Source organism: Bordetella tumulicola (genome assembly GCF_965138755.1).
GTDB classification, from domain to species: Bacteria; Pseudomonadota; Gammaproteobacteria; order Burkholderiales; family Burkholderiaceae_B; genus Bordetella_A; species Bordetella_A tumulicola.
In genome coordinates, this window is sequence record NZ_CBCSFP010000015.1 from 1 (window position 1) to 57671 (window position 57671).

47 protein-coding genes and 3 tRNA genes (1 of these 50 running past the window's edge) are annotated in these 57671 nt (G+C 59.7%); 20 read left to right on the forward strand and 30 right to left on the reverse strand.

All coding sequences use genetic code 11. The annotated features are described in order from the left end of the window. The first annotated feature begins 459 nt into the window (after positions 1-459). Positions 460-1923 (forward strand): ribonuclease G, encoded by a 1464-nt coding sequence (gene rng, locus ACNAZS_RS24415; RefSeq protein ID WP_415793139.1) that lies wholly within the window; start codon positions 460-462, stop codon positions 1921-1923. A gap of 182 nt (positions 1924-2105) precedes the next feature. On the opposite strand, the gene msbA is transcribed toward rng, so the two are convergent. Continuing rightward, positions 2106-3881: a lipid A export permease/ATP-binding protein MsbA gene (msbA, locus tag ACNAZS_RS24420; protein WP_415793140.1), complete on the reverse strand. Its 1776-nt coding sequence runs from the start codon at positions 3879-3881 to the stop codon at positions 2106-2108. A 129-nt stretch (positions 3882-4010) separates the two neighbouring features. Here msbA and ACNAZS_RS24425 point away from each other — a divergent pair, with 129 nt between their 5' ends. The 3 genes from ACNAZS_RS24425 to ACNAZS_RS24435 are packed head-to-tail and all read left to right on the forward strand — an operon-like array spanning position 4011 to position 5996. Next, complete coding sequence (locus ACNAZS_RS24425; RefSeq protein ID WP_415793141.1) at positions 4011-4922, forward strand: glycosyltransferase family 9 protein; 912 nt, start codon at positions 4011-4013, stop codon at positions 4920-4922. 13 nt (positions 4923-4935) lie between these two features. Continuing rightward, a complete protein-coding gene (locus tag ACNAZS_RS24430; protein WP_415793142.1) occupies positions 4936-5700 on the forward strand; it encodes a YdcF family protein in 765 nt (254 codons plus the stop codon). Between the two features lie 17 nt (positions 5701-5717). Further along, positions 5718-5996: a YkgJ family cysteine cluster protein gene (locus ACNAZS_RS24435; RefSeq protein ID WP_415793143.1), complete on the forward strand. Its 279-nt coding sequence runs from the start codon at positions 5718-5720 to the stop codon at positions 5994-5996. Positions 5997-6070: 74 nt separating this feature from the next. Here the strand turns inward: ACNAZS_RS24435 and ACNAZS_RS24440 are convergent, their stop codons facing one another. The 5 genes from ACNAZS_RS24440 to dnaE are packed head-to-tail and all read right to left on the reverse strand — an operon-like array spanning position 6071 to position 13409. After that, positions 6071-7183: a glycosyltransferase gene (locus ACNAZS_RS24440; RefSeq protein WP_415793144.1), complete on the reverse strand. Its 1113-nt coding sequence runs from the start codon at positions 7181-7183 to the stop codon at positions 6071-6073. Positions 7184-7193: 10 nt separating this feature from the next. Beyond that, on the reverse strand, positions 7194-7943 hold the full coding sequence (locus ACNAZS_RS24445) for a glycosyltransferase family 2 protein (RefSeq protein WP_415793145.1): 750 nt from the start codon (positions 7941-7943) through the stop codon (positions 7194-7196). After that, complete coding sequence (locus tag ACNAZS_RS24450; RefSeq protein ID WP_415793259.1) at positions 7940-8791, reverse strand: polysaccharide deacetylase family protein; 852 nt, start codon at positions 8789-8791, stop codon at positions 7940-7942. The genes ACNAZS_RS24445 and ACNAZS_RS24450 overlap by 4 nt, the downstream gene beginning before the upstream one ends. Positions 8792-8814: 23 nt before the next feature. After that, on the reverse strand, positions 8815-9918 hold the full coding sequence (locus tag ACNAZS_RS24455; RefSeq protein ID WP_415793146.1) for a glycosyltransferase family 4 protein: 1104 nt from the start codon (positions 9916-9918) through the stop codon (positions 8815-8817). Continuing rightward, positions 9918-13409: a DNA polymerase III subunit alpha gene (gene dnaE, locus ACNAZS_RS24460; protein WP_415793147.1), complete on the reverse strand. Its 3492-nt coding sequence runs from the start codon at positions 13407-13409 to the stop codon at positions 9918-9920. The genes ACNAZS_RS24455 and dnaE overlap by 1 nt, the downstream gene beginning before the upstream one ends. Positions 13410-13534: 125 nt before the next feature. Here dnaE and lpxO point away from each other — a divergent pair, with 125 nt between their 5' ends. Then, positions 13535-14434 (forward strand): lipid A hydroxylase LpxO, encoded by a 900-nt coding sequence (lpxO, locus tag ACNAZS_RS24465; RefSeq protein ID WP_415793149.1) that lies wholly within the window; start codon positions 13535-13537, stop codon positions 14432-14434. Here lpxO and ACNAZS_RS24470 read toward each other — a convergent pair. Beyond that, positions 14412-15320, reverse strand: coding sequence for an ankyrin repeat domain-containing protein (locus ACNAZS_RS24470; RefSeq protein ID WP_415793150.1), 909 nt, complete (start codon positions 15318-15320; stop codon positions 14412-14414). The two genes, lpxO and ACNAZS_RS24470, sit on opposite strands and share 23 nt — an antisense overlap. A 129-nt stretch (positions 15321-15449) precedes the next feature. After that, positions 15450-16841: an L-serine ammonia-lyase gene (locus tag ACNAZS_RS24475; RefSeq protein ID WP_415793151.1), complete on the reverse strand. Its 1392-nt coding sequence runs from the start codon at positions 16839-16841 to the stop codon at positions 15450-15452. A 180-nt stretch (positions 16842-17021) separates the two neighbouring features. Between ACNAZS_RS24475 and ACNAZS_RS24480 the strand changes: the two genes are divergently transcribed. Then, positions 17022-18689 carry a Na/Pi cotransporter family protein gene (locus tag ACNAZS_RS24480; RefSeq protein WP_415793152.1) on the forward strand — a complete coding sequence of 556 codons (1668 nt, stop codon included), beginning with the start codon at positions 17022-17024 and terminating at the stop codon, positions 18687-18689. Positions 18690-18735: 46 nt separating this feature from the next. On the opposite strand, the gene ACNAZS_RS24485 is transcribed toward ACNAZS_RS24480, so the two are convergent. From ACNAZS_RS24485 to polA, 3 genes are all read right to left on the reverse strand, one after another. Continuing rightward, positions 18736-19524 carry a dienelactone hydrolase family protein gene (locus tag ACNAZS_RS24485; RefSeq protein ID WP_415793153.1) on the reverse strand — a complete coding sequence of 263 codons (789 nt, stop codon included), beginning with the start codon at positions 19522-19524 and terminating at the stop codon, positions 18736-18738. 133 nt (positions 19525-19657) lie between these two features. Beyond that, on the reverse strand, positions 19658-20500 hold the full coding sequence (locus ACNAZS_RS24490) for a ZIP family metal transporter (RefSeq protein ID WP_415793155.1): 843 nt from the start codon (positions 20498-20500) through the stop codon (positions 19658-19660). 97 nt (positions 20501-20597) lie between these two features. Further along, a complete protein-coding gene (gene polA / locus ACNAZS_RS24495) occupies positions 20598-23315 on the reverse strand; it encodes a DNA polymerase I (RefSeq protein ID WP_415793156.1) in 2718 nt (905 codons plus the stop codon). On the opposite strand from polA, the gene ACNAZS_RS24500 reads away from it, so the two are divergent. Then, positions 23314-23994 (forward strand): LOG family protein, encoded by a 681-nt coding sequence (locus ACNAZS_RS24500; protein ID WP_460475431.1) that lies wholly within the window; start codon positions 23314-23316, stop codon positions 23992-23994. The two genes, polA and ACNAZS_RS24500, sit on opposite strands and share 2 nt — an antisense overlap. A 192-nt stretch (positions 23995-24186) precedes the next feature. On the opposite strand, the gene typA is transcribed toward ACNAZS_RS24500, so the two are convergent. The 7 genes from typA to rluB form a co-directional block, all read right to left on the reverse strand. Next, the gene (gene typA, locus ACNAZS_RS24505; protein ID WP_415793157.1) at positions 24187-26010 is read right to left on the reverse strand and encodes a translational GTPase TypA; all 1824 of its coding nucleotides are present in this window, start codon (positions 26008-26010) and stop codon (positions 24187-24189) included. Then, positions 26007-26759, reverse strand: a complete 753-nt coding sequence (truB, locus tag ACNAZS_RS24510) for a tRNA pseudouridine(55) synthase TruB (RefSeq protein ID WP_415793158.1) — start codon at positions 26757-26759, stop codon at positions 26007-26009. Before truB ends, typA begins: the two co-directional genes overlap by 4 nt. 39 nt (positions 26760-26798) lie before the next feature. Beyond that, entirely contained in the window at positions 26799-27200 is a 402-nt protein-coding gene (rbfA, locus tag ACNAZS_RS24515) for a 30S ribosome-binding factor RbfA (protein ID WP_415793159.1), read from the reverse strand. Between the two features lie 29 nt (positions 27201-27229). Continuing rightward, positions 27230-30343, reverse strand: a complete 3114-nt coding sequence (gene infB, locus ACNAZS_RS24520; RefSeq protein WP_415793160.1) for a translation initiation factor IF-2 — start codon at positions 30341-30343, stop codon at positions 27230-27232. A gap of 87 nt (positions 30344-30430) precedes the next feature. Then, positions 30431-31909: a transcription termination factor NusA gene (gene nusA, locus ACNAZS_RS24525; protein ID WP_415793161.1), complete on the reverse strand. Its 1479-nt coding sequence runs from the start codon at positions 31907-31909 to the stop codon at positions 30431-30433. Next, on the reverse strand, positions 31906-32412 hold the full coding sequence (gene rimP, locus ACNAZS_RS24530; protein WP_415793162.1) for a ribosome maturation factor RimP: 507 nt from the start codon (positions 32410-32412) through the stop codon (positions 31906-31908). Before rimP ends, nusA begins: the two co-directional genes overlap by 4 nt. A gap of 355 nt (positions 32413-32767) precedes the next feature. After that, positions 32768-34555, reverse strand: a complete 1788-nt coding sequence (gene rluB / locus ACNAZS_RS24535) for a 23S rRNA pseudouridine(2605) synthase RluB (protein ID WP_415793262.1) — start codon at positions 34553-34555, stop codon at positions 32768-32770. Positions 34556-35045: 490 nt separating this feature from the next. On the opposite strand from rluB, the gene ACNAZS_RS24540 reads away from it, so the two are divergent. Further along, positions 35046-35438 (forward strand): hypothetical protein, encoded by a 393-nt coding sequence (locus ACNAZS_RS24540; protein WP_415793163.1) that lies wholly within the window; start codon positions 35046-35048, stop codon positions 35436-35438. Here the strand turns inward: ACNAZS_RS24540 and scpB are convergent. After that, positions 35428-36408: an SMC-Scp complex subunit ScpB gene (scpB, locus tag ACNAZS_RS24545; RefSeq protein WP_415793164.1), complete on the reverse strand. Its 981-nt coding sequence runs from the start codon at positions 36406-36408 to the stop codon at positions 35428-35430. The genes ACNAZS_RS24540 and scpB overlap by 11 nt on opposite strands. 78 nt (positions 36409-36486) lie before the next feature. On the opposite strand from scpB, the gene ACNAZS_RS24550 reads away from it, so the two are divergent. Continuing rightward, positions 36487-36563, forward strand: a tRNA-Met gene (locus tag ACNAZS_RS24550). 743 nt (positions 36564-37306) lie between these two features. Here ACNAZS_RS24550 and ACNAZS_RS24555 read toward each other — a convergent pair. Then, positions 37307-38353 (reverse strand): CobW family GTP-binding protein, encoded by a 1047-nt coding sequence (locus ACNAZS_RS24555; RefSeq protein WP_415793165.1) that lies wholly within the window; start codon positions 38351-38353, stop codon positions 37307-37309. Positions 38354-38517: 164 nt separating this feature from the next. Here ACNAZS_RS24555 and ACNAZS_RS24560 point away from each other — a divergent pair, with 164 nt between their 5' ends. Next, positions 38518-40638, forward strand: a complete 2121-nt coding sequence (locus ACNAZS_RS24560; protein WP_415793166.1) for a bifunctional 2',3'-cyclic-nucleotide 2'-phosphodiesterase/3'-nucleotidase — start codon at positions 38518-38520, stop codon at positions 40636-40638. Between the two features lie 401 nt (positions 40639-41039). Beyond that, positions 41040-41927, forward strand: coding sequence for a bactofilin family protein (locus ACNAZS_RS24565; protein ID WP_415793167.1), 888 nt, complete (start codon positions 41040-41042; stop codon positions 41925-41927). Between the two features lie 10 nt (positions 41928-41937). On the opposite strand, the gene ACNAZS_RS24570 is transcribed toward ACNAZS_RS24565, so the two are convergent. Together ACNAZS_RS24570 and ACNAZS_RS24575 are read right to left on the reverse strand one after the other, a co-directional pair. Continuing rightward, positions 41938-42351, reverse strand: a complete 414-nt coding sequence (locus tag ACNAZS_RS24570) for a GreA/GreB family elongation factor (protein ID WP_415793168.1) — start codon at positions 42349-42351, stop codon at positions 41938-41940. 344 nt (positions 42352-42695) lie between these two features. Beyond that, positions 42696-42771, reverse strand: a tRNA-Asn gene (locus ACNAZS_RS24575). Positions 42772-42983: 212 nt separating this feature from the next. Between ACNAZS_RS24575 and ACNAZS_RS24580 the strand changes: the two genes are divergently transcribed. Next, positions 42984-43059, forward strand: a tRNA-Thr gene (locus ACNAZS_RS24580). Positions 43060-43127: 68 nt separating this feature from the next. Here ACNAZS_RS24580 and maiA read toward each other — a convergent pair. Genes maiA through ACNAZS_RS24595 form a run of 3 tightly spaced genes read right to left on the reverse strand, consistent with a single transcriptional unit; the run spans position 43128 to position 45262 of the window. Further along, positions 43128-43772, reverse strand: a complete 645-nt coding sequence (gene maiA / locus ACNAZS_RS24585; RefSeq protein WP_415793169.1) for a maleylacetoacetate isomerase — start codon at positions 43770-43772, stop codon at positions 43128-43130. A 24-nt stretch (positions 43773-43796) separates the two neighbouring features. Next, complete coding sequence (gene ispH, locus ACNAZS_RS24590; protein WP_415793170.1) at positions 43797-44783, reverse strand: 4-hydroxy-3-methylbut-2-enyl diphosphate reductase; 987 nt, start codon at positions 44781-44783, stop codon at positions 43797-43799. Then, positions 44783-45262, reverse strand: coding sequence for an FKBP-type peptidyl-prolyl cis-trans isomerase (locus ACNAZS_RS24595; protein ID WP_415793172.1), 480 nt, complete (start codon positions 45260-45262; stop codon positions 44783-44785). Before ACNAZS_RS24595 ends, ispH begins: the two co-directional genes overlap by 1 nt. A gap of 226 nt (positions 45263-45488) precedes the next feature. On the opposite strand from ACNAZS_RS24595, the gene radC reads away from it, so the two are divergent. From radC to ACNAZS_RS24625, 6 genes are all read left to right on the forward strand, one after another. Beyond that, positions 45489-46166, forward strand: a complete 678-nt coding sequence (radC, locus tag ACNAZS_RS24600) for a RadC family protein (protein ID WP_415793173.1) — start codon at positions 45489-45491, stop codon at positions 46164-46166. Positions 46167-46275: 109 nt separating this feature from the next. Further along, positions 46276-46905 carry an arylformamidase gene (gene kynB, locus ACNAZS_RS24605; protein WP_415793174.1) on the forward strand — a complete coding sequence of 210 codons (630 nt, stop codon included), beginning with the start codon at positions 46276-46278 and terminating at the stop codon, positions 46903-46905. Between the two features lie 63 nt (positions 46906-46968). Continuing rightward, positions 46969-47817: a tryptophan 2,3-dioxygenase gene (gene kynA, locus ACNAZS_RS24610; RefSeq protein ID WP_415793175.1), complete on the forward strand. Its 849-nt coding sequence runs from the start codon at positions 46969-46971 to the stop codon at positions 47815-47817. Between the two features lie 179 nt (positions 47818-47996). After that, positions 47997-48263, forward strand: coding sequence for a type B 50S ribosomal protein L31 (locus ACNAZS_RS24615; protein ID WP_415793176.1), 267 nt, complete (start codon positions 47997-47999; stop codon positions 48261-48263). A 118-nt stretch (positions 48264-48381) separates the two neighbouring features. Further along, entirely contained in the window at positions 48382-50112 is a 1731-nt protein-coding gene (locus ACNAZS_RS24620; RefSeq protein ID WP_415793177.1) for an ArnT family glycosyltransferase, read from the forward strand. After that, positions 50109-51530: an MATE family efflux transporter gene (locus ACNAZS_RS24625; protein ID WP_415793178.1), complete on the forward strand. Its 1422-nt coding sequence runs from the start codon at positions 50109-50111 to the stop codon at positions 51528-51530. Before ACNAZS_RS24620 ends, ACNAZS_RS24625 begins: the two co-directional genes overlap by 4 nt. Here ACNAZS_RS24625 and ACNAZS_RS24630 read toward each other — a convergent pair. The 5 genes from ACNAZS_RS24630 to alr all read right to left on the reverse strand — a co-directional run bounded on the left by ACNAZS_RS24630 (position 51497) and on the right by alr (position 56000). After that, on the reverse strand, positions 51497-51733 hold the full coding sequence (locus ACNAZS_RS24630; RefSeq protein ID WP_415793179.1) for a hypothetical protein: 237 nt from the start codon (positions 51731-51733) through the stop codon (positions 51497-51499). The genes ACNAZS_RS24625 and ACNAZS_RS24630 overlap by 34 nt on opposite strands. 84 nt (positions 51734-51817) lie before the next feature. Beyond that, positions 51818-52597, reverse strand: a complete 780-nt coding sequence (locus tag ACNAZS_RS24635) for a sulfite exporter TauE/SafE family protein (protein WP_415793180.1) — start codon at positions 52595-52597, stop codon at positions 51818-51820. A 61-nt stretch (positions 52598-52658) separates the two neighbouring features. Further along, positions 52659-54020, reverse strand: a complete 1362-nt coding sequence (gene radA / locus ACNAZS_RS24640; protein ID WP_415793181.1) for a DNA repair protein RadA — start codon at positions 54018-54020, stop codon at positions 52659-52661. 110 nt (positions 54021-54130) lie between these two features. After that, positions 54131-54847, reverse strand: coding sequence for an SDR family oxidoreductase (locus ACNAZS_RS24645; RefSeq protein WP_415793183.1), 717 nt, complete (start codon positions 54845-54847; stop codon positions 54131-54133). Between the two features lie 22 nt (positions 54848-54869). Next, positions 54870-56000, reverse strand: coding sequence for an alanine racemase (alr, locus tag ACNAZS_RS24650; protein WP_415793184.1), 1131 nt, complete (start codon positions 55998-56000; stop codon positions 54870-54872). A 114-nt stretch (positions 56001-56114) separates the two neighbouring features. Here alr and hpnC point away from each other — a divergent pair, with 114 nt between their 5' ends. Both hpnC and hpnD read left to right on the forward strand, forming a co-directional pair. Further along, positions 56115-56939 carry a squalene synthase HpnC gene (gene hpnC, locus ACNAZS_RS24655; protein ID WP_415793185.1) on the forward strand — a complete coding sequence of 275 codons (825 nt, stop codon included), beginning with the start codon at positions 56115-56117 and terminating at the stop codon, positions 56937-56939. Positions 56940-56986: 47 nt separating this feature from the next. Further along, positions 56987-57671: the 5' portion of a presqualene diphosphate synthase HpnD gene (gene hpnD / locus ACNAZS_RS24660; protein ID WP_415793186.1), read on the forward strand. 182 nt of this gene lie beyond the right edge of the window; 685 of the gene's 867 nt are visible here — the first part of the coding sequence; the start codon lies at positions 56987-56989; the stop codon falls past the right edge of the window.

A 57671-nucleotide genomic window follows, 5' to 3' on the forward strand; every position in this document is an offset into this window, starting at 1 on the left:
CCAGGGTTTACCCTGACCTCACCGACTGCCGAGCCCGAAATATTAACACACTTTTTATCGCCTGCGCAGTGAGATCCTAACAATCATCACCGCCGGTCTTGTGCATCCCCTACTCCGGCCCCGCCGCCTGAACACTCGTGTTCCAGCAGCGAAGGAGCGAGACTATACCCGATTTTTTGGGGCGGTGGCAAATCGGCCCGCAAATCTTGAAAATAAACTGGAGACGCATCAGATTTTGGATCTGTTTTCACTATTTCCTCCTTTTCTTCCCCTTGTTTTCGAGGTCCTTTCTTCGCGGCCCTCTGCTCGCTATACGTAACCCGCCATTGCGCGGGGCCTAGCGCAGGTGGTGGCCACGGCCCCCTTCTATATGGGGTTTGCGCTATTAGAGATTCGCTCGAAAGCCGTCCGTCACCGTTTACTATGCAAGTTGAATCCATGAAACGTCACTGCTGAGCTATGAGCGAAGATATCCTGATCAATATCACCCCTTTTGAAACGCGGGTCGCCTTGGTGGAACAGGGCGCAGTACAGGAGCTACACGTCGAGCGCAGCATTCAGCGCGGCCACGTGGGAAACATTTATCTGGGCCGCGTGGTACGCGTATTGCCAGGTATGCAGAGTGCTTTTATCGACGTGGGCCTGGAACGCGCGGCCTTTATCCATATTGCGGATCTGCGCGAGAATCGCAGCGAGCGTAGTCAGGGGCTGACCCCGACGCCTATCGAAAAGCTGTTATTTGAGGGTCAGACCCTGATGGTGCAGGTCATCAAAGACCCTTTAGGGACGAAAGGCGCTCGTCTGTCGACACAGATCAGTATCGCCGGGCGCATGCTCGTGTATTTGCCGCATGATCCCCATATCGGAATCTCGCAAAAAATCGACTCCGAATCCGAGCGCATTCAGTTGCGGGAGCGCCTGCAGGCGCTGATTCCGGCGGAAGAAAAAGGCGGCCTGATTGTGCGAACGCAGGCGGAAGGCGCCAGTGACGAAGAGTTGACCGCGGATATGGAGTATCTGCGCAAGCTCTGGAGCAGCGTACAGACCGCTGCGCGTAGTCAACCTGCCCCGACGCTGCTGCATCATGACCTGACGCTGGAACAACGTGTGCTGCGCGATATGGTGAGCCCCAACACCGGCGTCATACAGGTGGATTCGCGCACCACCACCACGACGCTCACTGAGTGGGCGCGAATCTATACGCCATCCGTCGCTGATCGTATTCAGCACTATAGCGGCGATCGGCCGCTATTCGATACCGCGAACGTGGACGAGGAGATTGCACGCGCCCTGTCACGTCGGGTCGATCTGAAGTCCGGGGGTTACCTGATTATCGACCAGACGGAGGCGTTGACGACGGTCGACGTCAACACCGGCGGGTTCGTAGGTGGCCGAAATTTTGACGACACCATTTTCAAAACCAACCTGGAAGCCGCTCAGGCCATTGCGCGGCAGCTACGGCTGCGTAATTTGGGCGGCATTGTGATCCTGGACTTTATCGATATGGAGGACCTGGAACACCGCGACACGGTGCTGGCCGAGCTGAAAAAGGCGCTTGCGCGTGATCGCACGCGCATGACGGTCAATGGGTTCACACAGTTAGGATTGGTCGAAATGACCCGCAAGCGTACGCGAGACTCGTTAGCGCATCAGCTCTGCGAGCCCTGCCCTATGTGCGAATCGCGAGGTAACGTTCGCACGGCACGTACTGTCTGCTATGAGATCCTGCGCGAGATTTTGCGCGAGGCCCGTCAATTCAATCCGCGGGAATTCCGCATTTTGGCCTCGCAGGACGTCGTCGATCTATTCCTGGAAGAAGAAAGCCAGCATCTGGCCATGCTAGGGGATTTTGTAGGCAAGCCCGTCTCGCTGGAAGTGGAAACGGCTTATTCTCAAGAGCAATACGACATTATTCTGACTTGAGGACTTTGGTCGCCTACCCTCGGACGGGGGGATCGCCTGGCTTCTCACTGCGTCTTCGTATCCAATAACACGCCTACCCGCGAGCGAGGGGCCTCCCCTGCAGGCGCAGCAGGGAGGGAATCGCCGCGACGCCTATCCACGTGCAGGGACACCCCAGCCCCACTGCCGGCCATGCCCGAAAATCAGTCGTTGCGGAATTGCATGTTGTATAGCGACGCGTAAAGCCCTTGGGCCGCCAGCAACTCCGCGTGGGCGCCCTGCTCGACGATCTGGCCGGCATCAAGCACCACAATGCGATCCGCGTTCTGCACGGTCGACAGGCGATGGGCGATGACCATCGTGGTACGGCCACGCATCAGGCGCTCGAGCGACGCTTGCACCTGACGCTCGGACTCGTTGTCGAGCGCGGAGGTGGCTTCGTCCAGGATCAGGACGGGCGCGTTTTTGATCAGTGCGCGCGCAATGGCCAAGCGTTGACGCTGCCCACCAGACAGACGGGCGGCATTTTCGCCCACCTGGCTATACATGCCCTGTGGCAGGCCGTCCACGAATTCGAGCAGGTTGGCCGACGCCAGGGCCTCCCGGATCTGTTCCTCACTAGCCTGGCCCAGCGAGCCATAGCCAACGTTCGCCGCGATAGTGTCGTCAAACAGCACGACGTCCTGGCTGACCAACGAGAGGTGCGAACGCAGGCTACGCAGGGTCAGCTCGTTAATCGGCACGTCATCAAGCAAAATGCTGCCGTCACCAGGCAGGACAAAGCGCGGCAACATGTTTGCCAACGTCGTCTTGCCACTGCCGGAACGCCCCACGAGGGCGATGGTCTGGCCCGGTTCAATCATGAACGAAACATTGCTGAGTGTGTCGCTATCCGCGTCCGGGAAACGATGCGAAACCTGGCGGAACTCTACTTTGCCCCGCACGGGCTCGGGCAGCGTCCGCGTGCCCGCGTCGATTTCAGGTTCCTGGTCAATCAGGGTAAAGACGCTTTCGGCCGCCACCAGCATTTTCTGCATTTTGCCGGCCAGATTGGTCAGGCGCTTGATGGGGTCAAAAATCTGGGCCAACGCGGCCATAAAGGACGCGAAGCTACCAACAGTAAGTGTGCCATTGTTGGCTTGGCCAAGTGCTACCGCAATGATGCACCCCACCGAGACCGCAATGCAGAACTGGGTTAGCGGCGTCATAGCGGCATCCGCCGTGGCAGTGCGCATGGCGAAACGCCGCAAGCGGGCGTTGACGAAGGAAAAACGACCTCGCTCGGCCTCGTAGCCATCGAACAATTTGATGACACGTTGGCCGTTGATGCCCTCGCTGGCCACACGGGTCAGCTCGGCATTCATGTTGACCGTTTCACGGTTGATGCTGCGCAGGCGTCGAATGAACACGCGGGCAATCAAGGTTGATATGGGCAGCATGACCAGGATGATCAGCGTCAACATCCAGGACATGTACAGCAACACGCCGATCAGCGCGATGACTACCAGTGTTTCGCGCACAAGTACCGTGATGACGTCGGTCGCGTAACCTGTTACATGCCCCGCGTCGATGGTGAAACGGTTCAGCAAGCGGCCCGTATCGCCGCGCTTGAAATCCGCGTCGGGTAGTCCGAGCAAGCGTTCGAACATGTCCCGGCGGATGCCAAGCAGAACATTGTTGGCCACCCAGGCCAACAAATACTCACTAAAAAAGTTGAATATCCCGCGCATCAGGATCAGCCCGATAACGGCAAGCGGGATCGCCCATACGTAGTAAGGTTTAGTGCCGTTGAAACCGTCGTCCAGCAACGGCTTCATAATAAGGGCAAGTGTCGGTTGCGTCGCAGCAGCACCTGCCATGAGCAGGATAGCCAGCAACAGGCCTTTCCAATAGGAACCCACGCGGCTATATACGCGTTTCCAGAGCTCGGTCTTGACCGGGTGGGAGCCCGCAGGTGCGTGACGTGCGTCAGAATTCAAGGGGAGACTCGCTTTAATACAATTGTGCCCGGGATTGTACCGTTCGACTGTCCAAGGAACTGCAGTTTGCCCTCATCCGAGATTTCCTGTCTATATGTCCGCCTGCCCAATTGGGTGGGCGACGTTTGCATGAGCCTGCCTAGCCTGTCATTGCTGGGAAGCACCGGTTTTCCCCTGGTGGTTTGTGCGCGCCCCTGGGCGCGCGACCTGCTGGAGGGGGTCGCCAAGCACGATTTCATTCCCATGCGAGGTCGCGTGCAGGACGACCGCCGGACGGTGCGCGAGCATCGGCGGACCTGGGGCATGAACGCCGCCCACGTGCGGGGACTGGCCTTGCCCGACTCGCTGTCCAGCGCCGCGGTCTTTCGACTGGCGGGCGTGCCCAGTGCGGGTTATCGCGACGATGGCCGCAGTCTGCTGCTGCGCTGGCCCATTGCCAAGCCTGCCGAAAGACTGCATGCCGTGCAGTCATGGTACTACCTGACGCGTAGCGCCCTGCAACGCTGGGGTTTGCCAGCCGACCCCGAACAACCCGGCCCAGCCCTGAATCTGCCGATGACGCCGGCTCACTACGCCGCGGCAGATAATCTGCTGCGGGAGTCAGGCTTGGCCAATCAGGTTTTTGTACTGATTGCCCCGACGGCAACGGGCCTGCACAAGGGAAAAGTCAAGGTCTGGCCAGGTTTTGATGTGTTGACCCGCTCATTACAATCACGCGGCTATACCGTGGTAATGTGCCCTCCTCCTGCTGAAATCGACGAAGCCCGGCGTAATGCCCCGACAGCCCGGCTATTGCCGGCGGTTTCTTTGGGCGCATTCGCCGCACTGACGGCCCGCGCCGCGCTGGTGGTATGCAATGATTCCGGGGTATCACACGTCGCAGCGGCGGCCAATGCGAGGCAACTGACGCTGTTCGGGGTCACGGACCCCAACCGCACGGGACCGTGGTCGGCCCATGCCGTTTGTGTTGGCTCGGACGGGAACTGGCCTGCTGCCAACGTAGTCGAACGCAAAGCCTGCAGCCTGCTGCCCTCAGTATGATCGGATTGTTTACATGACTTTTACGAGCTACCTGGCCAACTTGGTCATTCCGCAAAATCTCTGCCTGACCCTGGTCGTACTGGGGTTGGTGCTGGGGCTAATTCGTCTGCGCCGCACAGGCACAGCCGTGGCTGCCTTTGGGTTGGCCTGGTTGCTAGCCTGGTCGCTACCGATCACGTCGTTATGGTTAGGCGGCTCGCTCGAGGCACGCTACCCCCACCTGCCGCCCGCGCAGGTCCCCATGGCGGATGCGATTGTGGTGCTAGGGGGCAACACGGCCAATGGCAGGGCGAACTGGTTCCTGCCCTACGATAAGGAAACAGCGATCGTACGTGTTGATACCGCCATCAATCTGTACCAAGCCGGGCGTGCCCCCAAGGTGGTGCTGTCGGGCGGCGCCCTGGAGGGTGATGTCAGCGAAGCCCGAGGCATGGCACACGTGATGAAACAACACGGCGTCCCCGAAGAGGCGTTGCTACTGGAAAACTCCAGTCGCACCACCTACGAGAACGCTACCGAAACGGAAGAAGCCCTGAAAAAACAGGGGTTCAAACAAGTGTTGCTGGTCACATCGGCTCTACACATGCCGCGCGCTATGGCAGCATTTTCAAAACAAGGGGTCTCGGCTATTCCCGCCTCGACGCCGCCGCAAATCTTCCTGCCGCCAGATGGATCTGTGGCCGCCTGGCTGCCTCACCTGCGGACGCTGGAGGCCAGCCGGTCCATCATTAAAGAATATGCGGGCCTGCTGCTGTATTGGCTGCGCGGTTGGGTGTAGCCAGAGGATGCGCCACGATGTCTGAGCCCGCTGCCTTGGCATGCCGTCCGGGATGCGGGGCGTGTTGCATTGCCCCGTCAATCACCCGTCCGATCCCGGGAATGCCGCACGGCAAACCCGCGGGCATTCCTTGTGTGCAATTGATGCCGGATATGCGTTGTGCGATTTTTGGACAACGGTCACGGCCTGATTTTTGCGGGGGCCTGCAACCACAAATCGACATGTGCGGACAGGATCGTCACCAGGCGATTGTCTGGTTAACCGAATTGGAAATTGCAACTGCCCCTACTGCCTGAGGCAGGGCGCAGAGAGATCCGAGGTGGATCTGAGATGGGCCTGTTATCGGCTGGATGCCTGCCCCGGCGAGAATTCAGGCCGCCAGGGCTTGTCGGTAAACATCCACCGTCGCCCGGGCAAATTCTGTCAATCTAAAATGATCGATGGCACTGCGACGGGCTGCCGCCCCCATCGCGGACACGCGATCGGGATCCTGCAGGATCGTGCGCAGTACCTGCGCCATGGCGCCCACATCGCGCACCGGCACAATCCAGCCGTCGTGACCGTCGCGCACGTTCTCGGGCAGCCCGCCCGCGTTGCTGACCAGCGCGGGCAATCCCAAGGCCATGACTTCGCGACAGGCATAGGACAGGGCCTCTCGATAGGACAATACGAACCCGACGTGGCAACAGGCCAGGGCATCGCGCACGTCGTCCAGCAGTCCGGGAAACATGACCTGGTCCTGCATTCCAGCGGCCCGAACACGCGCCAATTTCTCGGCACTGGGAGGATCGCCCGCCACCAGGATTAAAATACGTTTTCGCAGCTCCGCCGGCAAGCTGCCGGCCGCATCGACGAGATCCAGCCAACCTTTGTCGTAATCGGTGCCTCCTGCACTGCCCAACAGTACACAGCCACGCCAACCCGAACCGAAATAGCGGTCGCGCAACGCGTCGAGTGTCGGTGCCGGCACGGGTGCAAAATAATCCGTATCAATCCCATGCCGGATCGTCGTGACGGGCAAACGCCGGTAGGATGACGCCATCAGCATATCCCGTACAAAATCGCTGACGGCAATCACTTGGTTGGTCGCCAGCGAGGCCCGCAACCGATGGCCGAACGTATCCAGTGGATGATCATTGTGCTTGGTAAGCACCACCTTCGGGCGGATGCGCAGGCCGATCAACGCGAGCATGACCTGTTTGTGATCTGCCGAACCATTAACGTGAATGATGTCGTAGCGTTCTTGCACGACCAGACGACGCAGGGCCGCGCGCTCGCCAAACCACGATGATGGCCGGGTCGAAAAATGCATGCCCACTATACGTACACGCGGAATCGCACCCGCGTAGCGAAACAGCCGGCTCGTATCAGGCGTAGCAACGGTGATCTGATGCTCGCTCGCCAGCGCCCTGACCAGGCTCGTGATGTAAGTGGTGTGGCCGCCGCCGTTGCGTGGATGAAAGTTGGTGTAGAGGATCTTCACTTAAGCATATTCACTTGCGCGCACTAGACATGAAACTGAGTTTGGCATAGCGAAAGAAACTACCCGCGGCAGCCGTCACGGCCAGCACCAAGCCATGGCGTCCATCCAGAAAACCCCGGCGGATCAAATAAATACGCACAAAGGTCCAGCACCCATGACCCAACGCGCTAAAGACCGTCGCCCGTTTGCCTCGCGCATACATCATCGCAGCGGCATCGGAGGAATAGCGATTGATTTTGTTGATCAGGGCATCCAGATTGGCGTAGGGGTAATGCTCGAAATATCCCGTCAGGCGTAACGTTGGGCTCTGCGGCACGACGCGTTCATGGACCGCGACATCGTTAAAGCGCGCAGTGCCTCGTTTGAACAAACGCAAGACGTAATCTGGCCACCAACCGCTGTGGCGAATAAAGCGGCCACAAAATTCAGAGAGGCGCGCGATTTCGTAAGCATCCGCTTTGGGTGCTGTGAGCACCGCCTGGATTTCCTGGGCCAGCTCGGGCGTGATGCGCTCGTCAGCGTCGATCGACAATACCCAGTCGCCCGTCGCCAGATCCAGAGCACGATTTTTCTGAGGTCCAAAGCCCGGCCAATCGGGGGTGATCTCCACCTTGGCACCAAATTCGCGTGCCAACGCTACGGTGTTATCGGTGCTGCCGGAATCCACCACGATGAACTCGTCCGCAAACGCCACGGACTTCAGGCAGTCGACGATATGCGCGGATTCGTTCTTGGTGATAATGATGACCGACAGTGTCATGCGCGATTCCTTAATCGCCTTTTCCAGGCTTTCCAGGCGTGATAGCGCGGCCCGATCACCGGATGACGCGACATCCAAATGCGACGATTCAGCCAGGAACCACCCAAATTTCGCACGGCAAAGCGATAGATATGCTCAGGGTCGGTATCGGGCAGGTTTTGTCCGAGCGCGTCGGTCGTGTACAGGTGCCGAAAGCCGGCATCGCGTGCAGCTTGTACGTATTCGGCGTCAAAATACCCTTGGGGCCAGCACAGATGGTCACTCACGCTTCCCAGCTCGCGTACGAGGGCGGCGCGAGAGTCTGCCAGCTCGCGGGCGATATGCTCACGCTTGGCCGCCACATCGGGGCCGCATTCCTTGTCCCAGCGGGTATGCGTATGCGTGTGGGAATGCACCTCAAAGGTACCTGCCGCCAACATTGCCTGTACCTCACTCCATCGCAGGATGACGTCATCCGTGCGCCCTGCCGCCACCAAACGCTTGCTTTCATGATGATCGGGTGATGCGGGCACGGGTTGCCCCTGCCCCACGTGCGGGCGTACGTCCCCCTGTCCGACCCACCCGGTAATCAGAAACAGCACGGCTTTCATCCCATAGCGCTGCAGCACGGGATGCGCGTAGGTCCAGTTGTTCAGGTAACCATCGTCGAAAGTGATCAATACGGACTTTTCTGGAACGTCACCACCAGCCAGATAATGAGCGAACTGTTCAGTCCCCAGCGAGGTATATCCCGCACGGGCCAGGCCAGCAATTTGCTGCTCGAAGACCTCGGGCGTCACGGCGATCATGCCGCCTCCCGGAGTCACATGGTGGTACATCAAAACCGGAATATTGGGCGCGTTGGACATGGAATCTTGGCTCGCAGGTGCGTTCATGATGCGCGGCGTTCGGCCAACCATTTGCGGTACACCGCCTCGGTATTTTCCGCCAGACGGGCGGGGGAAAATACACCCTCGTCCCACACCATACTGCGACCGGCCTCACCCATTTTTTGGCGTAATGCCGGATCGTCGATCAGGCGCTCCAGCGCGGCCTGTAAAGCAGGTTGATCATGCACGGGCACCAAAATGCCGGTGACGCCATCGCGCATCATCTCGGACACGCCCCCCACGTCAGTGCCGATCACGGGCAAGCCGGCAGCCTCGGCCTCGACAAACACCGTGCCGGAAGCCTCTTGCTCGGTGGCCAGTGCAAAGAGATCAAACCCGGCCAGCAAATTCGGAACATCGCGCCGCGTCCCCATCAGGTGAATGCGGTCTTGCAGACCGACCTCCTGGATATAGGCCTGGGTATTTTCGAAGGTGGGAGAGCCCGAGCCCACGAATACCATGTGCAGATTGGGACGTGTCTGCATCAGAGGGCGAATGGCATCAACGAGATTCTTGTGGCCTTTGGCGGCGCGCATCACTGCCACACAACCCACCACGATATCGTCATCGGCCAGCCCCAACTCGGCACGCAGTGTGGAGTGCTCGACGGGCGACGGTAGAACCACGGGGGAATACAGTGTCGCCGTATGCTCGGCCGGCACGCCGCGGCTGATCAGATAACGGCGCACGTAATCGCTGACCGTAGTCACGCGATGCGGCAACCACGTATACGACAGCATTGAGCCGACTTTACTCGCCAGATGGCGCGTGCGCACAATCAGCGGCGTACCCGCTAACCTGCCGGCGGTGCCGGCGATCAGGGTATCAATGCGGCTGTGGGTATTGACCACATCGTAATTGCCCTCGCGCAGGATACGACGAACGGCGACGACCCCTTTGAGATATTTGGGCAAGCCCCCCATCGGAACTGTGTGTACAGTAAAGCCCGCCTCGCGCAAGCGCGGTACTAGCTGGGCCTGCGGTTGGCAAACGGCCTCGATGTGATGACCACGCGCACGCATAGCATGCATCTCTTTGTAGATGCGGTGCTCTTGGCCACCGAACGCAACGGCGGCCTCGGAATGGAGTATGCGTAGCGGCTGCATTAGTAAGTCACCTCGACACCATCAGGATTGGCCCAGGCAGTCAGGTTATCGAGTAGCGTATCGGCCATGCGCACTCGCCAGCCTTCGCCCAACCGTACTGTGCATAGGAAATTATCGCGTTCATAGACAATATCGACCGGCACGCCAGGAACGCCGTTTTCAGGTTCGGCACGAAACGGATTCAGCATCTGATGCAGACGTTTGGCATCAGCCTGACCATTGAGCTTGATGCGCAACGATTTGGCGCGTGCCTCGCGGGCCAGCTGCAAATCGTAAAGCTCTTCGGCCACGATACGCATACCGCCCGAGTATTCGTCGTTGCTGACCTTGCCCTGAACAATGATCAGTTGGTCTTCGCGCAGGCGGGATCGATGCTTTTCATATAGCTCGCTGAAAACGGAAATTTCCAGTTGCGCGGTGCCATCGTCCAGCACCGCAAAAACCATTTTTCCGCGGCGCGTCATCATGGTGCGTACACCAGCCAATACGCCACACATCCATTGCAGGTCGCGCTGCGGCTCGATGCGTGCGAGCTGCGTCGGCACGATACGACGAACTTCGTCGCGCCAGTAATCAAACAAGTGGCCACTGAAGTAATAGCCTAACGCTGCTTTTTCCTGGGTGAGCTTGGCGTGCAAGTTCCAGGGAGCGACTTTGCTGAGCTCGCCCGCAACGACCTCGCTACTGTCGTCGCCAAACAACGAGGACTGGTTCGCGCTGCGGGCGGCTTGTTCGGCGGCCTCCATCGCGGTGCTGACCGATGCCAGCATCGCGGCTCGGTTGGGCTCGATGGTGTCAAAAGCGCCCGCCCGGATCAGGGCCTCAATCGTACGGCGATTGACCGAGTGCTTGTTCACGCGCCGGCAAAAATCGAACAGATTCGCGAAAGGCCCGTCTGCCTGACGAACACGCAGGATCTCTTCGACCGCGCCCTGACCGGTACCCTTGACGGCCCCCAGGCCGTAGCGCATCGTGCGCGGCGGCTTGCCTTGTCGGGTGTACTCGTCCTCGACGGGCGCAAAACGATAGCCCGACGCATTCACATCGGGGGGCAACACCACGACACCATTGTCTTGTGCATCGCGGCAGAAGATCTGAACCTTGTCAGTATCATCCATATCCGCCGACATCGTCGCCGCCAAGAATTCGGTCGGATGGTAGGCCTTGAGCCAAGCCGTCTGATAGGCAATCAGCGCATACGCGGCCGAGTGCGACTTGTTAAAGCCATAGCCCGCGAATTTTTCCATCAAGTCGAAAAGCTTGACCGCCAGATCGGGATCGTGGCCTTTTTCCTTGGCACCCTTTTCAAACAACTCGCGGTGCTTGGCCATTTCTTCGGGCTTTTTCTTACCCATGGCCCGGCGCAGCAAGTCTGCACCGCCCAGCGAATAGCCACCGATGATCTGCGAGATCAACATCACCTGTTCTTGGTAGACGATGACGCCGTAGGTGCTCTTGAGCGTACCCTCGAGATCAGGATGGAAGTAATCGACCGAGGCGCGCCCGTGCTTGCGGTTGACGAAGTCATCCACCATGCCGGACTCTAGCGGGCCCGGCCGGTACAGGGCCAACATAGCGATGATGTCTTCGAAGTTGCTGGGTTTGAGCTTTTTCAACAGCTCTTTCATACCCCGCGATTCCAGCTGGAACACGGCGGTCGTGTTGGCGTCGCACAGCACCTTGTAGGCAGCCAGGTCGTCGAGCTCCAGGGCCATGATGTCGAAGTCGCGTTGAGACTCATTGAACTGGCGCACATAGCGCACAGCCCAGTCCAGAATCGTCAGGTTGCGTAGCCCCAGAAAGTCGAACTTGACCAGCCCGGCGGCCTCGACGTCGTCTTTATCGAACTGTGATACGGCGCTGTTTTCCTGACCCGGCTGGCAGTACAGCGGGCAAAAATCCGTGAGCTTGCCCGGCGCGATCAGCACGCCGCCGGCGTGCATCCCGATGTTGCGCGTCAGCCCTTCGAGAGGACGTGCCAGGTCGACCAACCCGCGAACGTCTTCCTCTTGTTCGTAGCGCTCTTTGAAAGCAGGCTCGTCTTTCAAGGTGCGATCAAGCGACCACGGGTCGGCCGGATTAAACGGGATCAGTTTAGACAGACCATCGCAGAACAGGTAGGGCATGTCCAGCACCCGGCCCGCATCGCGCACCACGGCCTTCGCACCCAGTGTGCCGAACGTGGCAATCTGGCTGACGGCATCGCGACCGTACTTCATCTTGACGTAATCGATGACGCGTTCGCGGTTGTCCTGGCAAAAATCGATATCGAAGTCGGGCATGGAAACCCGCTCGGGATTCAGGAAACGCTCGAACAACAAGTCGTAACGGATCGGGTCGAGATCGGTAATACCCAGGGCATAGGCCACCAGCGAGCCCGCCCCCGAACCCCGGCCCGGACCGACGGGAACGCCGTTTTGCTTGCCCCAGTTAATAAAGTCCTGAACGATCAAAAAGTAACCGGGGAAACCCATCTGAATGATGGTGTTGCATTCCCAACGCAGGCGCTCGTAATACTGATCGCGCTTGGCGTCACGGACGGCCTGCTCGGGAAACAGGAATGCCAGGCGTTTTTCCAGCCCTTCTTCGGATAGCTGGACGAGATAGTCGTCCAGCGACACGCCGTCTGGTGTGGGGAAAATAGGTAGTCGTGGTTTACCCAGCACCAGTGTCAGGTTGCACCGCTTGGCGATCTCGACAGTATTGGCCAGCGCCGATGGCACGTCGGCAAAACGTCGGGCCATTTCCTCGGTGCTGAGCAGGTATTGATCCTGGGTAAAACGGCGCACCCTGCGCGGATCCGCCAGGATTTCGCCTTGGGAAATGCATACCCGTGCCTCGTGGGCCTGAAACTCGGCGGCATCCAGGAACTGCACCGGGTGCGTCGCCACCACCGGCAACCCCAGTTCCGCGGCTAGGCGCATGGCTGCCTGCGTATAAGCCTCGTCGCCGTCGGCGCCGCTGCGCTGCAATTCGACATAGAACGCGCCCGGAAACAATTGCGCCCACTGACGCGCCAATGACAGCGCATTCACGGCATTGCCGGCATCCAGCGCATGGCCGATATCCCCGCTACGCCCCCCCGAGAGCACGATCAGCCCTTCGCGATTATGTAACCATTCGCGTCGAACTTCCGGGCGGCCCTTACCCTGATTCGTCAGGAACGACTGGGTCAGCAACTCGCACAGGTTGAGGTAGCCTTTTTGGTTGCGCACCAACAACAACAAGCGAAACGGCTTGTCGGGATCTTCGTCGTTGGTCAGCCAGACATCGCAGCCGGCGATAGGCTTGACCCCGGCCGCTCGCGCGCCCTTGTAAAACTTGATCAGGCCAAAAATATTGGACAAATCTGTCAGCGCCACAGCAGGTTGACCCAGCTTGGCGACGCGTTTGATCAGATCAGGAATACGTACGATGCCGTCCACCACCGAAAACTCGGAATGGACACGCAAATGGACAAAGGCAGGCTTGGAGAGAACGGCTTCAGACATGCTCGGAATTGTACCTAGTCAGCTGCCGGCGCGGCGCGCGCATTTTGGTCGCCCTCCTATTTCAACCAGATATGAGAAAATAGGGCCTTTCCTGATACGGCTCACTCCGGGGCCGGGTTTGCGTTATGAAGTGGCTGATTCTTGGTATATGGCTGGCGTCGATATTGTTTGCACACTTCAGAGGCCGTGTGCGCCTGTCCCTGTCGCGCCAACTGCTCGATCATTCTGTACTGCTGGCGCCGATCAATGCCTTTATGGTGTTGTGCTCTCGTGTCCCGACAACGCCCTACCTGCCCTCGCGTGAAATTGCGGCGCTGCAGGTATTGGACGACAACTGGGAGGTCATTCGCGACGAGGCCCTAAAAATGGCCGAATTGCGCCGCATCAAGGCGGCCGAGCGGCACGATGACATCGGCTTTAATTCGTTTTTCAAAAATGGCTGGAAGCGTTTCTATCTGAAATGGTATGACGCTCGCCATCCGTCGGCAGAGGAACTCTGCCCGCGCACGGTCGGTATTCTGAAAGGGCTGCCCACCATCAAGGCGGCCATGTTTGCCGAGCTGCCTCCTGGCAGCAAATTAAACCGCCACCGCGATCCGTTTTCTGGCTCGCTGCGCTATCACCTTGGCCTAGCCACCCCCAATGATGACGGCTGCCACATCATCGTGGACGGTGAAACCTACAGTTGGCGTGATGGCGAAAGCGTGGTGTTTGATGAAACCTACGTACACGAGGCCCATAACAAGACTGACGCCAACCGCATCATTTTGTTTTGCGACGTCGAGCGCCCCTTGAAATGGCGCTGGGCCGAGGCCTTCAATCGCTGGTTCGGGCGCGTCGTGATGTCGGCCGCCAGCTCGCCGAATGACGGTGGCGACAAAACCGGTGCGATCAACAAACTGACCCACGCCCATTGGGTCATCGACCAAAAACGCAAACAATTCAAGGCGTGGAATCGCACCGTATACAAGCTCACCAAAGCCGCGCTGATTACGCTGGTGATTATTGGATTTCTGATACTGTAGTCGTCGTGGTTTCGGCACCCGACATGACAGGCGCGCTCGGCGTCTCGAAAATAGCCAGCGCGTACGACATCGAATTCGCTACGCTCCCCCAAATGGCGGTCGACGCGTTCGACAAATAACCGGGCACATAGGAACCCAGCATATTGCCAAGCTGCGACAACGCAAATCCCTGGCTTTTTCGCAGCTCAATCATCATCAGGTCCTGATCCTTGTCGTGTGGGTCCATACATTGCGATTCGGCGATATCCAACGGCGTACGATGCTGGTTATCTTGAATATCCTTGTTCGCACCTGCCGCGATCAATGACACCACGACACAGCAATTCTCATATTTGACGGCATGATGCATCGCCGTCATTCCTTTGTTATCCTGCGCATTCAGGTGCACACCTTTGTTGCACAGCAGCACTACCTTTTCCGACGCATTAACCGTGCGAACGCAATGCGCGAGTACCGAACGTCCTTTGCTATCGACAGCATTGACATCAGCGCCCGCCTCTAGCAGGGCCTCGACAATGCGCTCGCTCTGGGACTGCTTCACGGCCACAAGCAAAGCGGTATTGCCGTCTTCGTCCCGCGCATCGATGATGGCTGCAGGCGTCATTTTGATCAGTTCGATGATTTCCTCAGTGATTCCCGGTTTGATGTACTTCGCGAGATAGCTCAACAGCGGCTGTTTGCTATGGGAATGCGGTGCCGTCAATGCGGCCTCGTCAATTCGACCTTGAGTGATCCAACCTCGAAGTGTCGCCTTGTCTTCCTTGAACAGGGCGTCGTGCAACGCATCTGCCGTCACCGGTTTCCAGTTCGTGGAGTGGGCGAGGTCGCCACCCGGCGTGATCTCGTTGAAAAAAATGGGGGGTCGAGAGGAAACTGCCGGCATCATGATGATGAAGCTCCGTATGGAATTGAAAACAGACGAAAAAGATGGGGTGACGCCAGATCACTCTGACAGCGCACGGTAAGTAACCGTGCCCCGCTTTTCAGTTCCACTACGACGCTGCCGATCCCGCCCCTAGCATTCGACGATATTTACCGCCAAGCCGCCACGAGCGGTTTCTTTATATTTGGTTTTCATATCCGCGCCGGTCTCTCGCATGGTCTTGATGACCGAATCCAGCGACACGTAATGTTGCCCATTACCGCGCAAGGCCATGCGTGCGGCGTTGACGGCCTTGACGGATGCCATGGCATTGCGCTCGATACAGGGGATTTGCACCAGGCCGCCCACAGGGTCGCAAGTTAACCCGAGATTGTGCTCCATGCCAATCTCGGCAGCATTTTCGACCTGCCCAACGGAGCCGCCCAATACGGCGGCCAACGCCCCGGCGGCCATTGAACACGCAACGCCGACCTCGCCCTGACAGCCGACCTCGGCACCAGAAAGCGAGGCGTTGTATTTGTAGAGCAAACCAATCGCCGCCGCCGTCAGTAGAAAATCGCGTACCCCCTGCGCAGTGGCGCCCGGAACGAAACGATCGTAGTAATGCAATACGGCCGGGATAATGCCCGCCGCTCCGTTGGTCGGTGCCGTTACGACACGGCCGCCCGCTGCATTTTCTTCGTTAACCGCCATGGCGTACAAATTGACCCAGTCCATGACGGACAAGGGATCAGACAGGCTACGCTCGGCCCGCTGCGTGAGGCTGCGGTATAGCTCCGGCGCGCGGCGACGTACTTTCAGCGGGCCCGGCAAGTCCCCATCGGCCTCGGGGTAGTCGATCCCGCAGCCCCGGCTCACGCAATCCTGCATGACCTGCCAAATGCGATCAAGCGCGGCGTTGACGTCTGCCTCACTGCGCCAGAATCGTTCGTTGTGCATCATGAGTTGCGCCACCGTACAAGACTGCGCCTGACACATCGCCATCAGCTCGCGGCTGGTACGAAAGGCAAAGGGCAGTTGATCGTGCGCGGCAATGATCTGGCTATTGGACGCCCCGGCGGTCACGACAAACCCACCACCTACCGAGAGATAACGCGATTCGCGCAAGGATTCTCCCTCCGCGTCGAATGCGTGAAACTTCATCCCGTTAGGGTGCTCGGCCATGGCCTCGCGGCGATAAAACAGGATGTGTTCGCGCTCGGTAAAGGGCACCGGAAAATGGCCCAGCAACGCCAGCGATTTGCCAGTGCGCACGGCCTGTAATAGCCCGGCGATGGCCGACGGATCTACGGCGTCGGGTGCGTAGCCCATCAGACCCAGCATGACGCCCTTGTCTGTGCCGTGGCCTTTGCCCGTCGCCCCCAATGACCCATATAACTCAACCCGCACCGACGCGACCTGAGGCAGCAATTGATCTCGTTCCAGGCCCTGCGCAAACAACAGGGCGGCCCGCATTGGACCAACCGTATGGGAACTGGACGGCCCGATGCCGATTTTAAAAAGATCAAAAGCAGAAACAGCCACGGTTCACCTCAATAATAGTAGTTACAGCGACGTTCAAAGACATAATACGCGGGTGAGGTCCAAACGGGGGAAACCTCCCGTAGCGATTTCCCCTTGAGGCGTTACCGTGCGATCATTAAATATGACACGTTTGCTTCCAGCCTAGAACAGGAATTGCCCGTTGATCTCGCCCTATCCGCCATGTCAGGACTAATCCCCTTACTCGATTTTGCAGGCTATGTGGCCCTGTTGTTGTGGGGAGTGCACATGGTGCAAACGGGCGTGCAACGTGCGTTCGGTGCGGCTTTGGGCGCAGCACTAGGACGTGCGCTCGGTACTCGGCTACGAGCTTTTTCAACGGGCCTGGGTATCACAGCCGCGCTGCAAAGCAGCACGGCCACGGGCCTGATGATCACGGGTTTTGCAGGTGGTGGCCTGGTGGGTCTGATTCCGGCTTTGGCGGCCATGTTGGGCGCCAACGTCGGAACGACCCTGATTGTCCAGGTGCTGTCGTTCAATCTGACGGCATTGGCGCCCGCGCTCATCCTGGTGGGCGTGTGGATGTTTCGTCGCTATCCGCCCGGCCGTACGCGCGACTTGGGCCGGGTATTCATCGGGCTGGGGTTGTTGCTGCTCTCGTTACATCAACTGATGGAACTGTTTGCCCCCCTCCAGCATGCTCCGTTGCTCGGCCAGATATTAAATGCCTTGGCGACCCAGCCTGTAGCGGCCGTCTTGTTGTCTGCGGCGCTGACCTGGGCGTCGCACTCCAGCGTTGCCATCATCATCCTGATCATGTCGCTGGCAGACCATGAGTTAGTCACACCGCCCCTGGCGCTCGCGCTGGTACTGGGCGCCAATCTGGGCACATCGATCAACCCCATGCTCGAAGGCGTCACCGGCGATGACCCGGCTGTACGCCGATTGCCTCTAGGCAATTTACTGACTCGCGTGGTTGGTGCCGTACTGGGCCTGCTGCTGCTGCCCTGGCTGCCCGACTGGATGAGCATGATAGAGAGCGACAACGGGCGCATGGTCGCCAATTTTCATACGGTATTCAATGTCGCCATTGCGCTGGTTTTCCTGCCCTTGCTGACGCCGTATGCGGCGCTATTGACACGCTGGCTACCCAAGCGCGTCGATCCGAATGACCCGGCCCGCCCAAAGTATCTTGATGAGTCGGCGCACGATGTACCCGCTGTCGCCCTGGGAAACGCCACGCGCGAAGCGCTACGCATGGCTGACATGCTGCAAACGCTCTTGCTCTATGCCCGCGCCGGTTTCAAGCGCGATAACCGCCACCGTCTCGTGCAAGCACGTCAATTGGACGATGCCACCGACAAAATAGAAGCGGCGATTACGACCTATCTGGCCATGCTCGACCGCGAAGACATGACCCGTACGGACACCCGGCGGCTGGACGATATTCTGGCCTTTGCCAGCAACGTCGGCCATGCCGCCGATGTCACCCACCATGGTGTGCTCAGTCACATTGCCCGCCTGCGCAAACTAGGTTGGGTCCTGTCGCTCGAACAACGGCAGGTACTGGACGACACGATAGCGCGCCTGATATCGAATCAGAGAGAAGCCGCTGCGCTGTTCGTCAACGATGACGTCACTCAGGCGCGTGAACTGGCAGGGGAAAAGTCGCGGTTCAGAAAACTCGAAGCGCAGGAGTCCGAAGCGCTTTTGGAGAAAATAAAATCCGGACAGACCGATGCCGCCGAAATTGGCGCGCTCTACCTGGATATTCTGCGGGATATGAAAAGCATCAACTCGCATCTGGTCGGCGCCGCGGCCTATCCCTTGCTGGCTCGACATGGCGAATTGCTGCCCAGCCGTGTGCGCGAGCGAGAGTCTGGAAATTAAACCGTACGGCACCCATCGGCCTTAGCCGTGGATGCCGTGGATCACATTAAAGATAGCGCTGGAACCAGGCCAGCATGCGTTGCCAGCCGTCACGCGCGTCCGCTTCACGATACATCGGGCGGTAATCCGCCAAGAAGCCGTGACTGGCCTCTGGGTAGACCACGATTTCCGACGCCTGCGCGGCATCGTTGCCCTGAGCGAGGATGGTACGCAACGCCTCGACGCCCTCAAGCGGGATGCTGGCGTCTTGACCAGCATACAAACCCAGCACCGGCGCATGCGTGTTGGCCGCTACATCCTGCACCATGGTCTTGATCAAGGGGCCATGCCCTGTCGTGATTTTTCCATACCAGGCAACCGCGGCTTTCACGACGGGATTATGCGCAGCGTACATCCAGGTCAAGCGCCCTCCCCAGCAAAAGCCGGTCACGCCAACGCGCGAAGTATCGCCACCATGCTGCGCCGCCCAGGCCACGCACGCGTCCAGATCCGCGTAGACCTGTTCGTCCGGGACTTTGGCGACGATCTCGGAAATCAACGTGGGGACATCGGTGTATTGCGAGGCATCGCCCTGTCGTTGATAAAGCTCGGCGGCGATGGCGAGATAACCGGCCTTGGCTAGACGACGGCAAATATCTTTAATGTGCTCATGCACACCAAAAATTTCTTGTACCACCAGGATCACCGGTAGGTCTTGTTTTCCGAGTGGCGCCGCGTAATACGCGGCAATTGTGCCGTCTGGCACAGGCAAATCAATATCACCCTGCTCCAGCCCTTCGGCATCCGTATGGATAGTCGTCACCGTTGGCTGGCCAGCTGCGGGGGCAAAACTCATGACAGAACTCCTTATGCCAATGCCCTGCCGAAGACGGCAGGATTTCGTCGCGACGTGCGTGAGACAGCACTATCAGTTTTCACCATTGCTCATGGTGACCCAGATGCTCGAAATGGGACAAGCATCGCGATCGTCAATGCGAATGAACGGCCTCATGCTGCTCGTGCTGGCGTTCGGCATCGTGACGGTCGTGTTCATGACCATGGTGCATGAACGACGTTACACCATAAATAAGGATTACCCCAACACCCACCAGGAGCAACTGCGGAATCGCGTCGGCCAACGACACGCGTTCGTGCATTTGCGGGATGAGATCGGCCACCGAGATATACAGAAAACTGCTGGCGGCGATCACTAGAACATAGGGCACGATCTCCTGGGCCTGTTGTAAAACGAAATAACCGGCCAGCCCGCCCAGCGCCGTGCACAGGCTGGTGAACAGGATCAACATGAATGCGCGACGTCGCGCCAAGCCCGCATTGAGCAGAACGACGAAATCGCCCAATTTGTGGGGCACTTCGTGCACGATGATGGACGACGCGGTCAGGACACCCAGTACCGGGTCCGTCAAAAAGGCAGCGGCGACCAACACCCCATCGCATAAATTATGCAAGGAGCTGCCGATCAGAATCATCACGCCGCCGCGGCCGGCTTCGTGTCGGTCGTGGCCTTTGTGATGATGATGCCCATCTCCCTCGTGGTGATGGCTATGGCGCAGCAACGCGATTTTTTCGAGGACAAAAAAGCCCAGCAACCCCGCCAGCATAACGGCAAAGAGCGTATGAATATCGGCCTGAGCGCTCTCGAATGCCTCGGGAAGCAAGTGCAATAGTGCGACCGATAACAGCACGCCCACCGATAAACTGACCATATGATGCAGATATTTGCTGAACACGCGATAGGCCAACCAACTGGCAACGAGCACAGCAATCAGGCCACCTGCGACGGTGGCCAGCAAGATCGAAAAAAGCAACATGGGAAGCGGGGCAGGAAGGAAGGATAAGTTACATTATATCATTTCACTTATTACCCTATTCCGCCCCGACGCAGGCAAACCTGGTGAGGGGGGCGGTTTAGTGGGCTTGCTCCCAGTTCGCCCCAACACCGACCTCAGCTAAGAGTGGCACCCGTAACGTGGCGACCTGACACATCAGCTCGGGCAGACGTTGACGCACCGTTTCCAGTTCGTCGTCGGGGACTTCCAATACCAGTTCGTCGTGGACTTGCATGATCATGCGGCTGGCCAGTCGTTCGGTATCCAGCCAGCCTTGTACGGCAACCATGGCCATCTTGATCAAGTCGGCTGCCGTACCCTGCATGGGCGCATTGATGGCCGCACGCTCGGCGCCCTGGCGGCGAGGTCCGGAGCCGCCGCGGATATCGGGCAACTGCAGGCGACGGCCAAAAACCGTCTCGACATAGCCTTGCTGGCGGGCCAGTTGCCGGGTGGTTTCCATGTACTGCGCAACACCGGGATAGCGCGCGAAGTAACGATCGATATAGGCCTGCGCGGCATCACGCGTGATGCCCAGGTTGGAGGCCAGACCGAACACGCCCATGCCGTAGATCAAGCCAAAGTTGATCGCCTTGGCGGCGCGCCGTTGCTCACTGGACACGTCGGCGAGTGATACGCCAAAAATTTCGGAGGCCGTGGCACGATGAATGTCTTCGCCCGCCTCAAAGGCCTTCTGCAAATTGGCATCGTCGGACACATGCGCCATGATGCGCAGTTCAATCTGCGAATAGTCCGCGGAGACCAGCACGCCGCGTTCGGCGATGAAGGCCTCGCGCACGCGTCGCCCCGCTTCGGTTCGGACGGGAATATTCTGCAAATTCGGGTCGGACGAAGCCAGGCGGCCCGTGATGACTGCCGCCTGAGAGTAATGCGTATGCACCCTGCCCGTCTGCGTATTGATCATGCGCGGCAGTTTGTCGGTATAGGTCGACTTCAGCTTGGACAACCCACGATATTCCAGCAACACCTGCGGCAGGGGGTAATCCTGCGCCAGCTTGGTCAGGACTTCTTCATCCGTGGAGGGCGCTCCGCTGGCCGTCTTACGTACGACGGGCAACTGCATACGACCGAACAGGATTTCGCCAAGCTGTTTGGGTGAATTCAAATTGAATGGCTGGCCCGCCAACTCGTAGGCGCGCTGCTCTAGCGTGAGCATCTCTTGACCCAAGCGATGACTTTGTCGACCCAGCTCGGCCGCATCGACTTTCACGCCATTGCGCTCGATCACGGTCAGCACGCGGGACGTCTGGATTTCCAGCTGATAAATGCGCTCCAACCCGGTGTCGGCCGCGACGAGCGGGCGCAACGCCTGATGCAATTGCAGCGTGAAATCGGCATCTTCGCAAGCATAGTGACCCGCCTTGTCGACCGCAACCTCATCGAAGCGAATTTGCTTGGCTCCCTTGCCGCACAGATCTTCGTAAGTAATACCGCCGCGTCCCAGATAACGCTGCGACAAGTCGCTCAGGCCAACGCCACGATGCGACTCCAGCACATAGGCTTGCAGCATGGTGTCTTCCTGAATACCGGCCAGCGCAATGCCTTCGTTGGCAAACACATGAGTATCGTATTTAGCATGATGCAGCAGCTTGGGCCGCGCCGGGTCTTGCAGCCAGGTACGCAGGCGCTCCAGGACTTCGTCCTTGGGCAGTTGCTCCGGGTTATCCGGCCCCCGATGAGCCACGGGGATGTAACAGGCTACCCCCGGTTCGGTGGAAAGGGATAGCCCGACCAAGCGGGCTTGCATACCGTCCAGCGAGGTCGTCTCTGTGTCTAGCGCCACAAGCGGCGCCTCGGCAATCTGGTCCATCCACTTGTCGAACGCGGGCCAGGCGGAAACAATTTCATAACGCAATTCGATGGGCGCCGCAGGCGCCTGCGCGATCACGCGCGCATCGCCCTCGGGTACGCGCGCGGCATCGCCCGTGACCTCTCGGAGCCAGGTACGAAAACCATACTTTTCGTATAGTGCCTGCAGGGTCTGCGTATCGGGCGGGCGCGGCGCAAGATCATCAATACTCGCGATATGCCCGGTCAAATCGCAGTCGCATTTCACGGTCAATAATTCGCGGGTCAGCGGAAACTGAGCGATCGCCTCGCGCAGATTGTTACCCGCCACGCCCTTGATAGCGTCAGCCTGCTCGACCAGCGCATCGATGGTGCCGAATTCGCTTAACCACTTCACCGCGGTTTTCGGGCCGACTTTCGTCACGCCCGGAATGTTGTCCACGGTATCGCCGATCAACATCAAATAATCCACGATGCGCTCGGGCGACACGCCAAACTTGTTTTGTACGCCTGGCTCGTCGAGCACCTCGCCACTCATCGTATTGACCAGCGTCACGTGCGAGTCGACCAATTGCGCCAGATCTTTATCGCCAGTCGATACAATGGTGTGTATGTTCTCGCGAGTGGCCTGGCAGGCCAGGGTGCCGATAACGTCGTCGGCCTCGACGCCCTGGATGGCCAAAACCGGCCAACCCAACGCCTTGACGGCCTGATGTATGGGCTCGATCTGAGCGGCAAGATCTTCGGGCATCGAAGGCCGATGAGATTTATATTCAGGGTAGAGATCGTCACGGAAAGTCTTGCCGCGCGCATCAAAAATACAAGCGGCGTAGTCTGCCTTATGATCAGACACGAGCTTTCGCAACATATTCACGACACCATAGAGTGCGCCCGTGGGTTCGCCTTGCGCATTGCGCAAATCGGGCATAGCGTGAAAAGCGCGGTACAAATAACTCGAACCGTCTACCAGCAATAAGGTTTTTTTCATGGTTACAAACGCAGAATTAGAAACGCCCGCCGGCAAGCAAATACCGGTGATTATGTCAGAGATACGCACAGCGGCAGAGCAACTGGCCAATTTAGGCCCTGCTGTCAGCCTGTTCGGCAGTGCCCGCGTCAGTCGCGGCTCGCCCTATTATGAAACTAGCGAAGTCATTGCCGGTGCACTGGCCGACGCGGGCTTTGCCGTCATCGCCGGGGGCGGCCCGGGAATCATGGAAGCCGCCAACAAAGGGGCATTTGAGGCGGGAGGTACCAGCGTCGGGCTGAACATCAGCCTACCGCATGAAAAGCACAACAACAAATACCAGACGATCAGCCTGTCGTTTGAATATTTCTATTCGCGCAAAGCCACTTTTTTCATGCACAGCTTTGCCTATGTGGCGTTGCCGGGTGGTTTTGGCACGATGGACGAGCTGTTTGAGGCCCTCACGCTGATTCAGACCGGCAAAGTCCCGCCCGCGCCGGTCATTCTGGTGGGCCGGGAGTACTGGCAAGGTTTGGTCGGATGGTTGAACGATCAAATGTTGGGCAATGGCATGATCAGCGCACACGACACAGAGCTCTTCATCATCGAAGACGATCCCCACAAAGTCGTACAACGCGTGTTGGATTTTCATGCGACGCAACAAGACGACCAGCAATACGCGCCATCGCTGCCGGGCTGAATAAAAAGGGTCTCAAAGGGGGTGTTTTTACCTTGGAGCGGCCCGGCGGTAAAAGGACCCCCACGCTGCGCCTTCGGCTTGCTGCCCCCCGAGGGGGTGTTTTTACCTTGGGGCGGCCCGGCGGTAAAAAAATGGCTGGTAAGCTTTGCGAGCATTACCAGCCATTTTCAAGCGCACGGGATCAACGCGGACTTAGGCGTTGTTTTCGCGTGAAGCCTTGCGACGTTCGTGCTCTTGCAGGTAGCGCTTGCGCAGGCGGATCGACTTGGGCGTGATTTCGACCAATTCGTCATCATCGATGAACTCGACTGCGTATTCCAGCGACATCTGAATCGGCGGCACCAGGCGCACGGCTTCGTCAGTACCCGAGGCACGGACGTTGGTCAGCTGTTTGCCCTTGATCGGGTTGACGACCAGGTCGTTGTCGCGACTGTGGATACCGATGATCATACCCTCGTACAGGGCCTCGCCGGGGCTGACGAACATACGGCCACGGTCCTGGAGCTTCCACAAGGCGTAGGCGACGGCATCACCGTTGTCCTGGCTGATCAGCACGCCGTTGCGACGCTCGCCGATATTGCCTTCGCGCATCGCTGCGTATTCGTGGAAAATGTGGCTCATCAAGCCCGTGCCACGGGTCAGCGTCAGGAACTCGTTCTGGAAGCCGATCAGGCCACGGGCCGGGATCAGGTATTCCAGGCGGGTACGGCCACGACCATCGGGCTGCATGTCTTGCAGATCGCCCTTGCGACGGCCAAGCTCTTCCATCACGCCGCCTTGGTGCGGATCTTCGACGTCAATCGTCAGCGCCTCGAAAGGCTCGCACTTGACGCCATCGATTTCCTTGAACACCACGCGAGGACGCGACACGGCCAACTCGTAGCCTTCGCGCCGCATGGTTTCCAGCAAAATGGTCAGATGCAATTCACCTCGGCCGGAGACTTCGAACACAGTATCGTCGCCCGTGTCACGCACACGCAGCGCAACGTTGGACTTGAGTTCGCGTTCCAGACGGTCGCGCAACTGACGGCTGGTCACGAACTTGCCTTCGCGGCCCGCCAGCGGCGAGGTGTTCACCATGAAGTTCATGGTCAACGTCGGCTCGTCGATGCGCAACATGGGGAACGGTTCCAGATTAGCCGGATCCATCAAGGTGCAACCGATACCGATGTCTTCGATGCCGTTGATCAGAACGATGTCGCCTGCTTCAGCTTCATCGACCAATTCGCGCTCCAGGCCCTTGAATTTCATCACCTGATTGATACGGCCTTTGGCAACCGAACTCTCGGGGCCAAACTGGAATGCGACTTCCATGCCGGAACGGATACGCCCGCGGTTGATACGGCCAACGCCGATCTTGCCTACGTAGTTGTTGTAGTCCAACGAGATGATCTGCATCTGCAGCGGGCCATTGGGATCATCGTCGCGTTGCGGAACGTGCTGCAGGACGGCGTCGAACAGCGGACGCATATCGCCCTCGCGCACATCGGGGGCCAGCCCGGCATAACCGGACAGACCCGACGCATACACGACGGGGAAATCCAATTGTTCTTCGGTAGCACCCAGCTTGTCGAACAAATCGAAGGTCGCGTTGATCACAAAGTCGGGACGCGCACCCGGGCGGTCAACCTTGTTGACCACGACGATGGGCTTGAGACCCAGCGCCAGTGCCTTGCGGGTGACGAAAATGGTCTGCGGCATCGGACCTTCGACCGCATCAACCAGCAATAACACGCCGTCGACCATGGACAGCACGCGCTCGACCTCGCCACCGAAGTCCGCGTGTCCCGGGGTATCGATGATGTTGATGTGCGTGCCTTCGTATTCGACGGCACAGTTCTTGGCCAGAATCGTAATGCCGCGTTCTTTTTCGAGGTCGTTCGAGTCCATGACCCGCTCCGTAACCGACTGATTCTCTCGGAAGGTGCCGGATTGGCGCAGCAACTGGTCGACCAGGGTGGTTTTACCGTGGTCGACGTGGGCAATAATGGCGACGTTGCGCAAGGCGCGAGTCATAGCGGGTCCTTTAAGGTCGGAGTGGCGGGCAGCAGGCCCGCCGGCAATTCATTCAATGCAAGCAAAGCCTGCTTGGGGTCACTCATGGCTTGCAGGGCCTCGAGCGTAATGGCGCGATCCAGCGAAAACGGCCCGACGTGCGTGCGCCGCAGCGCCGCCAGGTGGGCATAACAACCTAGTGCCCGGCCGATATCTTGAGCCAGGGTGCGTATATACGTACCCTTGCTGCACGCCACATCGATCTCGGCCCGGCTGCCTTCTAGTGACAACAGGTCGATGCGGTAAATATTGATTTGACGCGCGGGGCGTTCGAGTTCAATGCCCTGACGCGCGTATTCGTACAAGGGCTTGCCATCGCGCTTGAGGGCCGAATACATCGGCGGCACCTGCTCGATCATGCCCTGAAAACGTGACAATACATCGAGCAAAGCCGACTCGGTCACGCTGAAGCCATCCGCCGCACGCGTCGTGACAATACCAGTCAAATCGCCTGAATCAGTTTCTTCGCCAAACTGCAGCGTCGCATGATAAGACTTATCGGCATTGAGCATCGCACCGGAAATCTTGGTTGCGCGCCCCATACAGCACACCAGCAAGCCAGTGGCAAACGGATCCAGTGTACCCGTATGCCCTGCCTTGGCAGCATCCATACTGCGTCGGGCGCGCTGCAGGGCGTGATTACTGGACAAACCTACAGGTTTGTCGAGCAACAGGACACCATCGAGCGCAAGCCCTCGTCTTTTAGCCATCGTCAATTCCGGGAAAAAAGCAGCAGTGACGACAGCCGGTCAGCGCGGGTCTTCGGGTTCGTCAGGCTCATCCGCGACCGGGCCAGGCCGGTTTGCACGGTCAATCAACGCCGACATTTCAATACCGCGTGCGATTTGTACGTCGTGCACAAAATGCAATCGGGGTACCGTATGGATGTGCAGCATCTTGTACAGCAAGGAATGCAGCCAACCGGCTTTCTCGGTGAGCGCCGCCGTCGCCGTTTCGGGCTCGGCGCCCATCACGGTGAAATAGACTTTGGCGTGTGCGTAGTCAGCCGACAGCTCCACTCCGGACAGCGTGATTAATCCGGCGCGAGATACATCGATCTCGCGCTGGATAAGGCCAGCCAGATCCTTTTGGATCTGGTCGGCCAGTCGCAAATTGCGACCGGGGATGGATTTAGACTTGTGACGGCTCATGTAGTACGTATGAAAGTCGCGGCCGCTTTTTACAGCGTACGCGCGATTTCCTTGATTTCGAAGATTTCCAGTTGGTCGCCCACCTGGATATCGTTGTTGCCGCGCAAGGTCAGACCACAATCAAAGCCGGACTTGACTTCCTTGACGTCGTCCTTGAAACGACGCAACGAGTCGAGGTAGCCAGACCAGTGGACCACGTTGTTGCGCAACAAACGGACTTGCGAGTCTCGGCGAACGATACCGTCGAGCACCATACAACCCGCAATGCCGCCGATACGCGAAATAGTGTAAACCTCGCGGATTTCGACCAGACCGATGATCTCTTCTTTCTTTTCAGGAGCAAGCATGCCCGACATGGCGGCTTTTACTTCATCCACAGCGTCGTAGATGATGTTGTAGTAGCGCAGGTCGATGCCATTGGACTCGGCCAGTTTCTTGGCGCTTTGCTCGGCGCGGACGTTAAAGCCGATGACGACAGCGTTCGAAGCAATCGCCAGGTTGACGTCGCTCTCGGAAACACCACCCACCGCCGCGTGCACAACCTGCACTCGGACTTCGTCGGTAGAAAGCTTGGTCAGCGAAGAAACCAACGCCTCTTGAGAGCCTTGGACATCGGTCTTGACGATCAATGCCAGCGTCTGTCTGCCTTCGCCGATGTTATCGAACATGGACTCGAGCTTGGCGGCCTGTTGACGAGCCAGCTTGACGTCGCGGAACTTGCCTTGACGGAACAAGGCAATTTCGCGCGCCTTGCGCTCGTCGGCCAATGCCATGAGTTCGTCACCAGCAGCTGGCACGTCCGTCAGACCTTGGATTTCCACGGGGATGGACGGACCTGCCTCTTGGATCTGCTTGCCATTTTCGTCCAGCATGGCACGCACGCGACCGAAGCTGGCGCCGGCCAGGATCACATCACCGCGCTTGAGCGTACCGCTCTGCACCAGGATGGTGGCAACCGGACCGCGTCCCTTATCGAGACGCGCTTCGATGACCAGCCCCTTGGCTGGTGCCTCGATGGGTGCGGTCAGTTCAAGGATTTCGGCCTGCAATAATACGTTTTCGAGCAAGTCGTCGATACCCGCGCCGGTCTTGGCCGACACAGATACGAACGGCACGTCGCCGCCGTACTCTTCCGGAACGACCTCTTCGGCCACGAGCTCCTGCTTGACGCGCTCGGGATTGGCCTCGGGTTTGTCGATCTTGTTCACCGCCACAACCAACGGCACGCCGGCGGCCTTGGCGTGGTGAATCGCTTCACGGGTTTGCGGCATAACGCCGTCGTCGGCCGCCACCACCAAAATAACGATATCCGTGGCCTTGGCGCCACGTGCACGCATGGCGGTAAACGCCTCGTGGCCCGGGGTGTCCAGAAAGGTCACCATGCCGCGCTCGGTGCGAACGTGATATGCGCCGATGTGCTGGGTAATCCCGCCGGCCTCGCCCGAGGCGACCTTGGCACGGCGAATGTGATCCAGCAGCGAGGTCTTGCCGTGGTCGACGTGACCCATGACGGTCACCACCGGCGCACGAGGCAGCACCTCGGCATCAACAGCGACGGGCGCGTCGTCCAGGAAGGCTTCCGGATCGTCGAGCTTGGCCGCGATCGCGACGTGCCCGAGTTCCTCGACCACAATCATGGCGGTTTCTTGATCCAACACTTGATTGATAGAGACCATTTGGCCCAATTTCATCAGGTGCTTGATCACCTCGGCCGCCTTGACCGACATTTTGTGTGCCAGATCGGCCACGCTGATGGTCTCAGGCACGTGGACTTCGCGTGCGATGAATTCTTGTTGGGCCGGCTCTTGACGGCGATGATCCGATTGCTGGTTGCGATTGTTGCGACCGCCTTTGCCGCCCCCCTTGCCTCCCGCACGCCAGCCATCACGGCTGGGGGCTGCAGGTTTGGCATCGGCGGGTTTCTTGCGCGACGCATCATCAGACCAGGAAGAGGAGACCTCTGCCGTCTTGATGGTTTTCTTGGAACCGGGACCAGCCGCCGGCTTGGCGTCTTTTTTGGCACCAGGTGCAGCCGTCTTGCCGCTAGGCTTGTGCAACGTGCCTGACAGGGGCGCGGGGGCCTCGGGCTCGGGTGCACGCAATACCTTGCGCGGACGATTCAACATATCACGCAGCGCGGCGGCCTCAGCCTCGGCTTTGCGGCGAGCGTCTTCGCGCGACGCGCCATCGCCAGCGGAGCCAGAGCTTTGGGCCAGCGGCGGCGGAGCACGACGCTCGGCGCGCGTCAGACGAGGCGCACCAGCGGAGGCCTTGGGCGCAGCCGCGGGCTGCGGCGGTTTGGGCGAATGAGCGGTAGATTTGGAAATAGTTTCGATTTCAGCTTGCACAACAGGTTCCGACGGGGCCGCAGAGGCCTCGCGCACGGGAGCGGCTTGTTCAGCGGCGGATTCAGCCGGGGAGTCCGGCTGCTCTGCCGACGCGGTAGCCGGTTCGGGTTGGGACTCAGGCTCGGCCTGCGTCGCGGGGGGAGCAGATGAGGGCTCGGATGCCGCCTCGGGCGAAGTCCGCTCGGAAACGGGCGGGGTCTCGGGCTCGGGCACGGATTCGGCGGCGGGCGGCGTCGACTCAGGCGTCTCGGCCTGAGGTTCGGCAGCAACTGAATCCGGCGATTCGCTAGCCTCGACTTGCGCGGGCTCCGCCGAGGCTCCTGCCTCTTTGCTGGCAGGAGCTTCTGCAGGGGTGGGTGCTTGCTCACCAACAATGGGTTCAACCACAGAAGTGACGGGCGCTGCAACCACATCGTCAGCGGCAGGCGCAGATTCCGGCATGGTCGTTGCGGCTGTGGTTGCTTCGGTGGCTTCGGCTTGCTCCTGGGCGATCTCGGACGGATCACGCTTGACGAACACGCGCTTCTTGCGGACTTCGACCTGAATGGTACGCGAGCGGCCGGTGGCATCTGCCTGGCGGATCTCGGAGGTCTGGCGACGCGTCAAGGTGATCTTCTTGCCCTCGGTCGCGCCATGAGCGCGGCGCAGAGAGTCGAGCAGCTTCGCCTTGTCGCTGTCTGTGACCGCATCGTCCACCGAGTTGAGGACAACACCAGCCGAACGCAGCTGCTCGAGCAGCACGTTGGCTGGCATTTTCAGCTCGGTAGCGAACTGGGCGACAGTATTACTCGACATTAGGCTATCTTCCCTCTATATGCAGCAATTACAACAACGATGAGTGGTTTTTGGATCAACAACGGAATTGGCTGGGCGTCCCGGCGATTATTCCTCGTCAAACCAATGAGCCCGGGCACGCATGATCAAGTCGCTGGCCGCTTGTTCGTCGAGCCCGGCAATTTCAGCCAGCTCGTCGGTAGCCAACTCGGCCAGATCATCACGCGTCAGCACTTGGTGCTCGGCTAGCTTGGCGGCCAGCTCGGGCGTAATGCCTTCGAGCTCGAGCAGGTCCTGGGCCGTTTCAAGGCGCTCTTCCTGGGCAATCGCCTCGGTCAAGAGAGCATTGCGGGCGCGGGCACGCAGCTCGTTAATGGTGTCTTCGTCAAAAGCCTCGATTTCCAGCAACTCAGGCATGGGCACGTAAGCGATTTCCTCGATACCGGTAAACCCTTCATCAATCAGGATGTCGGCGACTTCTTCGTCGACGTCCAGCTTGTTCATGAATGTCGTACGCAGGCCCGCACGCTCGGTTTCCTGCCGGTTCAGGCTTTCTTCGGGCGTCATGATGTTGATCTGCCAGCCCGTCAGCTCGGAAGCCAGCCGCACGTTTTGCCCGCGAGAACCAATGGCCTTGGGCAGGTTTTCTTCGTCAACCACCACGTCCATCGCGTGCTTGTCTTCGTCGACCACAATCGATTCGACGTTGGCCGGCGCCAGTGCGCCGATGACGAATTGCGCGGGGTCTTCGGACCACAACACGATGTCGACTTGCTCGCCACCCAACTCGTTCCGCACGGCGGTGACGCGCGAACCGCGCATGCCCACACACGTACCAATGGGATCGATGCGCTTGTCGTAAGCGACGACGGCGATCTTGGCACGCACGCCAGGGTCACGCGCTGCGGCTTTGATTTCGAGCAGGCCCTGTTCGATTTCGGGGACTTCGTTGTCGAACAACTGGCGGATGAAATCGGGCGACGTACGCGACAGAATGACTTGTTGGCCACGCGCTGCGTGATCAATTTTGAGCACAAAAGCGCGCACTCGATCACCGACCCGGAAGTTTTCTTTCGGGATCATTTCGGAGCGAGGCAGGCGGGCTTCGATTTTGCCGGTTTCGACAATGATGTCGCCCTTGTCCATACGCTTGATCGTACCCGAGACGATGGTCTCGCCGCGATCAAGGAAGTCGCTCAGAATTTGCTCGCGCTCTGCGTCGCGGATCTTTTGCAGAATCGCCTGCTTGGCGGCTTGCGCACCGATCCGGCCGAACTCGATGGGTTCGAGAGCCTCTTCGATGTACTCGCCCACGGTGATATTGGGCACGATCTCGGTCGCATCGGACAACATTTCCTGCTTGTCCGGTTCTTGTAGACCGGCCTCGTCGGGCACCACCAACCACCGGCGGAACCCTTCGTGGCTGCCGGTTTCACGATCGATGGAGACGCGGATTTCGGCGTCGTCCTTGAAACGCTTTTTCATGGCCGAAGCCAGCGCGCTTTCGAGCGCTCCGAATACGACTTCGCGCGTGACGTTTTTCTCACGCGCCAAGGCATCGACCAACAGAAGAATTTCGCGACTCATCGCTTTTTGCCCTTGAAATCCAGAACGGGATCCAGTTTGGCACGCTCGACGTCGCCGAGCGTGAAACTCAATACCTGAATATCGTTCTTTTTTGCCTCAAATTCGAGACCGAACACAGTCGGCTGTGTAGCGGCCGACGCGTCGCCTGCAGCGCCCTGCTCTGCCTCGGGCAGCGATAGGGTGCCGGAAAACACTTTGCGGCCATCCAGTGGCTCGCGCAGCTTGATCTCGATACGTTCGCCCACGAAACGGCGCAACTCGGCCTCGGTACGCAGCGGGCGATCAGTGCCCGGCGAGCCGACTTCGAGTCGCTTGTAGTCGATATTTTCGACCTCAAAGACGCGCGACAACTGACGCGAGACCTGCTCGCAGTCTTCGATGCGCACGCCCCCGACCCTATCGATGGTGACGCGCAAAAGGCCTAGCGCAGCACGCTCGACGTCGACTAATTCGACGTCCATGCCGGCCAATGCCTGTTGGGTCAATGCGTAAATATCTGCCATACACTCAAAAAAAATGGGCTGCAAACCCAGCCCACTGTATCGCCTGGCCCCCGGATCACATCCCGACGAGATACCCCATCGAAACCCAACACCGAACCCAAGCCCAAAGAAAGCACACCAGGAAACCCACCCGGGCGGGCTGCGTATACTGCGACACAACATAGTGTGGCCACGTACTGCAGCACAAACATACCGCAGCACAACATACAGCGGCACACGGCAAAGACGCATCCGCAGGGGCATGCGCGCCATGAAAACCAATGATTTTACCAGATTACTGCAAAAATTGTCTGCTATGTCGCGGGTTTACGTCACAGACGCGCAATCGGCATTCGTGACGTACCCGCCGCAAGACTTAACGGTCGCCGCGCCCCCGGCCACCACCGAGAAATCCCAGGCGTGACTCGTGTGCCGAGGCACTTTTGGGTTGCCAATCGTCGCCTTTCGGACCGCTACGCTGCGGTCGACCTTTACCACCGCCGCCGCCCTGGGGCTTGCCACCATTACGGGCAGCTTGATTGCCACGCGGCCCACCCTGTGCACCCTGTCCACCCGGCTTACCCTGTCCGCCCGGCTTGCCGCCAGGACGATTCGGGCCTTTACGCGGCGCCCCTGCCATCCCGGGCATCCCCGCGTCGGAAGCGGGCGCCTCGCCGGCCGGGCCCTTGTAGGGACGACGCGGCTTGCCATGCTTGGCGGGATTACCCTCGCTATTTTTGGGACCACCCTGCGTATTACCGCCACCGCTGCGACCGCCGAACTGGGCACTGGGCCCCTTGCCGCCGTCGCGCCGGGGGCCGCCCGGCTTGCCACCTGGCTTGCCGCTAGGCCGACCACCAGGCCGGCCACCCTTCGCACCCTGCCCACCATCCTTGCCTAGCGGATGTCCGTTAGCATAGCCGCCCGTAAACATCAGGCCAGTCCCGAAGGGATCCGACGGAGACGAGGCCACTTGACCTGCGCTGCCCGGTCGGCCGCCCTGCAATTTGCCCCGGCGACCAATCCGCGCACCATTCATTCCGTTGCGATCCATGGTACCGAATCCCGGCGGCAACGCGCTGTCATGCGAACGAGGCTGTGGAGGAGGACGTCCGTTTCCGGTATCGTCGTCATCGCGCAACAGGCCCAACTGAACCATCAGCGCCGTCACCAACTGGGAATCCAACTCGTCCCAACGGCCCCGTCGCAGATTGCGCGGCAGCACGAGGTCGCCGAATCGGGTCCGGATCAACCGGCTGACCGTCACGCCGACTGCCTCGAACATGCGACGCACTTCGCGATTGCGGCCTTCTTGCAAGGTGACGCGGTACCAGCGATTGCTGCCGTCGCCACCCAGGTAGTCCAACGAACCGAACGCCGCCTGACCATCGTCGAGCTGAATGCCTTCGACCAGCGACTTGCGGGTCGCATCGTCCATTTCCCCCAACACACGCACGGCATATTCGCGCTCAGTGCCATAACGAGGGTGCATGATCCGATTGGCCATGTCGCCCGAGGTCGTGAAGATCAACAGGCCTTCGGTATTCAAGTCCAGACGCCCGACCGACAACCACTTTCCGGTACGCAGTTTGGGGAGTCGGGCAAACACATTGGCGCGGCCACCCGGATCGTCATGGCTGACAATTTCGCCGGCCGGCTTGTGGTACAGAATGACGCGAGGCGGCTTTTTGGCATTCGGGCGGACAATCGGCTTGCCGTTGACCCGCACGAGATCATTGGCCGCCACTCGTTGACCAATATGCGCCGGCTCACCATTGACTGACACGCGACCGGCCGTAATCAGCTCTTCCATTTCGCGACGCGATCCGATACCCGCATCTGCCAGCACCTTGTGCAGCTTGGGCATCACGACATCGCTATTCAGATACTTGCTCAGGCGCTGCTCGCTGCGATCAGAGTGCTCTAGATAAGAGAGGGCCTGCTCGGCCTCGCGCTCAGCACCGCGCCCCTCGACCTCGGCCGAGGGAGCAACGGGCGCGCCGTCGACTGCACCTGGGGCACCCGCGACACCCGTTGCATCGCCACGCCGGCGACGGAACGGGGTACGCAGCTTGCGGCCACGATTGCGACCCGCCCCCAGATCTCCCTCTGCCGACTGCCCGGCAGCCAGCGTTTGGGCGGATTCTGGAGATTCGTGTGACATGACGCCAGGCTCCGCTGCGGCACTCGAATGCGCCGAGGCATTCGCGCGCTCGCCGCGCTGACGACGCGGACGACCTGTCGGCGCAGAAGACCCGACAGAGGCAGAGGCCTCGGTCGACGCAACCACCGACGACTCGGTCGACACGGCGGGTTCAACCTGTTTTGCGGACGGCGCGTCGACAGAAGACCCGGCATCCGTTGACGAAGGGCCTTGTTTGGCCGGCGAGGTCCCCGAGGCGACCGCCGAGGCCACAGGCGACACAGGAGCAGAAACGGCAGCCGGTGCTGGGGCAACAGCCCGCACGGTGACGACATCAGGCACAACAACGGACGGCGCAGATATCGCGGGCGGCGCAGGCGGTGTATACGACGCAGGCGTTACCGCCGCCACGGCCCCAGACTGAGCAGCCGCGGCAGGTGCAGCGGCAACCACAGACTGGACATCGGCTACGGTAGGCTCACTGGCAACCGCCTTAGCTTTTGCCGATTTCGTGGCAGCGGCTTTGGTTGCAGACTTCTTCGCAGCCGATTTCGTCGCTGCCGTCTTGGTAACAGCCGTCTTAGCAGCAGTGGTCTTGGTAGCAGCGACCTTCGTCGCGGACTTTGTCGGCGTCGACTTGCCCGAGACCGCTTTTTTCGCCGTCGCTGTCGCTGTCGCCGACTTTTTCGCTGGTGACTTCGCCGTCGCCGACTTCGTCGCAGAAGATTTCACCGCCGTCGACGTCGTCGCAGCAGATTTGGTGGCAGCCGTTTTGCGCGCCCTGGGCTTCGCAGCGGCAGGGGCAGCATCATTCGTCGAGTCAGGAACAGAGGAATCGTCTTGCATTTGTGTACGCGTAATATCGGTTGTCACGGAGACAGCTCCAAAATTCTTTAAGCTTTAGCCAATCCGCTCTCGGCGGATCGGCTGTCATCATCAGAGGATGGCGAACCGTCCTGCTCAGAAACCTCGGTTTCGAGCTCGGGAACTTGCGGTTCGACTTCAGTTTTTAGTTCGGCGGTGGCATCGGGAGCCACCTCTACGGGCAAGACGTCGATCTCGTCCGCAGAATCTGCAGAAATCTCGGTATCCTTAGCAGCCTCGGCGTCTGCAGCGACTTCGATATCCGTAGCAGCCTCGGCATCCGCAGCGGTTTCGATATCCGTAGCAGCCTCGGCATGCGCAGCAGCCTCGATATTCGTAACAACCTCAGCTTCCGCAGCGGTTTCGGCATCCGCAACAACCTCGGCATCAACGTCCGCCTCAGCCTGCACCGTACTCGGCTCCTCTGGGTCGCTGACTTGCAGCGTGACCTCTGAACCACCGAGGTCCAGTCCCTGCAATGCCGCCGCGGCTTGGGCACTGTCCAGTGGCGGCAATTCGTCCAGTGCCCGCAGGCCCAGATCATCCAGAAACTGCCGCGTAGTGCCAAACAAGGCCGGCCTGCCCGGCGCATCCCGGTGACCAATGACCTCAATCCAGCCACGATCCTCAAGCGTTTTCACGATCGGGGATGACACGGTCACACCACGAATATCCTCGATATCACCGCGAGTGACCGGCTGACGCCAGGCAACAATGGCCAGCGTTTCCATCACCGCGCGAGAATACTTGGGCGGACGTTCGGGATTGAGGCGCTCCAGGTAGCGCTGCATTTGCGGACGGCTCTGAAAACGCCAACCCGTGGCCAACTGTACCAAATCCATGCCGCGATCCGCCCAGTGCTCTTGCAAGCCCTGGAGCAATGTTCGCAGCCTGTCATTATCAAAATCCGGATCTTCGCCGAACAGCTTGCGCATTTCGGCCAACGGCATGGGCTGACTAGCGCATAACAGCGCAGTTTCCAGCACACATGTTGCCTCGCTATCGTTCATTGAGCTTATGTCTAATTTATTAAAAAGGGGCGAACTTGCGCCAATTTTCGAAAAACGCTATGATTCTGTCCTCTCAGACGCGGGGTGGAGCAGTCTGGCAGCTCGTCGGGCTCATAACCCGAAGGTCGTAGGTTCAAATCCTGCCCCCGCAACCAAGATTCTTAAAGGCCTGGCTTACCGCCGGGCCTTTTTGTTTGTGGCGACGGAACGTCTGTTGTCCACGCAACTGTCGGTACATCATCTGCCCGCGCAGCTGCTTAGAGGCGCACCAAAGGGAGCACCAAAGCTTCTGTAGCTGAAAAACCCATAAGGCATGGACTTGCGTAATGTTCACGAGATTCCTGTAGACGTCGCACCATGCCGCCTCGCGCCAAGAGCGCGTTAGGCTTGCATCGGTGCTACGCGTATCAGTGCACAGCGCCGCAAACGGCATTAGCTGAAAAAATGAACCTGGATCGCCTGGCCCCAAAGCGCAGGACGGAAATACAGGGCACCCCTTTCTTCGGAGCGACAAGCACACCAACGGACTACGACTCGCGTCAAACACGAGCGGAACCCGTCTTGTAGCGACGATGACCGACGATTTTTAGACGTATGGGACGACCATCTGCCCTCATGATCGGCAGCGCATGCGGCCTGCCAACTCATTCGACAACCCCACGATCAACGCTGGAACCGCTGTAACGGTACCGGCTGTCGGGATACCCGCCACGGAAATACTCGCTGCGGTTTTGTCTGCACCTTCTGCCCTTGGCAATGCGGTTTTATACCGCTAGCACAATAGCTGCCGAATGAGGCTAGCCCGAGCGAGGTGACGTTGGTCTACACGAAGACAGTACTTGGATTATACCCCTAATGCCCCTGCGGACAAAGCACTGCACAATAAATATCACGACGGTCACGCCGGGACCGGGCTTTCGGGGCCGGGTTGAAGCAACGACGCCCGCAACGCCTGCACAAGCGCCCCCGGATCCAACTCACGCACAATAAAGACCAGCCAGGATCGATGAGCATCCTCCGGCCAGACTGCCAATGGCTCGGGCGGATAAAGATCACGATGCACGCCATGGATAGCGCAAGGCAAGGATTCGCCCTCGAAACCCACTATCCCCTTGATACGTAACAGGCTGCGATGATGCGCCTCTTGAACACGCGCCATCCCGGTCAAGAACACCGCCCGACTGACCGGCTCGGACAACTCAAACACAGCATGACGCACCTGCGAATGGCGGCCACCCAAAGGGGAAAACCTCGCCAGCCAACCCCGCAGATCACCTTGACTGTCGTGCGAACGCGTCAGAGACGGCGCCAACAAGCGCTCGTCCAACGGCGTATCGGGCCACTGCACACCTATCGGCACCCCGGGATTGATCTGTCGAACGGCATCCACAGCATCTGCCAACATAGGCGCCCTGACCAAATCGGGCTTGCTGCATATCACGAGATCCGCCAAGGCAATCTGCTGCGAGGCCTCAGGCTGCTCGGCGAGTTGAGCCTGGATATGCTTGGCGTCAGCCACGACTATCGTGCCACGATGAGCATAACGTTCGGCCAGGAAGTGTTCATGCCGCAACGTGAACAAAATCGCGGCCGGCGTAGCCAGGCCCGTGGTTTCAATCAACACGCGATGAAATCGCGGAACCTGCCGTCGCAGCGCCAGCATGAACAGATCTCGCAAGGTATTAACCAGGCCACCATTCACCGTACAGCAGATACATCCCCCTTCTATCACCGCAATGCGGCCATCCGTATGGCGCAACAAATGATGGTCAACACCAATTTCGCCAAACTCGTTGACGATCACCGCGGCGTCCGAATAAGCGCGGTCCTGAACCAGACGATTCAGGAGCGTGGTCTTGCCGCTGCCTAGAAAGCCGGTCAACACCGTCACGCCGATACGGTAATCCGCGGCACCATCGAATCGAGACTGAACAGAAGTTTGCATAACCGGCATTATGCTGCGAAAAAACGACACGTGACGCACCTGGGCGCCTCGCCTTTGGCGTGGTCGACGTACTGTCATCTAGCGTACATCCCTCCGTCACACCGCAGTCAGCATTGTCCCCAATACTCGGAAACTCTCATTGATCACTACATCAGGAGCTTCCGATGTCTGTACGCGTGCCGTTCTTCAACGCTCGTAAAGGGTTACCGCGGGTAATGCTTGCGCTAGTATTAGCAGGCTCTCTCTCTGCTTGCAGCAACAGCGATGACTCCGACGACGACGATGACGCACCGCCGTCAGCACACCAGGAAAAGGCAACGGCGAACCTGACCTTGCTCGCGACCACCGACCTGCATTTCAATGCCCGCAGCTACGACTACTTTAAGTTAGCCGAAGACCCCACCTACGGTTTTGAACGCACCGCCACGCTAATTCGCGCCGCGCGCGAAGAGTTCCCAAACACCGTACTGGTCGATAACGGCGATACCATTCAGGGTACGGCACTGGCCGACTATGAGGCCCAGGTCTCTCCCATTACCTGCAGCCAGCAATTGTCCATGTATAGAGCCATGGGCGTATTGCAATACGATGCTGGCACACTGGGTAACCACGAATTCAATTACGGCCTGCCCTTCCTGAACCAAGTGCTGGGCGGCGGCCTGAAGGTCGAAGGCGTAGATGCCGAGCTGGAATGCTCGGGCCCCGGCTTTCCGATGACGTTGGCCAACGTGGAAAGCGTGGCGAGCGGCGAAGAGCTACTGCCGCCCCATATCATCCTGGAACGTGAAATCACGGCCACCCAAGAAGACGGCGACGAAGTGACCCTGCCGATCAAGATCGGCGTGATCGGCCTGACCACACCCGGCATCATGAACTGGGACAAGCGCTACCTGGATGGCAAAGTCACTATTAACGACGGACGTGCCGCCGCGCAAGCCCAGGTCGCCGAGGCTCGCGCAGAAGGCGCCGATCTGGTTTTCGTACTGCTGCATGGCGGTATGAGTGACGCAGATTACTCCGCGGATATGGAAAACCCCGGTTTGTATATCGCACAGATCCCCGGCGTCGACGGGCTGATCATGGGGCACCAGCACAATACGTTTCCCGATCGCGGCAATAGCCCGGCCTATACCTACACCGGCGTAGACAACGTGGCAGGCACCGTACACGGCGTACCCACCGTCATGGCCAGCTCGTGGGGCAAGGGACTGGGCGTCATTGACTACTCGCTGAACTGGGACGGTAAAGCGTGGCAGATCGACACCCCCAAGACCACTGCCGAAGTGCGCACTATCCAAAGCACGGACGCCAATGGCGCGTCGCAATTCGTCGCGGCCGACTCGGTCGTGGCGGCATCGGTGCAGACACAACACGAGGCCGCCGTCGAGTACGTCAAGACGCCTATCGGTTCCTCTGACTTTCGCATGAGCACGCTGTTTGCCGATGTTGGCGATCCGGGCGCCATTCAATTGGTGAACCAGGCCCAACAGGCTTACGTGAGCGACTATGTTGCAGCCAATTTGCCGCAATATGCCAACGTGCCCGTGCTGTCGATCAGCGCACCGTTCAAGGCAGGGTTCCAGGGTGGTGGCGACTACACCGACGTGGCCTCGGGCGCACTGGCCATCTACCATGCGGCAGACCTGTACCTCTATCCCAACACCGTGTATGCCGTGAAGGTCACTGGCGCAGAACTCAAGCTTTGGCTGGAAAACGCGGCACTGCGCTTTAATCAGATCAATCCCGCCTCAACACAGGATCAGTGGCTGATCAAAGACACCAAAACAGGCCAGGTCCCGGCTGGGGAATCTGCTTTCGCTGGTTATAACTTTGATATGTTCACGACGCCGGATCTGCAGTACGAAATCGATATCACCCAACCTTCAGGGAACCGCATTAAAAACCTGACCTATCGCAACGTGCCCGTTGATGGCAAAGATTTCATCGTCGCCACCAACAATTATCGCGCCGAGAGCAGCGCTCGCTACATACTGGGCGACGGCAATGAGTTTGATATCGTCTATGCCTCGCCCGATACAAACCGCGACGTAGTGATCAACTACATCAAAGAAAACCCACAGATCACCCGCATGGCAAATGGTGCCGCCCGCAGTTGGCGCTTTACACCCGTCAATACCGCTGGCGCCGTGCTGTTCAAATCGGGCAAAGACTCGCTTAGCGTCGCGCAAGCCGCACGCCTGACGGAAATCTCGCTGGTAAGCGCTGATGACGGGTCAGGCGAAGGTCGGGCGGTCTACCGCATTGATCTATCGTCGACGAACTAAAGACGCCGCCAGACCCAGCGTCCCCATCAGAATGCCCTGCGGGTCGAGCGGCTGCTCGGCCCGCAGAAGCAGGCTGAGACGCTCGGCGGTGTACAAACTCGTTGACCTGGGCCTACAATCGGCGTTATGCACAGTCGTCAGCCCTATTCACGCACCCCGCTGCGTGTAATGTCCACCACACGGTGGGCCATCTGGCGTGCGCCACGATCTCGGTCCACAAACGCCGGCCCGGCTGCGGCTTTCGCCGCACTTGACTAAGCCCGGCGACCCCCCACTTTTTTTCTTGCGCAACGCCTAGGTCGTCGGGCCCCTCCCGCGCGAATCGGTGTCCGCTCGCCTTTCTCGGGCCCGGCACACCCACATGGCCCGCCTCACATCGAGCGGGCCGACCCAGGACTCGCATGGACATCACCAAGGATTTCATCAAACTCAAACAGCCCTGCGCGGATGGCTTTCGCTGGTATCTGCGGCACGCGCCGCCGCACGGCACCTATCAGCAACTACTCGACGCGCTCGTCGCGGATGGCCGCAGCAAAGACGCGCACTGGCTCTTGGATCAATTCGGCCCGACAGATGCCGTACTGGAACTCGATCACCTGGACGCACAAGATTTTGTCTTTGCCGGCGCGGTGACCGTACGCGGCACCCTGGAAGTCACTGGCACGCTACGCACCGGACGCGGCATTCGCGTAGGGGGCGGGATGCGTGTGGACGGCCACCTGCAAGCGGGAGACGACGTGCACTGCGGTGGCGCATTGCTGTGCGGCGACGCGCTGCACGTCAATGGCCGCGTACACGCGGCATGGAACGTTCTCGTGCAAGGGGAGACCGAGTGCGAAGACATCCGCGCCGGCTGGGACTTCATCTCTGTTGGCCCGGCACGAGTACGTGGCGCAGTGCAAGTGGGCCAGCAATTGCAAGTCACCTCGCTACATTGCGACAAAGGGATTCGCGTGGGCGGAGACGTCATCAGCGATGCAGACCTGATGACGCGCCAAGGCATAGAGTGTGGCGGTGCAATCACCTGCGGCGGACACCTCTATGCGGGCTGGGGCATCAAGGCGCTGGAACAGATCACGGCCGCTGGCACCATCAGCGCGGGGGAAAGCCTATATACCGAAGGCGAGGTTTGCGCAGGTGACGGCTACGGCGTTTACGCAGGCCTGCAAGTGCCCGAACATGCATGGGAAAGCAGCGCGAGAGTCCACGCGTGCCGCCGTCCCGAGAGCTTGCGCAGCGGCCACTGGGCCCACGCATCCTTTGACAACCAAGAAAGCACGGCGTCGTGAACGCGAAGGATCAGAGCGCCAGCTCCCCGCTGGCCTCAGGCTGAAACAACAGCGACTCGATATGCAGTGTCGAGGTTGTGCCGCCCACATCCGCCCAGGACACGGTCTCACCCACACGACGCCCTAATAGTTGCCCACCAACCAAAGAGAGCACGGACAAGAATCCCTTGGCGGCGTCAGCCTCGCCCGGATAGCAAATGGTGATCTGACGAACGTCGCCGTCCTGGTCGCGCACGCTCAGCCGGGAATTCACCGTCACGACGTCGCCGGGAATATCACTGGGCATCAAAAAATCGCCCTCATCGAAACCCTCTAACAGCGTGTGGGGCAAGCCATCGTGCGCAGAAAAGCGCGCGGCAAGACGCTCGATGCGAACACGATCGAGTTCGGAAAAAATGCGGTCGGTATTGAGTGCAGCGGACATACGGGACTCCTGGCAGATAGAAAAAGAAATCGGTGTATCTGACTTGGCCCGGCAGCAAACTCCCGAGGAAGGAGCCTTAGATTGTCGCCGGGCTTAGGAGTCTGAGCCGGCGTCGTGAACCGTATTGAACGGGCGCGCGCCAACCACGCGCCGAAAACCGGCGCAACAGGTGCCAACGATAGCGAAGGGGAATCGACTAGCCGCGTTCATATCAGGATGGTACCCCATTGGCGGAGTGAAATACCGCAGGAGGGCGTTAGAAATCGAGATCTAGCCAGAAAGGCGAGACAAAAGCGAAAAACCGCCGGCTAAGGCGGTTTATCTTTTTGATTTCTTTAGTTTTTTGGCTCCCCGAGCAGGGCTCGAACCTGCGACCTGCGGATTAACAGTCCGTCGCTCTACCGACTGAGCTATCGGGGATCAACTACAGAAATGAGATTATGAACTAGTTATTTGAAGTATGCAAGTCGCCCCAAAACGCCCTATCCTGTTTTCTTGACGACGATGAATTTGAATCTGAACAAAAAATTTTGGGGCATGCCATCTGCACCAGACAAAAATCTCTGATATGATTTCGGTCTTTGGTGCTGCGCCATGGGCGCAATACTGGCAAAGGCACAACGCTGATGCACGCCGGCATAGCTCAGTTGGTAGAGCAGCGCATTCGTAATGCGAAGGTCGGGGGTTCGACTCCTCTTGCCGGCACCAGATTCCAAACAAAAAGGCCATCCCTCGGGATGGCCTTTTTGTTGTTGCGGGCGTGCTGCGCAGCAGCCCTATTCTGCGTCGGGCTGCTTTTCTGGCACAGCGAGATCGAAGGCCTGGATTTCGCGGCAGGCTGCATCGATACGCACCACTGTGGGCATGGCGGAAAGATCACAATCCAGACGGCGAGCGTTGAACACCTGAGGCACCAGGCACAAATCAGCCAGACTCGGCGTATCTCCGTGGCAAAACTTGCCAGTGGCCGACGAGCCGGCCAACATCGATTCGACAGCGCCCATACCTAACGTGACCCAATGCCGATACCAAGCGTTTCTTGCATCATCGCTGGCCTGCAGTTCGTGTTTCAGGTACTTGAGCACCCGCAGGTTATTCAGGGGATGCGTATCGCAGGAGATGATTTGCGCGATGCTGCGCACGCGCGCTCGGCCGGCCGGATCTGCAGGCAATAGCGCAGGCTGCGGATGGGTTTCGTCCAGGTACTCGATGATCGCCATGGACTGACCAATCGACACGTCGCCATCAACGAGCGTCGGGACCAGCGCGGAGGGGTTGAGATCACGGTACGAATCGGACAGATGTTCGCCACCGTTTTTCAGCAAATGCACACCCAGGTATTCGTAAGACAGGCCTTTCAGATTGAGCGCAATGCGCACACGATAGGCGGCCGAACTGCGAAAATAGCTGTACAACTGCATGAGATCTCCTGGCAAGTAAAAAGACTATTCCGCCGCGGTTGCGTCGGACGCTGGCGCGGCCTTGCGTGACAAGCCCTTGGGCAACGGAAAGGCGACGTTTTCTTCCAGGCCCGGCATCGTGCGTACCGATACCGCACCCAGCTCTTTCAAGCGCTGGATCACCTGCTGCACCAACACCTCGGGCGCCGAGGCTCCCGCCGAAATACCGATACGCTGGCGACCTACCAGCCACGCAGGATCGATAGATGCCGCTCCGTCGACGAGATAAGCGTCAATGCCGATGCGTTCGGCGACCTCGCGTAGGCGATTGGAGTTGGAGCTGTTAGGGCTGCCCACGACCAGCATCAAGTCACAGTTGGGAGCCAATACCTTGATGGCGTCCTGACGGTTTTGGGTGGCGTAGCAGATGTCGCTTTTCTTGGGCTCGACGATATCCGGAAAACGCGCGCGCAATGCCGAGGACACAGCGGCGGCATCGTCGACCGACAAAGTCGTCTGCGTCACAAAAGCAAGATTGGAGGGATTCGTCACCTGCAGATTGGCGACATCGTCAGCGGTCTCGACCAGGTACATGCCCCCCTGAGCCTGCCCCAACGTACCCTCGACCTCGGGGTGGCCCTTGTGGCCGATCATGATGATTTCCCGACCGGCTGCGCGCATACGAGAGACCTCGATGTGCACTTTGGTCACCAGCGGGCAGGTTGCATCGAACACCTGCAACCCCCGGGTCTCGGCCTCTCGGCGCACGGCCTTGGACACCCCATGCGCGGAAAACACCACAATCGCGCCGGCTGGCGCCTGATCGAGCTCATCAATAAAGATGGCGCCCTTTTCGCGTAGATCCTGGACGACATAACGATTGTGCACGATCTCGTGGCGCACATAGATAGGCGCGCCATGCAACTCAAGCGCGCGCTCGACAATATCAATAGCCCGATCGACGCCCGCACAGAAGCCACGCGGCTGAGCCAGCACGACCTCGGCGTTAGTGCCGGTAACCGGAGACGTCATCACATCACCCCTAAAATTTCGACCTCGACCCGCAATGCCGTGCCCGCCAAGGGATGATTGAAGTCGAACAATGCCCAGTCGGGCTCAAGCTGCTTGAGCACGCCCGAATAGCGCCCGCCGTTGGGCGCGGCGAACTCGACGAGGTCACCGGGCTCGAAGGTGGCGTCGGCGCCAGCGTGCTCCGTCAACATGGCGCGCGTGATTTTTTGAATCAAATCGGGATTGCGATCGCCGTAGGCCTGGGCGGGCTCCAGCGTAACGCTAAAGCGCTCGCCCTCGGCGTGACCCAGCAAGGCGGCCTCAAGACCCGGCGCCCATTGGCCACCGCCCATCTGCAGCGTCGCCGGGCGACCGTCAAAAGTGTCGGTAAATACCGACCCCTCCGCAGGCCCGGAAGCCAGCACGATGCGATAGTGCAGCGTGAGATAGGAATCGGGGCGGACGAGAAGGGTCGCCTGATCGGCGGAGGTGGCGCTCAAAATGGTTCACCAAGAAATAGTAACGATAAGACCTGATTTTAGAACGTCTTGGCTGAATCGGCAGACACAGGGTGCTACAAGACGCTGGCGTACTTCTGCGACTGGATAAAAACGATCACTCACACGCCTCTCATTTGCTCCTCTGGCATTCTGATCATCTGTCGACTTTTTCCTGGTGCCGCCAACGACATCGGCCCAAAGGTCGGAGCTTGAAAGGAGCAATTCAATGAGCTTGCCCCACGACCTGCCAGAACACGAACGCCCCCGTGAGCGCCTGCTGCGCCACGGGGCCGGCGCATTACGCGACGCCGAACTACTGGCGCTGGCGCTACGTACTGGCACGCGTAGCAGTACCGCCATCGACATGGGGAGTCAGCTGATGCGGCACTATGGCGGATTGCGCGGCCTGTTTGCCGCCTCCCCTCAGGAACTGATGTCCCTGCCCGGGCTGGGCGCCGCCAAGGCCGGTTCGTTGGCCGCTGTCCTGGAGCTGGCACGGCGCGTGGCCGAGGAGCGACTTGCTCACAAACACGTGTTGTCCCAACCCGCCAGCGTCAAGCAGTATTTTCAGACGGCGCTCATGCACCGCACGATCGAACACTGCCTGGCCCTGTACCTGGACAATCAGCTCAACCTGATTGCCACCGGTGAGCTGGCCCGCGGCACCCTGACCCAGGCATCGGTCTACCCACGCGAGGTGGTACGCGAAGCCCTGCGACACCACGCGGCCGCCATAATCCTGGCGCACAACCATCCGTCGGGTGTCGCACGACCGAGCGAATCGGACCACAAATTCAACCAGCACCTCAAACAAGCCCTGGCATTGGTGGACATCCGATTAGTCGATCACCTGATCATTGCCGGCAATGATGTTGTGTCCATGGCGGAGCTTGGCCTGTTGTAGTTGTCCCTATTGCTATTGACGGTCGCCCTGACTATCCTGAACCCAGACCTGTACGCCCCCCCTGGCCATACGGGCTTTTCACCTGTAACGCTCTCCCCACTCTCCATTCATGAAGCGTATTTGGGATATTTCTCCGCCGGTATCGGCCCGCTCGCCCGTATTCCCGGGCGATACGCCGTATCGCCAGCAATGGAAATGGACACTGACGCCGGATTGCCCGGTGAATGTCAGCGAAATCACCCTGTCACCCCACATCGGCGCCCACGCCGATGCACCACTGCACTACGGCAATGACGAGCCCTCCATCGGCCAGGTGCCGCTAGCGCCCTTCTTAGGCCCTTGCCGGGTCATCCATGCACTGGATTGCGGGCCCCTGATCCTGCCCGAACACCTGGAACACGCAACCACCGACCTCCCCCCGCGTGTCTTGGTACGCACGGCCCGCCACGCGGCGTTGGACTGGTGGACGGACGACTTTGCGGCCTATGCGCCACACACCATTGAATGGCTGGCCAATCACGGCGTCATGCTGATCGGTCTGGATACTCCCAGCATCGACCCGGCATCCAGCAAGACCCTGGACAGCCATCACGTCATCCTGCGGCGCGATATCCGCGTATTGGAAAACCTGCTGCTCGATGAGGTGACCGAAGGCGATTACGAGCTCATCGCCCTGCCGCTGGCACTGATCCAGGCCGATGCCAGCCCGGTGCGCGCCATTTTGCGCGAACTGGGCTGATCCTCTCCTGAGGTTGCCCCTCTCTTTCGCGGCAATCCTATTGTCTGGCAAGACCATCTATCTATGAACGCTTCCGAAACTCCCGAGCACATCGTTCACCAGGAAAAAGCCCAACTCGATTTTTCCAGGGACATGTCCTATAGCGACTATCTGCATCTGGACGAGCTCCTGGGCGCTCAGCATCCGTTGTCCCCCGAGCACAACGAGATGTTGTTTATCGTGCAACATCAAACGAGCGAACTATGGATGAAGCTCATGCTGCACGAGCTACAGGCCGCGATCGCCCACGTCGCGCAGGACAAATTACCGCCGGCCTTCAAGATGCTTGCCCGGGTCAGCAAAATCCTGGAGCAGTTAGTCCACGCCTGGGACGTACTTGCCACCATGACTCCCCCGGAATACTCGGCATTGCGTCCGTATCTGGCACGCTCGAGTGGTTTTCAAAGCTATCAGTACCGGCAAATCGAATTTTTCCTCGGAAACAAGAATGCCGCGATGCTCAAGCCGCATACACACCGGCCCGATCTGCTGGCGCTGGTCGAGGCGGCTTATCGTGCCCCGTCGCTTTACGATGAGTCGCTGCGTTTGTTGGCGCGCAACGGACTGACGATCCCCACCAGCCACCTGCAACGCGACTGGACCCAGCCCTACCAGGCCGACCCCGTCGTCGAGGCCGCGTGGCTGACTGTTTATCGCGAGCCCGACCAGTACTGGGACCTGTATCAACTCGGCGAAAAGCTCACCGACCTGGAAGACGCTTTCCGGCAGTGGCGTTTTCGACACGTAACGACTGTCGAGCGCGTGATCGGCTTTAAGCGCGGCACGGGCGGTACCTCTGGCGTGGGTTTTTTGCGGAAAATGCTGGATGTGGTGCTATTTCCGGAGATCTGGACACTACGCACAAGCCTCTGAATCCGCGCAAATCACCGAAATTAGTGTTAGAATACACAGTTGCTTCCTGGATACGTGGCCTTCGGATGCTGACTCTGCCGGACGACTTGTCAATAACTTGTCGCTCAGGCTGGGTGAGAGACCCTGCTAGGCTGGCGACCCGCTAACCCCCGGCCAGACCGGAAGAACCGGAATTAATCATGAAAGAAAGCATCCACCCCGAATACCGCGAAGTGGTGTTCCTGGACCAGCAAACGGGCAACAAGTTTATCTCCCGTTCCACGCTGCACTCCCGCGAAACCATCGAAATCGACGGCACGAGCTACCCGCTCTTCAAGTGCGACGTTACGTCCGAGTCCCACCCCTTTTACACGGGTGCACAAACCCGTCTCGTCGAAACCGGCCGCGTTGAAAAATTCCGCGCCCGCTTCGCCCGTACGGCTGGCACGGTCAAGTCCGCGTCGTAAACTGGCGTCTCCCAAGATGCTCAAAAAAGCAGCCTTCGGGCTGCTTTTTTTTCCATATTGATCCAATCGATCCCCTTTTCAGGGCCACAGGCCCGGACTGCTCAGTTACATTAGCTCCGTGTCTCCGATAACGCACTCTACTCCGGCCCGACTGACCGCCTCGGCCACGACCAAACTCCCCCGGCTCGTGCTGTTGGGGCTGGCGGTGGCCTACATCCTGGCCGGCCTGTTCATGCGCGATCCCTGGAAGACGGATGACGCGGTCGGCCTGGCCACGATGATCACCGCACTGCGCGAAGGGGGGGCCTCGTGGCTCTGGCCCCAGGTCGGCCAACTGGCCTATGCCGAAGAAGGCCCCCTGATCACCTGGGCGGGGGCCATCAGCATGTATCTGTTTGGCCCATGGCTCGGCGACATCACGGCCGGCAGGCTACCGAACTTGCTCTGGTTCACCATCGCGACCAGCAGCGTTTGGTACGGCACCTATTTGGTCGGCCGTCGTACCGAGGCGCAACCCCTGGCCCTGCCCTTTGGCGGTGAGCCTGCGGCACGCGATTATGGCCGGATGCTGGCCGATGCAGCCCTGCTCTTGCTGCTGGCGACGGTAGGTATCCTGCAACGCACGCATGAAACGTCGGTGGTGCCCGCCAATATGGCTTGGCAGGCACTGTCGTTTTATGGCATGGCACGTATGCTGGATCGCCCTGCCTCTGGCGCCGTCACCCTGGGCTTTGCCCTGGCGGCCAGTTTTCTCACCAGGGGCTGGGTCGGCGCACTGCCCGTCATGTTGGGTGCCCTGGTAGCGTTTTATCCGCGCAGCGCACTCTGGCCACAGCGCCGATGGCTGAGCTTGGCCATTGGCGTCTCGGTGGCGTTGATTCTGGCCTGGTGGATCCCGGCCTCACAGGGCAGCGACTACTGGATCAGCAACTGGAAAACCTGGAATATCAACTCGTTTTCGTGGCCCGACCTGTCAGCCGTCGGCCGCACGCTGCGCGATTTGCCCTGGTACTTGTGGCCCACCTGGCCGCTGGCGCTACTGGCAGTTTGGCGTTGGCGCGGGTGGCTCTATGCGCCCCATATCTGGCTGGCGTTGGCGCTTGCGGCATTTGCTGCCGTCGAGCTGATTTTCCTCGCAGCACCCACCGACGCGGAATTCATCATGCTGGCCGTGCCGTGCGCCATCTTGGGAGCGTTCTCATTGCCCACCCTGCGTCGCGGCGTCGTCAACACGCTCGACTGGTTCGCAGTGATGTGCTTTTCACTCACCGTGGCGACCTCGTGGCTGGGTTGGATTGCCCTGCATTTCGGTTGGCCGGCGCAAATTTCTCGCAATATTGCTCGCCAGACGGCCGGCTACGAACCTGTGATTTCGTGGGTCGCGTTCTCCATCGCACTGGCCGTGACCGTCGCCTGGGCCCTGCTGGTTCTGTGGCGCCTGCGCTCGCACCCCGCCGTGCTGTGGCGTGGCACGGTACTGTCCGCGGGTGGACTGACCGCTACCTGGATTTTGCTGGTCCTGCTATGGCAACCGGCCGTGGACTATGCGCGCAGTTATCGCGACATGTCGTCCGAGCTCCGCACCGTCCTGGAGCAGCACCGTAAACCCGGCGAATGTGTCCGCGGCCTCAGTGTCGGTAGTGGCCAACGCGCCTCGTTGCTGATTTTCGACAATCTCACCCTGAGCTACGACTCGAAGTGCCCCCTGGTGCTGCAGCAAACCTCGCGCGAACGCCTGAAGGACGGCAATGCCGCCTACAGTGATGGCGCCACCGAACTGTGGCGTGGGGGACGTCGCGCCGACCGTCACGAGATATTCCGTCTGCTGCGCGTTAACCATTCACAATGATCGCTGCTACTTCAACCGCTGGCGGCCTGCGTGCCGCCATGTTGCGTATTACCCGACAGGCCTGGCCCGTCCTGGTCAGTCAATGGGCGGGCATCGCCTTTGGCGTGCTGGACACGGCAATGACCGGCCATGCCAGCGCGGCCGATCTGGCGGCGATGTCATTGTCGATCTCGGTGTATATCACTGTCTTCGTCGGCTTGATGGGCGTCGTGCACGCCTTGATCCCCATTCAGGCACAGCATTTCGGCGCGGGCCGTTACGCCGAGGTAGGCCGTAGCTGGGGTCAAGGGGTATGGCTGGCACTGGGCCTGGCTTTCGTGGGCTGCACGTTGATGATGTTCCCGGATACCTGGTTGTCGTTGTCCGGCGACGTCGCCCCCGAGGTTCGCGAGCGCGTCACGAATTACTTGCGCGCCCTGGCACTCGCCCTGCCGGCAGCACTGATCTTTCGGACCATCTATGCCTTGGGCACGGCCGTGTCGCGCCCCAAAGTCGTCATGGTGATCAACCTGTCGGCCGTCGGCATAAAAGCCTTACTCAACTGGATACTGATCTATGGCCATTTTGGCCTGCCAGCCATGGGCGCCACCGGCGCGGGCCTGGCGACGGCGATCGTGTCCTGGTTAAGCCTGCTGGTCGGCCTATGGGTCATCACGCACGATCGCTACTTTCGCCGTTTTTCGCTTACGCTGGGACGCCCTTCATGGTCGGCGCAGAAAGAGTTGCTGCGTCTGGGGTTGCCAATGGGCGGCTCGTATCTGGTCGAAGTCTCGGCCTTTACCTTTATGGCCTTGTTGGTCGCGCGCGAGGGCACGTATGTCAGCGGCGGCCATCAGATCATGTCCAACCTGGCCGCCCTGTGCTACATGATGCCCATGGCCTTGGGGGTGGCCACCGCCGCCGTGACGGCGCAAGCAATCGGGGCGGGAGACTTGGCTCTCGCCCGACGCAGTGGCCTGGCCGGCATGGCACTAGGACTGCTGGGCGCACTACTGACCTCGACCGTGCTGTTGGCGGGGCGGCCACTGATTTTGGCGGCCTATACGGATGATGCGAATGTGGCAGCCGTCGCCGGCACCTTGCTGACGCTTATTCCGCTCTTTCACTTGTGCGACTCGATGCAGTGCGTCAATTCGTATGTGTTGCGCGCCTACAAAGTCGCGATCGTGCCGCTATTGTTGCAAGTGATCGCGCTGGCCGGTGTCGGCCTGCTAGGGGGATGGTGGTTGGGATTCGGGCCGGGACGTGGTGGATTGGACTGGCTACGTACCCTGCTGCTGCCCGGCTCTCCGACTGGCGCCGGCACGATGTGGCTGATGGCCATGATCGGCCTGGCGCTGTCAGCGACTCTGCTTCATGTTTGGTATTGGAAAATCGTACGCAGCTATCGCGTCGTTTCTGTGCCTGGCGCGGCCTGAGACACGCTCGTGGTGGCACCCTCTTCTTGGGTGGTGCGCGCCGCGTCTGCAACACGCTCTGATCTATCTCGGTCGCGCGTCAGCGTGTGAGAGTCTGGCTCGCCCTCGAGATTTTTCTGGCCCGCATAGACCGGACCGGCAACCAACCCAAGGCACAGGGCGGATTGAAACAAAAAATTGGCGATACGAGTGGGTGTCGTCATACAGGTACTCCTAAAACAAACCGAGCCGACAGCTCGATGTTCGTTAGAGGCGCCAAGAAGCCGTTAGTTCATTGTAAAAAAAAATCAACCCTCGAAGATCAACAGCGCAACGGTCAGAAACAGCATCGCCGCAAAGCAACTGCGCAGTTTGCGCTCGGGCAAACGATAGGCCACCCGCACACCCACGGGTACAAACAGCAAACTGCCTGCGGCGAGCGGCACACCCAGCCACCAGTTGGCTTGGCCTGCCCACGTGTAGGTAATCAGGGCGATCGTAGAGCCCGGGATAATCATCGACAGCGCCAACGCTTGTGCGGAGGTCTGGGATAGACGAAATACGCTCGTCAGGATAGGCACGGCCAGCACTACGCCGCCCACGCCAAAAAACCCGCCCAAGGTGCCGCAAACCACCCCCAGCATCACCGCCCACCCGGACGTCAACACGGGAGCCGGACGGCCCTCCGGGCTTGCGCCTACCGTGACGGCACCCGGCCGTTTGATGATTCGATAGACGTAGAACGTGGCGACAAAAAATAGAAAAATCGCAAAGCTGATCCGCAGGGTACTGGATGGAATGCCCAGCGCCAGTTGAGCGCCAACCCACGTGAATAGCACAGCGCCCACCGCCCCCGCCCCCGCGACCCGACGATCGATACGAACATTCTGGTTGTATTTGCGTACAGCCATCACGATGGTGGGTAACACCATGATCAGCGCGGTCCCTTGGGCGAGTTGCTGAGTCATGTCCATCAGCAATACCAGCGCCGGGATAGCAACCATGCCGCCGCCGATGCCCAATACACCGCCCAAAAACCCAATCAACCCGCCGCATATGAGGCAGATGCCCACTATCCATAGGCTCATGCCCTGATCCTCGTCATGACTATCATCGATGCTGGATGGAAAAAGTGGATGGATTATTCGTTCAGCGTAGCTTGTCCAGCGCGGCATCCAGACGATCGACTGCCCAGACCTCGAGTCCCTCGATGGGCTGGCGCGGCGCATTCGCCTTGGGGATCAACGCCACACTGAAGCCCAATTTGGCCGCTTCGCGTAGCCGCTCCTGCCCACGCGGCGCCGGACGGATTTCACCGGCCAGACCAACCTCTCCGAATGCAATCATGCCGGGTGGCAAGGGTCGGTCGCGCAGCGACGACATGATGGCCAACAACACCGGCAAATCGGCAGCCGGCTCGGTAATGCGCACCCCGCCCACCGCATTGACGAATACATCCTGGTCAAACGTCGAGACGCCCGCGTGGCGATGCAGCACCGCGAGCAACATCGCCAGGCGATTACCTTCCAGCCCGACCGTCAGACGCTTGGGATTCGGTGCATGAGAACTATCGACCAGGGCCTGGATTTCGACAAGCAAAGGACGAGTCCCCTCTTGGGTAGCCATCACGCAAGAGCCCGAGACCTGCTGCTCGTGCTGGGATAAAAACAGGGCGGAAGGATTGGCAACGCCGCGCAGGCCGCGGTCCGTCATGGCAAACACGCCCAACTCGTTGACCGCGCCAAACCGGTTTTTGAACGCCCGAACCAAACGGAACGATGAATGCGTGTCGCCCTCGAAATACAGCACGGTATCGACAATGTGCTCCAGCACGCGTGGCCCGGCCAGGGAGCCGTCTTTGGTGACGTGGCCGATCATGACGATGGCAATGCCCGTTTGCTTGGCCAGGCGCGTTAACTGGGCCGCGCATTCACGGACCTGCGACACTGAACCCGGCGCGGCGGTCAGTTCGCTGCTATATAGCGTCTGAATCGAATCAATGACGGCTACCGTGGGTTTTTGATCGGACACAGCCGCCTGAATGGACTCTAGCCGAATCTCGGCCAAGAGGTTCACATTGCCGGTCTGCAAGCCCAGACGGCGGGCACGCAGCGCCACTTGTTCGGCGGACTCCTCGCCGGTGACATAGAGCACACTCGTCTGCGTCGACAAGCTGGCCAAGGCCTGCAGCAGCAAGGTTGACTTGCCGATGCCGGGATCCCCCCCGATCAATACCACCGCGCCAGCGACCAGGCCGCCGCCTAGAACGCGATCAAACTCATCCAGACCAGTGGGTTGGCGCGGGGTCTCGCGGGCCTCGATATCCGCCAGGCTACGCACAGGGCTGGCCGAGGCGAGCGGCGCATAGCGATGCGTGGCCGCCGCCGGACCCGAGGCCTCAACGGTTTCTTCGAGGGTATTCCAGGCAGAGCAATGCGGGCATTTTCCCTGCCATTTGGGGCTGGTGCCGCCACATTCGGCACAGACGTATACGGTTCGAGGCTTGGCCATGACGTCAGTTTACCCGGCAACTCCGCGTCATTCGTCAGGTCGCCGCGCAATATCGCCACGGATACGTTTGATTTCGCCGCGAAGCGCGAGCGATCTGGCGACGCAGGGCCTCAGCGTCCCGCCAGACTGCCGCCGCCATCCACCCCCAGAACTTGACCGGTAATAAACCCGGCATCGTCCGACAGCAAGAAGGCGATGGCTGCCGCAACCTCGGCGGGGGTACCCAGTCGCTTCATCGGAATGGACGCCAATGCCCGACGCTCCCCCTCGCTACCCGCAGGTTGCGCGACGCGAAACAACTCCGTCTCGACGGGGCCGGGCGCTACCGCGTTGACGGTCACCCCGTACTCGGCCAGCTCGAGGGCCCACGTACGCGTGCATCCGATCAGCGCGCTTTTGGCGGCGGAATAACTGGTACGATCCAGCGCGCCATGGATGGACCGGCTCGTCACGTTGACGATACGCCCCGTACGACGGACCTTCATCGAGTCGACAAACGCCTGTGTCACCTGCACTGCCACGCGCACATTCAGATCCATCACGTTGTACAGCGAGGCCAGATCCACGCCACCCAGCGGTTGGGGCAAAACGACACCCACATTGTTGACGATGGCGTCGACCGGGAATTTTTCGCGAATCTCGCGCAAGACCTCTTCGGTGCGCCCCGCATCCGCCAGGTCACAGCCATACAAATAACCAGGGAAATCGATGTGATCGGTATTGCGAGCGATACCCACGACATGACATCCCTGATCAGCCAACCGTTGCGTCAGCGCCCAGCCGATGCCTTTGGTGGCACCGGTTATCAGCACGCATTTATCCTTCATGGAATCCTCGCTAAATGAATAATCAGGGTATACGCTTGACAGGAACGCGTGGCGCTACCGCACACAATAATTCGTACCCGATGGTGCCGGCGGCCTGCGCCACCTCGTCGACTGCCGGGCCATCCTGCCCCCACAGCGATACCGCGGTACCGACGCCAACGGCCGGGACGTTGCTGAGATCGGCCACCAGCATGTCCATGGACACGCGCCCCAGGAGGCGCGTACGCACGCCGCCCACGACGATCGGCGTGCCTGTCCCGGCATGGCGGGGATAGCCGTCGGCATAGCCGCAGGCCACGACACCGATACGCATCGGATGCTCGGCGCGAAACGTCGCGCCGTAGCCGACCTCGTCGCCCGCGGACAGGTCCTGTATACCAATGATTTCTGAGCGCAACGACATGGCGGGCTGTAAATCCAGCGCGGCCGCGCTCGTGTCATCGAACGGCGACGCGCCATAGAGACAAACGCCGGGGCGCACCCAGTGCGCTTCGTCGTCCTGCCCCACCGCGATCTCGGGATAACGCAATGTTGCTGCCGAGTTGCAAACGCTGATGGGGCCATTGGCCAATTCGTCAGTAATGGACCGAAAGACCTGCAAAGGGCCGGAGACACCTTGCGGGCCATCGGCACACGAAAAATGCATCATTTTGCCGATACTGCCCACCACCCCTTGTTCGCGCAGTTGCATGGCACGCCCGTGCGCGCTGCCGTAGGCGCCAGGCGAAAACCCGAGACGATTCATGCCGCTATTCAGTTTAAGCATGATATCGACCCGACGCGACAAGCGCGCCTGCGACAGCATGTCCAGTTGCTCTCGTGTATGAACCGTCACGGTGAGATGATAGCGATCGACCAACTCGAGATCGACCGGCTGGAAAAACCCCTCGAGCAGCAAAATCGGTCCACCCCACCCGGCCTCACGACAGCGCACGGCCTCGTCAAGATCCAGCATCGCCAGCCCTTGCGCGGCCGAAAATCCGGCCACCGCGGTCTCGATACCATGACCATAACCATTGGCCTTGATCACCGCCCATATGGACGGCGCAGTGCCCGCTGCCGCCTGTGCGGCTTGGTCGAGACGACGTCGCACAACAGCCAGATTGTGACTGAGTGCGGAAACGGAAATAGAGGCGTGTATCGGGCGTGGCATAGGTGAATTCCTGTGGCGCCTAGTCTAACTGATCTCACTGCCCCGATGCATCCGGGATGGGCAGGATGCGCGTAAGCCGATGGGAAATGCAATGCCCGACTAAAATGGCAATCTATGGCTGTCGATCACTATGAAAACTTCCCGGTTGCGTCACTGCTGCTGCCTCGTCGTCTGCGCGAGCCAGTGACAAACATTTACCGGTACGCGCGGGCCGCTGACGATATCGCCGACGAAGGCGACGCCAGCGATGGGCAGCGCCTGTCCAGGCTGGCCGAGTTTCGTGCCGAACTGCATCGCATCGGCGCCGAGCCGGGTGGCGCACCGACGGCGTCACCCACGCTCGCCCCTGTTTTTGCTCCGTTGGCGCGGACGATCGCGCAACACCAACTGCCCATCACGCCGTTTCTCGATCTGCTGTCAGCCTTTGAACAGGACGTGACCGTCAAGCGCTATGAGGATTACGCGGCGTTGCTGGACTATTGCACCCGCTCCGCCAATCCCGTCGGACGGCTGATGCTGCACTTGTATGATGCCGCAACGCCGGACAATCTGGTGCGGGCCGATGAGATTTGCACGGGGCTGCAATTGGTCAACTTCTGGCAAGATGTGCGGGTAGACTGGCGCAAGCAACGCATTTATCTGCCGCGCGAAGACCTGCTTCGATATGGCGTCAGCGACGAGGACCTCGCCGCCTGCCGGTTGACGCCCGCGTGGCGCAACCTGATGGCCTTTCAAATGGCGCGAACGCGAGCACTGCTACACTCAGGCGCTCCGCTGGCCCGTCGCCTGCCTGGCCGTATCGGCCTGGAGCTGCGTCTGGTCGTGCAAGGCGGATTGCGCATTCTCGAGCGAATCGAACGCTGCGGCTATGACGTATTCATGAATCGGCCCGAACTGGGCCCGAAAGACTGGGCCGTCATGCTGTGGCGCTGCCGATAGGTCCGCCCGGCTCGTGCTGACAAACTGATGGGATACTCACCAAACCTATGACGCCTGACGAGTACTGCCAGGAAAAGGCCGCCAAAAGCGGTTCGAGCTTTTACTATTCGTTCCTGTTCCTGCCGCCCGAACGACGCCGTGCCATCACGGCACTGTATGCGTTTTGCCGCGAGGTGGATGACGTGGTCGACGAATGCTCCGACGCGTCGGTCGCCCGAATCAAACTGGCGTGGTGGCGCACGCAAGTCGATCAATTATTCGCGGGACAGGCCGAGCACCCGGTCGCCCAAGCGTTGCTGCCCCATTTGGCATCCTGTGACATCACGCGCGAACGGATGCTGGCCGTGATCGACGGCATGGAAATGGATCTGGACCAGACCCGCTATCTGGACTGGCCCGGCCTGCGCAAATACTGCTGGCATGCCGCCGGTGTCGTGGGCGAACTCTCCGCGGGCGTCTTTGGGTATACCGATCCCCGCACGATGGAGTACGCCGGCAAGCTGGGACTGGCATTTCAACTCACCAATATCATCCGTGACGTCGGCGACGACGCCCGACGCGGTCGCATCTATATCCCCGTTAACGAATTGCAGCAATTCGACGTCAAAGCGGCAGAGATCCTGAACGGGGCCTATTCGGACCGCTTCACCGCGCTGATGAAATTTCAGACCGAGCGCGCCCGGCAACTCTACCAGGAAGCCGCTCAGAGCCTGCCCGAGGCGGACCGCCGTG

Excerpts from the sequence above, each read along its gene's own strand:
- rng (WP_415793139.1), top strand. The coding sequence starts at position 460 with ATGAGCGAAGATATCCTGATCAATATCACCCCTTTTGAAACGCGGGTC.
- ACNAZS_RS24425 (WP_415793141.1), top strand. The coding sequence starts at position 4,011 with ATGAGCCTGCCTAGCCTGTCATTGCTGGGAAGCACCGGTTTTCCCCTG.
- ACNAZS_RS24430 (WP_415793142.1), top strand. The coding sequence starts at position 4,936 with ATGACTTTTACGAGCTACCTGGCCAACTTGGTCATTCCGCAAAATCTC.
- ACNAZS_RS24435 (WP_415793143.1), top strand. The coding sequence starts at position 5,718 with ATGTCTGAGCCCGCTGCCTTGGCATGCCGTCCGGGATGCGGGGCGTGT.
- ACNAZS_RS24445 (WP_415793145.1), bottom strand. The coding sequence starts at position 7,943 with ATGACACTGTCGGTCATCATTATCACCAAGAACGAATCCGCGCATATC.
- ACNAZS_RS24450 (WP_415793259.1), bottom strand. The coding sequence starts at position 8,791 with ATGTCCAACGCGCCCAATATTCCGGTTTTGATGTACCACCATGTGACT.
- ACNAZS_RS24455 (WP_415793146.1), bottom strand. The coding sequence starts at position 9,918 with ATGCAGCCGCTACGCATACTCCATTCCGAGGCCGCCGTTGCGTTCGGT.
- dnaE (WP_415793147.1), bottom strand. The coding sequence starts at position 13,409 with ATGTCTGAAGCCGTTCTCTCCAAGCCTGCCTTTGTCCATTTGCGTGTC.
- lpxO (WP_415793149.1), top strand. The coding sequence starts at position 13,535 with ATGAAGTGGCTGATTCTTGGTATATGGCTGGCGTCGATATTGTTTGCA.
- ACNAZS_RS24470 (WP_415793150.1), bottom strand. The coding sequence starts at position 15,320 with ATGATGCCGGCAGTTTCCTCTCGACCCCCCATTTTTTTCAACGAGATC.
- ACNAZS_RS24480 (WP_415793152.1), top strand. The coding sequence starts at position 17,022 with ATGTCAGGACTAATCCCCTTACTCGATTTTGCAGGCTATGTGGCCCTG.
- ACNAZS_RS24485 (WP_415793153.1), bottom strand. The coding sequence starts at position 19,524 with ATGAGTTTTGCCCCCGCAGCTGGCCAGCCAACGGTGACGACTATCCAT.
- ACNAZS_RS24490 (WP_415793155.1), bottom strand. The coding sequence starts at position 20,500 with ATGTTGCTTTTTTCGATCTTGCTGGCCACCGTCGCAGGTGGCCTGATT.
- ACNAZS_RS24500 (WP_460475431.1), top strand. The coding sequence starts at position 23,314 with ATGGTTACAAACGCAGAATTAGAAACGCCCGCCGGCAAGCAAATACCG.
- polA (WP_415793156.1), bottom strand. The coding sequence starts at position 23,315 with ATGAAAAAAACCTTATTGCTGGTAGACGGTTCGAGTTATTTGTACCGC.
- typA (WP_415793157.1), bottom strand. The coding sequence starts at position 26,010 with ATGACTCGCGCCTTGCGCAACGTCGCCATTATTGCCCACGTCGACCAC.
- truB (WP_415793158.1), bottom strand. The coding sequence starts at position 26,759 with ATGGCTAAAAGACGAGGGCTTGCGCTCGATGGTGTCCTGTTGCTCGAC.
- rbfA (WP_415793159.1), bottom strand. The coding sequence starts at position 27,200 with ATGAGCCGTCACAAGTCTAAATCCATCCCCGGTCGCAATTTGCGACTG.
- infB (WP_415793160.1), bottom strand. The coding sequence starts at position 30,343 with ATGTCGAGTAATACTGTCGCCCAGTTCGCTACCGAGCTGAAAATGCCA.
- nusA (WP_415793161.1), bottom strand. The coding sequence starts at position 31,909 with ATGAGTCGCGAAATTCTTCTGTTGGTCGATGCCTTGGCGCGTGAGAAA.
- rimP (WP_415793162.1), bottom strand. The coding sequence starts at position 32,412 with ATGGCAGATATTTACGCATTGACCCAACAGGCATTGGCCGGCATGGAC.
- rluB (WP_415793262.1), bottom strand. The coding sequence starts at position 34,555 with ATGTCACACGAATCTCCAGAATCCGCCCAAACGCTGGCTGCCGGGCAG.
- scpB (WP_415793164.1), bottom strand. The coding sequence starts at position 36,408 with ATGAACGATAGCGAGGCAACATGTGTGCTGGAAACTGCGCTGTTATGC.
- ACNAZS_RS24555 (WP_415793165.1), bottom strand. The coding sequence starts at position 38,353 with ATGCAAACTTCTGTTCAGTCTCGATTCGATGGTGCCGCGGATTACCGT.
- ACNAZS_RS24560 (WP_415793166.1), top strand. The coding sequence starts at position 38,518 with ATGTCTGTACGCGTGCCGTTCTTCAACGCTCGTAAAGGGTTACCGCGG.
- ACNAZS_RS24565 (WP_415793167.1), top strand. The coding sequence starts at position 41,040 with ATGGACATCACCAAGGATTTCATCAAACTCAAACAGCCCTGCGCGGAT.
- ACNAZS_RS24570 (WP_415793168.1), bottom strand. The coding sequence starts at position 42,351 with ATGTCCGCTGCACTCAATACCGACCGCATTTTTTCCGAACTCGATCGT.
- maiA (WP_415793169.1), bottom strand. The coding sequence starts at position 43,772 with ATGCAGTTGTACAGCTATTTTCGCAGTTCGGCCGCCTATCGTGTGCGC.
- ispH (WP_415793170.1), bottom strand. The coding sequence starts at position 44,783 with ATGACGTCTCCGGTTACCGGCACTAACGCCGAGGTCGTGCTGGCTCAG.
- radC (WP_415793173.1), top strand. The coding sequence starts at position 45,489 with ATGAGCTTGCCCCACGACCTGCCAGAACACGAACGCCCCCGTGAGCGC.
- kynB (WP_415793174.1), top strand. The coding sequence starts at position 46,276 with ATGAAGCGTATTTGGGATATTTCTCCGCCGGTATCGGCCCGCTCGCCC.
- kynA (WP_415793175.1), top strand. The coding sequence starts at position 46,969 with ATGAACGCTTCCGAAACTCCCGAGCACATCGTTCACCAGGAAAAAGCC.
- ACNAZS_RS24615 (WP_415793176.1), top strand. The coding sequence starts at position 47,997 with ATGAAAGAAAGCATCCACCCCGAATACCGCGAAGTGGTGTTCCTGGAC.
- ACNAZS_RS24625 (WP_415793178.1), top strand. The coding sequence starts at position 50,109 with ATGATCGCTGCTACTTCAACCGCTGGCGGCCTGCGTGCCGCCATGTTG.
- ACNAZS_RS24630 (WP_415793179.1), bottom strand. The coding sequence starts at position 51,733 with ATGACGACACCCACTCGTATCGCCAATTTTTTGTTTCAATCCGCCCTG.
- ACNAZS_RS24635 (WP_415793180.1), bottom strand. The coding sequence starts at position 52,597 with ATGAGCCTATGGATAGTGGGCATCTGCCTCATATGCGGCGGGTTGATT.
- radA (WP_415793181.1), bottom strand. The coding sequence starts at position 54,020 with ATGGCCAAGCCTCGAACCGTATACGTCTGTGCCGAATGTGGCGGCACC.
- ACNAZS_RS24645 (WP_415793183.1), bottom strand. The coding sequence starts at position 54,847 with ATGAAGGATAAATGCGTGCTGATAACCGGTGCCACCAAAGGCATCGGC.
- alr (WP_415793184.1), bottom strand. The coding sequence starts at position 56,000 with ATGCCACGCCCGATACACGCCTCTATTTCCGTTTCCGCACTCAGTCAC.
- hpnC (WP_415793185.1), top strand. The coding sequence starts at position 56,115 with ATGGCTGTCGATCACTATGAAAACTTCCCGGTTGCGTCACTGCTGCTG.